At 62.3% G+C, this 57,671-nt stretch carries 41 protein-coding genes and 1 riboswitch (1 of these 42 cut by a window edge); of the genes, 19 read left to right on the top strand and 22 right to left on the bottom strand.

What is annotated here, in order from left to right:
* The first annotated feature begins 419 nt into the window (after positions 1-419).
* Positions 420-1,250: a cyanophycinase gene (locus HER32_RS02925; protein ID WP_168680399.1), complete on the top strand. Its 831-nt coding sequence runs from the start codon at positions 420-422 to the stop codon at positions 1,248-1,250.
* A 131-nt stretch (positions 1,251-1,381) separates the two neighbouring features.
* Here the strand turns inward: HER32_RS02925 and HER32_RS02930 are convergent, their stop codons facing one another.
* On the bottom strand, positions 1,382-2,482 hold the full coding sequence (locus HER32_RS02930; RefSeq protein WP_168680401.1) for a glycosyltransferase: 1,101 nt from the start codon (positions 2,480-2,482) through the stop codon (positions 1,382-1,384).
* A 415-nt stretch (positions 2,483-2,897) separates the two neighbouring features.
* On the opposite strand from HER32_RS02930, the gene purU reads away from it, so the two are divergent.
* The gene (purU, locus tag HER32_RS02935) at positions 2,898-3,749 is read left to right on the top strand and encodes a formyltetrahydrofolate deformylase (RefSeq protein ID WP_168680403.1); all 852 of its coding nucleotides are present in this window, start codon (positions 2,898-2,900) and stop codon (positions 3,747-3,749) included.
* Between the two features lie 20 nt (positions 3,750-3,769).
* Here purU and HER32_RS02940 read toward each other — a convergent pair whose 3' ends face one another.
* The 3 genes from HER32_RS02940 to HER32_RS02950 form a co-directional block, all read right to left on the bottom strand.
* The gene (locus tag HER32_RS02940) at positions 3,770-4,681 is read right to left on the bottom strand and encodes a bestrophin family protein (protein WP_168680405.1); all 912 of its coding nucleotides are present in this window, start codon (positions 4,679-4,681) and stop codon (positions 3,770-3,772) included.
* A gap of 81 nt (positions 4,682-4,762) precedes the next feature.
* Positions 4,763-5,938, bottom strand: a complete 1,176-nt coding sequence (locus HER32_RS02945) for a carbonic anhydrase (RefSeq protein WP_168680406.1) — start codon at positions 5,936-5,938, stop codon at positions 4,763-4,765.
* Positions 5,939-6,260: 322 nt separating this feature from the next.
* On the bottom strand, positions 6,261-6,854 hold the full coding sequence (locus HER32_RS02950; protein ID WP_168680407.1) for a class I SAM-dependent methyltransferase: 594 nt from the start codon (positions 6,852-6,854) through the stop codon (positions 6,261-6,263).
* A 179-nt stretch (positions 6,855-7,033) separates the two neighbouring features.
* On the opposite strand from HER32_RS02950, the gene HER32_RS02955 reads away from it, so the two are divergent.
* Positions 7,034-8,176: an FAD-dependent oxidoreductase gene (locus HER32_RS02955; RefSeq protein WP_168680408.1), complete on the top strand. Its 1,143-nt coding sequence runs from the start codon at positions 7,034-7,036 to the stop codon at positions 8,174-8,176.
* On the opposite strand, the gene HER32_RS02960 is transcribed toward HER32_RS02955, so the two are convergent.
* Positions 8,173-8,991 (bottom strand): alpha/beta fold hydrolase, encoded by an 819-nt coding sequence (locus HER32_RS02960; protein WP_168680409.1) that lies wholly within the window; start codon positions 8,989-8,991, stop codon positions 8,173-8,175. The two genes, HER32_RS02955 and HER32_RS02960, sit on opposite strands and share 4 nt — an antisense overlap.
* Positions 8,984-10,411 (bottom strand): phytoene desaturase family protein, encoded by a 1,428-nt coding sequence (locus HER32_RS02965; protein ID WP_168680410.1) that lies wholly within the window; start codon positions 10,409-10,411, stop codon positions 8,984-8,986. The genes HER32_RS02960 and HER32_RS02965 overlap by 8 nt, the downstream gene beginning before the upstream one ends.
* Before the next feature lie 290 nt (positions 10,412-10,701).
* Here HER32_RS02965 and HER32_RS02970 point away from each other — a divergent pair, with 290 nt between their 5' ends.
* On the top strand, positions 10,702-11,376 hold the full coding sequence (locus HER32_RS02970) for a class I SAM-dependent methyltransferase (RefSeq protein WP_168680411.1): 675 nt from the start codon (positions 10,702-10,704) through the stop codon (positions 11,374-11,376).
* Positions 11,377-11,500: 124 nt separating this feature from the next.
* Here HER32_RS02970 and uvrA read toward each other — a convergent pair whose 3' ends face one another.
* Together uvrA and HER32_RS20295 are read right to left on the bottom strand one after the other, a co-directional pair.
* Positions 11,501-14,032 carry an excinuclease ABC subunit UvrA gene (gene uvrA, locus HER32_RS02975; RefSeq protein WP_168680412.1) on the bottom strand — a complete coding sequence of 844 codons (2,532 nt, stop codon included), beginning with the start codon at positions 14,030-14,032 and terminating at the stop codon, positions 11,501-11,503.
* Positions 14,033-14,150: 118 nt separating this feature from the next.
* Positions 14,151-14,276 carry a hypothetical protein gene (locus tag HER32_RS20295; protein ID WP_262383875.1) on the bottom strand — a complete coding sequence of 42 codons (126 nt, stop codon included), beginning with the start codon at positions 14,274-14,276 and terminating at the stop codon, positions 14,151-14,153.
* A 204-nt stretch (positions 14,277-14,480) separates the two neighbouring features.
* Here HER32_RS20295 and HER32_RS02980 point away from each other — a divergent pair, with 204 nt between their 5' ends.
* Positions 14,481-14,873, top strand: a complete 393-nt coding sequence (locus HER32_RS02980; protein ID WP_168680414.1) for a hypothetical protein — start codon at positions 14,481-14,483, stop codon at positions 14,871-14,873.
* A gap of 7 nt (positions 14,874-14,880) precedes the next feature.
* Here HER32_RS02980 and HER32_RS02985 read toward each other — a convergent pair whose 3' ends face one another.
* A complete protein-coding gene (locus HER32_RS02985) occupies positions 14,881-16,197 on the bottom strand; it encodes a leucine-rich repeat-containing protein kinase family protein (protein WP_168680416.1) in 1,317 nt (438 codons plus the stop codon).
* 135 nt (positions 16,198-16,332) lie between these two features.
* A riboswitch (SAM riboswitch) is annotated at positions 16,333-16,447 on the top strand.
* A 140-nt stretch (positions 16,448-16,587) separates the two neighbouring features.
* Between HER32_RS02985 and HER32_RS02990 the strand changes: the two genes are divergently transcribed.
* Both HER32_RS02990 and HER32_RS02995 read left to right on the top strand, forming a co-directional pair.
* Positions 16,588-17,790, top strand: coding sequence for a trans-sulfuration enzyme family protein (locus HER32_RS02990; protein ID WP_168680418.1), 1,203 nt, complete (start codon positions 16,588-16,590; stop codon positions 17,788-17,790).
* 157 nt (positions 17,791-17,947) lie between these two features.
* Entirely contained in the window at positions 17,948-19,231 is a 1,284-nt protein-coding gene (locus HER32_RS02995; protein ID WP_168680420.1) for a homoserine dehydrogenase, read from the top strand.
* A gap of 94 nt (positions 19,232-19,325) precedes the next feature.
* Here the strand turns inward: HER32_RS02995 and HER32_RS03000 are convergent, their stop codons facing one another.
* From HER32_RS03000 to HER32_RS03030, 7 genes are all read right to left on the bottom strand, one after another.
* A complete protein-coding gene (locus HER32_RS03000; RefSeq protein WP_149069153.1) occupies positions 19,326-20,834 on the bottom strand; it encodes an NCS1 family nucleobase:cation symporter-1 in 1,509 nt (502 codons plus the stop codon).
* Between the two features lie 162 nt (positions 20,835-20,996).
* Positions 20,997-22,604 carry a protein adenylyltransferase SelO gene (locus HER32_RS03005; protein ID WP_168680422.1) on the bottom strand — a complete coding sequence of 536 codons (1,608 nt, stop codon included), beginning with the start codon at positions 22,602-22,604 and terminating at the stop codon, positions 20,997-20,999.
* 216 nt (positions 22,605-22,820) lie between these two features.
* Complete coding sequence (locus HER32_RS03010) at positions 22,821-24,551, bottom strand: T9SS type A sorting domain-containing protein (protein ID WP_168680425.1); 1,731 nt, start codon at positions 24,549-24,551, stop codon at positions 22,821-22,823.
* 229 nt (positions 24,552-24,780) lie between these two features.
* Complete coding sequence (locus HER32_RS03015) at positions 24,781-25,317, bottom strand: YfiT family bacillithiol transferase (RefSeq protein ID WP_168680427.1); 537 nt, start codon at positions 25,315-25,317, stop codon at positions 24,781-24,783.
* A gap of 193 nt (positions 25,318-25,510) precedes the next feature.
* On the bottom strand, positions 25,511-25,786 hold the full coding sequence (locus HER32_RS03020; protein ID WP_149069149.1) for a hypothetical protein: 276 nt from the start codon (positions 25,784-25,786) through the stop codon (positions 25,511-25,513).
* A 29-nt stretch (positions 25,787-25,815) separates the two neighbouring features.
* Positions 25,816-26,157, bottom strand: a complete 342-nt coding sequence (locus HER32_RS03025) for a hypothetical protein (protein WP_168680429.1) — start codon at positions 26,155-26,157, stop codon at positions 25,816-25,818.
* A gap of 17 nt (positions 26,158-26,174) precedes the next feature.
* A complete protein-coding gene (locus tag HER32_RS03030; protein ID WP_149069147.1) occupies positions 26,175-26,444 on the bottom strand; it encodes a hypothetical protein in 270 nt (89 codons plus the stop codon).
* Positions 26,445-26,795: 351 nt separating this feature from the next.
* Between HER32_RS03030 and HER32_RS03035 the strand changes: the two genes are divergently transcribed.
* Both HER32_RS03035 and HER32_RS03040 read left to right on the top strand, forming a co-directional pair.
* The gene (locus HER32_RS03035) at positions 26,796-27,707 is read left to right on the top strand and encodes an alpha/beta hydrolase (protein ID WP_168680431.1); all 912 of its coding nucleotides are present in this window, start codon (positions 26,796-26,798) and stop codon (positions 27,705-27,707) included.
* Between the two features lie 152 nt (positions 27,708-27,859).
* A complete protein-coding gene (locus HER32_RS03040) occupies positions 27,860-28,273 on the top strand; it encodes a hypothetical protein (protein ID WP_149069145.1) in 414 nt (137 codons plus the stop codon).
* A gap of 24 nt (positions 28,274-28,297) precedes the next feature.
* Here HER32_RS03040 and HER32_RS03045 read toward each other — a convergent pair whose 3' ends face one another.
* A complete protein-coding gene (locus HER32_RS03045) occupies positions 28,298-29,119 on the bottom strand; it encodes a GNAT family N-acetyltransferase (protein ID WP_168680433.1) in 822 nt (273 codons plus the stop codon).
* A 132-nt stretch (positions 29,120-29,251) separates the two neighbouring features.
* On the opposite strand from HER32_RS03045, the gene HER32_RS03050 reads away from it, so the two are divergent.
* The 4 genes from HER32_RS03050 to HER32_RS03065 all read left to right on the top strand — a co-directional run bounded on the left by HER32_RS03050 (position 29,252) and on the right by HER32_RS03065 (position 37,323).
* Positions 29,252-29,767: a GreA/GreB family elongation factor gene (locus tag HER32_RS03050; RefSeq protein WP_149069143.1), complete on the top strand. Its 516-nt coding sequence runs from the start codon at positions 29,252-29,254 to the stop codon at positions 29,765-29,767.
* Positions 29,768-29,921: 154 nt separating this feature from the next.
* A complete protein-coding gene (locus HER32_RS03055) occupies positions 29,922-31,214 on the top strand; it encodes a flavin monoamine oxidase family protein (protein ID WP_168680435.1) in 1,293 nt (430 codons plus the stop codon).
* 690 nt (positions 31,215-31,904) lie between these two features.
* Positions 31,905-36,140, top strand: a complete 4,236-nt coding sequence (locus tag HER32_RS03060) for a T9SS type A sorting domain-containing protein (protein ID WP_168680437.1) — start codon at positions 31,905-31,907, stop codon at positions 36,138-36,140.
* Between the two features lie 166 nt (positions 36,141-36,306).
* Positions 36,307-37,323, top strand: a complete 1,017-nt coding sequence (locus HER32_RS03065; RefSeq protein WP_168680439.1) for a zinc dependent phospholipase C family protein — start codon at positions 36,307-36,309, stop codon at positions 37,321-37,323.
* Between the two features lie 68 nt (positions 37,324-37,391).
* Here the strand turns inward: HER32_RS03065 and HER32_RS03070 are convergent, their stop codons facing one another.
* Positions 37,392-38,141: a PD-(D/E)XK nuclease-like domain-containing protein gene (locus HER32_RS03070; protein ID WP_168680441.1), complete on the bottom strand. Its 750-nt coding sequence runs from the start codon at positions 38,139-38,141 to the stop codon at positions 37,392-37,394.
* A gap of 238 nt (positions 38,142-38,379) precedes the next feature.
* Here HER32_RS03070 and HER32_RS03075 point away from each other — a divergent pair, with 238 nt between their 5' ends.
* A complete protein-coding gene (locus tag HER32_RS03075; protein WP_168680443.1) occupies positions 38,380-38,796 on the top strand; it encodes an STAS/SEC14 domain-containing protein in 417 nt (138 codons plus the stop codon).
* A gap of 77 nt (positions 38,797-38,873) precedes the next feature.
* Here HER32_RS03075 and HER32_RS03080 read toward each other — a convergent pair whose 3' ends face one another.
* The 3 genes from HER32_RS03080 to HER32_RS03090 form a co-directional block, all read right to left on the bottom strand.
* Positions 38,874-40,769 carry a glycosyl hydrolase family 18 protein gene (locus HER32_RS03080; protein ID WP_168680446.1) on the bottom strand — a complete coding sequence of 632 codons (1,896 nt, stop codon included), beginning with the start codon at positions 40,767-40,769 and terminating at the stop codon, positions 38,874-38,876.
* A 164-nt stretch (positions 40,770-40,933) separates the two neighbouring features.
* On the bottom strand, positions 40,934-43,792 hold the full coding sequence (locus tag HER32_RS03085) for an RICIN domain-containing protein (protein ID WP_168680448.1): 2,859 nt from the start codon (positions 43,790-43,792) through the stop codon (positions 40,934-40,936).
* Positions 43,793-43,985: 193 nt separating this feature from the next.
* Positions 43,986-46,205: a beta-1,3-glucanase family protein gene (locus HER32_RS03090; protein ID WP_168680450.1), complete on the bottom strand. Its 2,220-nt coding sequence runs from the start codon at positions 46,203-46,205 to the stop codon at positions 43,986-43,988.
* Positions 46,206-46,836: 631 nt separating this feature from the next.
* On the opposite strand from HER32_RS03090, the gene HER32_RS03095 reads away from it, so the two are divergent.
* The 3 genes from HER32_RS03095 (at position 46,837) to HER32_RS03105 (ending at position 52,644) form a co-directional block, all read left to right on the top strand.
* Positions 46,837-48,204 (top strand): TolC family protein, encoded by a 1,368-nt coding sequence (locus tag HER32_RS03095; protein WP_168680452.1) that lies wholly within the window; start codon positions 46,837-46,839, stop codon positions 48,202-48,204.
* 14 nt (positions 48,205-48,218) lie between these two features.
* Complete coding sequence (locus HER32_RS03100) at positions 48,219-49,361, top strand: efflux RND transporter periplasmic adaptor subunit (protein ID WP_168680454.1); 1,143 nt, start codon at positions 48,219-48,221, stop codon at positions 49,359-49,361.
* A 61-nt stretch (positions 49,362-49,422) separates the two neighbouring features.
* Positions 49,423-52,644: an efflux RND transporter permease subunit gene (locus tag HER32_RS03105; protein WP_168680456.1), complete on the top strand. Its 3,222-nt coding sequence runs from the start codon at positions 49,423-49,425 to the stop codon at positions 52,642-52,644.
* A 115-nt stretch (positions 52,645-52,759) separates the two neighbouring features.
* Here the strand turns inward: HER32_RS03105 and HER32_RS03110 are convergent, their stop codons facing one another.
* A complete protein-coding gene (locus tag HER32_RS03110) occupies positions 52,760-55,258 on the bottom strand; it encodes a tail fiber domain-containing protein (RefSeq protein WP_168680458.1) in 2,499 nt (832 codons plus the stop codon).
* A gap of 224 nt (positions 55,259-55,482) precedes the next feature.
* Here HER32_RS03110 and HER32_RS03115 point away from each other — a divergent pair, with 224 nt between their 5' ends.
* Together HER32_RS03115 and HER32_RS03120 are read left to right on the top strand one after the other, a co-directional pair.
* Complete coding sequence (locus HER32_RS03115; protein WP_168680460.1) at positions 55,483-57,345, top strand: sensor histidine kinase; 1,863 nt, start codon at positions 55,483-55,485, stop codon at positions 57,343-57,345.
* Positions 57,346-57,434: 89 nt separating this feature from the next.
* Positions 57,435-57,671 carry the start of a LytR/AlgR family response regulator transcription factor gene (locus tag HER32_RS03120; RefSeq protein ID WP_168680462.1) on the top strand. Its footprint extends 516 nt past the window's final position, so the window shows 237 of its 753 coding nt (coding positions 1-237); it begins with the start codon at positions 57,435-57,437; the stop codon falls past the right edge of the window.

Raw genomic sequence — 57,671 nt, forward strand, 5'->3', positions numbered from 1 at the left:
TAAAATAAGGGTTTTCTCGACCATCTACTGCCCCTTGCGGCCGTTTAACTACACAGCAGCCTCCAGCCCGGAGCCGCTAGTATGCTTTGAGCTATTGCATTGCCTGCACCTCCCTGTTTGTGTCTTTTTCTGTTAACTGCCCTGGCCTGGTATTCCGCAAGTGAGAAGCCTCACCTGCAGGTGACTAGGCGCTAACCGCTTCTTTTTTCACCGCTGACTGCTGCAAGCCAGCAACCAAGCTGACCCTGGGTTCCGCAACTAAGAACCAGTACGGGCCTGCTGCGTCAGGATGAGCTGAGCTCTTTTTGCCCAACTCTGCGAGCATACCCGGCTAGCAGCCTTCCTGCTGGCAGGCCCCCAGGCTGACACTTGCCGGCTGCAGCCTGCCAACGTACTATTTGCTTACTGTTTCTCTTTTCATGCCAACCCATTCTTCCCAACCCAAGGGCCGCCTGCTCGCTATTGGCGGCCACGAACAACGCCAGGCGCCCGATCAGCAACCCAACGACGATGCCTCGGCCGAATTTATTCTGCAACGCTTTGTCGATGAGTTGCCGGCCAAGCGCACGGTTGTCGTTATACCCACTGCCTCGGAGGAGCCGGAAAAAGCTGCGGAGGCCTACGTTCAGGTATTTTCCTCCCTCGGAGTAGAGCACGTGGAAGTGCTCAACATCCAAAGCCGGGAACAAGCCAACGGAGCGGAGGCCCTCGACATCATCAACCGGGCCGACGGGGTGATGCTAACGGGTGGCGACCAGCTGCGTCTAACGGCCCTGCTGGGCGGCACCCAGCTCCTGACCCGCCTGACGGAACGCTACCAGCAGGAGCCCATCGTCATTGCCGGCACCAGCGCCGGAGCCGCCGCCATGAGCACGCCCATGATTTACCAGGGCCGCAACGACGCCGGCTTCCTCAAGGATGAAATTCATATCACGACCGGGCTCCAACTGTTGCGCGACGTAGCCATCGACACCCATTTTATTGCCCGCGGCCGCATCATCCGCATGGCCCAGATTATTGCCACCAACCCTGGCTGCCTTGGCCTGGGCCTGGAAGAAGACACGGCGGTGCTGGTCACGAAAGGCAACGAGCTGGAAGTCATTGGCAACGGCATCGTGGTGCTCCTGGACGGACATGCGTGTACCGGAAACACCATTTATGAGATTAAGCCCGGGGAAGTATTTTCTATACGTGACCTGCAGCTGCACTTGCTGGCGAAAGGCCAGTGCTATACGCTGCCGGGTTTCTAAGCCGCCCATGACTCTTCTTCTGTAGCCTACCGGAGCCCCGGCACAAACCGAATTTTTCGGTTTGTGCCGGGGCTCCGGTAGGTTAATATTTCGAGCAGTCAGCCCTTCCCGCGGCCGGTGGTGGCCCCGTTCTAGCTTTCGGCCCAGGTATACCGCCGCTCTTTCCAGACGATGGGCCGGGGCAGCACCGTATAGGCCAGCACCGCCACCGACATGGCCAGCAGGTAGAACTCGTAGAGCAGCAGCACTGGCAACGACTCCTGGCGCCCCGCCTGCCGGAGCGTGATGTGCAGAAAAATGGTTTGGAACAGCATCTTGGCCGCGTACAGGGCCGCTACCGTAGCACCCGGCAGGAGGCCCGGCCAGCCCAGCACCGTGTAAAAGACCCCATAAGAGCTGAATAGTACCCCCAGCTGCCAGGGCAACCGGCCGGCACCGCGCATCCACCGCTTGCGCTGGCGTAGCAATTGCCGCACCGTAGGCTGGGGAGCAGAGACGCCTAGCACGCCGGGCTCTATCAGGTTGCGGAACTGCCAGCCCTGGGCTACTACTCGCTCAAATAGCTGCACGTCTTCGGTAATGCTGAACGCCAGCGTTTCGTAGCCGCCAATGGACTCGTAGGCGGCCCGGCGCACCAGCATGTTGTTGCCCACGGCCGCTACGGGCAGCCCCCGGTCGGAAAGCAGCCGAATCAGGTTGAGGCCGAAAAGCCAGTCGAGGCCCTGCAGGCGGCCAAACAGGGAGCCATCGGCCGTGGTGATGCCCGTTACAATGCCCACTTCGGGGGTAGCGGCGGCCAGCATAGTCTGCACCCAGCGGGGCGACAGGGCCATGTCGGCGTCGGTGATAAAGAAATAGTCGGTGGTGGCAGCGCGGCTGAGTTGGGCCAGCACATTGCTTTTACCCCGCGCCGTGCCCAACTGCCCCCCAATGGGCACCAGACGAAATTGGGGTTTGCCGTGAATAAAGCGGCGTACCAGCGCCACGGTGTCATCGGTGGAGGCATCATCCCCGATCAGAATTTCCAATTGTTCGGCCGGGTAGTCCAGGGCCGCCAACGCCCCCAGGCACCGCTCGATATTCGCGGCTTCGTTGCGGGCGGCCAGCAGGATGCTCACCCGGGGCCCGGCAGCCAGAGCGGGAAGTTCTACCAGTCGGCGCCTGGCTACCAGGAGCAGCACGAAGCCATACAATCCAAAGAAGACACTAAAGAAAACGGCTGGGAAGAGCATAACGAAGCGGCGTAGAACGGCCCCAAGCTCCTGCACCCCTGGCATAGTAGGTTGGCTCTGATGCCGGCTGGTAGCATGGCAGGCAGGGCTGGGGAGGCAGCTTAGGGCTGAACAGAAAGCAGAAACGCTGGCCCCGCGAGAACCCCTAAAGTGGCCAGCTACTGGCTATACGCACCCATTTGGCCGAAACGACAGGCGAAAAACCCTTACTTTGCCGGGGAGAAACCAGTATTTCTCACTGCGTAATTATGCCTAGTGCTTTGTTGCCCGGCGTAGGCCAAGCGGCTCAGTTGTTCCCCGGCTGGCCCTGCTTCTACCCTATAAGGCAACAGGGAGAGGCTCCTCTAAAAATAACCGGCTGACTTAAAGGCAGCACAGTACCTTTACCGCCTTCCTGGTCTTTAGCTTGTTGCCTGTGTCTGCTGCCGCTGCCTCGTCGCACTTCCTGCTGATCCGCTGCCCCGATGAGGCCGGACTGATTTACAAGATTACCGGCGTGCTGTACGCCTACGGCCTCAATATTATCCGCAACGACGAGTTTGTGGAGCGCCAGGACACCTACTTTTTCATGCGCACGGAGGTAGCCGGCACCTTCGAGCCCGCCGACCTTACCGAGGCGCTACGCCAGGTACTGCCGGCCGCGGCCGAAATCCGGCTTTCCGACAACCGCCCCAAGCGCATTGTGCTGCTGGCCACCAAGGAGCACCACTGCCTGAGCGAGTTGCTCGTACGCCACGCCTTTCAGGAGCTGAATGCCCACGTGCTGGCCGTTATCAGCAACTACGAGGTGCTGGCCGATCTTACCCAGCGCTTTGGGGTGCCGTTTCACTACATCAGCCACGAGGGCCTGAGCCGCCCCGACCACGAAGCCGTCGTGCTGCAGGTGCTGGCCCAGTACCAGCCCGAGTTTGTGGTGCTGGCCAAGTACATGCGCATCCTGTCGCCGGAGTTTGTGGCCCACTACGCCAACCGCCTCATCAACATCCACCACTCTTTCCTGCCGGCGTTTGTGGGGGCCAGTCCCTACGCCCAGGCCTACGAGCGGGGCGTAAAAATCATTGGGGCCACGGCGCACTTCGTCAACGAGCAGCTCGACCAGGGCCCCATTATTGCCCAGAGCGTCATTCCCGTCGACCATACGCACAGCGCCCGCGAAATGGCCCAGGCGGGCCGCGACGTGGAGAAAATTGTGCTGGCCCGCTCGCTGAAGCTGATTTTCAACGAGCAGGTATTTGTGCACCGCAACAAAAGCATCATTTTCGATTAGTTGCCCGGCGCGCAGGTCGGCTACATCAGGTAGTACTCCCCGGCCCGGGCCGGGGCTGGCACATCGGCTTCCTGCAGCAGCTGCTTGAGGTTGATTTCGATGGTGCGCGCTATGGCTGTCACGGGGGTGTCGGTGGGCTTGTTGGTGAAGGGGTCCTGCAGGTAGCGGGCGGTGCGCTCCAGCAGAAAAAACGTGGAGGCCGTGACCAGCAGCACCGGCACTTCCCAGAGGCCAATGGTTTCAACCAGGCCCAGGGAAAGCGTCATCAGAAACAGGTAGATAAAGAAGTGCACCAGCAGCCGATAGCTCACGGGAAACACCGTGCTGTTGATGCGCTCAGCCTTGCCCATGGAGTCGCAGAGGCGCACGAGGGTGCTGTCCAGCTGCACCTGTTGGTAGGTGTTGATGGTCTGCTCCTGGTAAAGCTGTTTGATGTGCCGGGTGTGCAGGGAAAGCAACGCCAGGGGCTTGTTGGCGTGGCCCTGCGTGTATTTCACTTCCGCTTTGGGCAGGTACTTCACCAACGTAGCCGTCATATCCAGGCCGCGCAGGGCCTGGCCCAGGCTATAGCACCAAGCTATCTGCCGGTAGGCTATGCGCCGGAGCGGCGACTCCGCGTTGCCGGCCCCCAGCACGTCGTCGGGCACAAAGCCCATGATTTGCAGCACCAGACTGCGGGAGTCGTTTACGATGGCGCCCCACACTTTGCGGGCCTCCCACCACCGGTCGTAAGATTGATTGAGGGTGAAAGCCAGCAGCAGGGAAATGCAGCTACCGAGGATGGTGGGCAGTTGCAGGGGCACCCGGGGCAGGTAAGCAAAAAAGAAAAGCTTGAGGAGCTGGAATACCCCGGAAATCAGCAGCACGCGAATGATATCGGGCTTGATGCGCGTGAATATGTAGGAAATGGGAAGCTTGGTGTCGAGTAGCATACTTCAAGAAAACAGGTAACACCTCCCGGAGCAGGTAAACCCCGGCAGGAAGAATAGAGAAGAAGGAATAGCGGGCGGCGCCTACGGCACCCCCAAAGGCCCAGAGCTTACCAGCGGGGGCACCGCTAGCACCGTTCCGGCAGGGTGTGCGGCCTGCACGGCGTACAGAAAGGGCGTCAGCTGCAGGTCGCCCGGCAGCTGGCGGAGGCCGCCGGCGGCTACCTCGTACCGAAACTGAGTGTCGTACTCGGCAAAATCGCGGCGCACATCTACGGCCAGGTCGTGCAGCATGCCTTGAGCCTCATCGTACACCCAGCCGTGCACGGCCACCGGGGGCTGGCCCGCCGGCGTGACCAAGGCAGCCTGCAACTGATATACCTGTTCGATAATTCTGAGGGAAACCAGCCGGCGGCTGCGCTCCGGCTCCGCTTCCGGCTCCGTGACGTCGGCCAGCACCGGGGCCAGGGGCTCGGGGGTAGTGGCCTGGCCACGCTTACCGGTGGGTTTGCCGCGGGTGGCGCCCGGGGGCTCGGGACTGCGGCCGCAGTGCCCACACAGCACCAGGTGGTCTACGTGCAGGGTGTGCACGGCGTAGCGCAGTACGGCGTCCAGGCCCAGGGGCGTGCTTACCACCTGCATAGTGGTTGGGCTGGAGGCAAATACGTGCTCGGGCCCCGTAAGCCCGCTGGCAACCGGCTCCGGCAAGGCCTCGGAGTAGCCCACAAACAGAAACCGGGGCGAAGCCCCGGGGCTGGCAGCGCCATTGCGTAGCTTGGCTGCTACCCAGTGATAGGGACTGACAAACAACGAGTAGTAAGCCGCAAAGACTGCCACCCGGGGGTCAGCACTGGTTGTTTCGGTCAGGGAGCGGGCGTAGTCGTCGCCCTGGCGCAGCAGCAGCACCTGAATATGGTGCGGCCGGGCCCGTTCGCGAAACAACTCAATTACGCCTAGAATATCGGGGTCAATAAAAACGGAGTGGGTGCCATCCAGCACCAAGATGGTATGGGGGGCAACGCGGCTGAGCCGGGCCAAGAGGCTGGCCTTCTGCAAAAAAGACACGTTGCGCCCTAGGCGAATAACCTGGCGGCGTGGTCCTGCGGCCCCGGGGGCTCCCACTGCCGCCGGCTCCCGCAGCCCTCCGGTCCAGCCCTGCCGCAGCTTCAGCAGCAGCCGATTCAGAAGGTACCGCAGCCCTGGCCCGGCGGCACCGGCGGCGAGTAGTTTGTGGTTTGGCTCATCGGCGGCGGTATACATAGGCGAAGCAAAAGGCATGAGCGTGCCGGCGCTGTTTAGCGGCAGCGAAGAGGAAAGCTGAATGACCGGGGAGGCCGGGCCAGGGGCCCGAAGTAGAGGGACGAGGACGTCAGCTGGAAAGCGCAAGGAGTGTCCCTGCCAACAGGCCGCTGGACCTGCCGAAGCAGTGGGTGTCACCGTCACAAAGGTAAAGCTCAACCAAAAGCCGGGAATTAATATTGCATTATAACCGTCTTATATTTTCATTAAAATAAGAATAAAACGCTTTAATCTCGGCTGTGGCCGGGGGCGTTTTGCACAGCTGATCCACCCGCCCAACGCATCATGCTTCCAGCCGGAGCCGGGCCCGGGGCGCGGGGGCAGCCCTAAGCGGCTGGTACCGCAAAACGTAGGCGGGCGGCAGGTTCAGCAGCACGTGCTCCTGCCCTATCGGCTGAAAGAACCGCTCAAATAAGCGGGTGTTGCGCAAAGAATACTGAAAGAGAATGAGCTGGCCGGCCGGCAGCAGCAGCTCCCGGGTGTGTTCCAGAATGCGCCAGCCCAGGCGACGCGGCAGCGAGCTAAAAGGTAAACCACAGACGACGTAGTCGGGCTTGGGAAGTCCTAGTTTGCGCAGGTAGTCGCCGGTTTTATCGGCCGAGCCGTGGAGAATGTACACGTTGGCGTGGTCGGCGTAGCGCGCCTGCAGCAGCTGGCAGAAGCGGCGGCTTACTTCTACCAGTACCAGCACCGTTTCGGGCCGGCGCCGGGCCATCAGGATGTCGGTAAACACGCCCGTGCCCGGCCCATACTCCACAATGCAGCTGGCCGAGGAAAAGTCGATGGGCGCCGTGACGTTATCAGTCAGCTCCCGGGAGCTGGGCACCAGGGAGCCTACAGTAGCCGGGTTGCGGAGGAATTCTTCGAGAAAGGCCATGGTCAGAAAATCAGGACGGAATAAACCCTGGGGTAATTTGCCTCTGTACGGCTACAGGCCAGATTTGGGTGGCGTAGCGCCTGCCCTGGTAGCTCGTGCGGCTATTCCCCGATTGTACCGTATGTTTAACCCTGGCGCCCGAAGGTTACCCGGTGCTTTCTTCTTGGCTTTATCTTTCTATGCAGCTTCCCGGACTTATTATTGGCGGCGGTATTGCGGGCCTGACGACGGCCCTGGCCCTGCAGCGCCGGGGGCTGCCGGTCACAGTGTGCGAGTCGGCGCCCGAAATCAAGCCGCTGGGCGCCGGTATCTGGATGGCTCCCAACGCCATGCAGGTATTTCACCGCTTAGGCATTACCGATAAAATTAACGCCGCCGGGGTGCCACTGCGCAACATACAGGTGGTGGATGCCCGCATGCAGCCCATCATGCGCACCGACCAGGAGAAAATTCGGCGCCGCTTTGGCTACACCACCACCGCCATCCGCCGGGCCCGTCTGCAGGAAATCTTGCTAGCTGAGCTGGCTCCCGGCACCGTACAGCTGGCCAAAACAGTGGCGCACTTCACGCAGTCCAAAACGGGGGTTACGGTGGCCTTTACCGATGGGACTACCCTGCAGGCGGGCTACCTGATCGGGGCCGACGGCATCCACTCGGTAGTGCGGGGGCAGCTGTTTCCCGGGGCGCGGTTTGGCCGCACCGGCCACGTCGTCTGGCGGGGTATTTCACCGGTAGAACTGCTGCCCGAGTTTAAGCAGGCTATTATGGAAGTGTGGGCCAACGGGGTGCGCTTCGGCTTCTCCGAAATTGCCGACGGCCTCGTCGATTGGTTTGTGGGTGAGTATGCGCCCAACCCGGTAGCGTACCCCGAAGGGCTGAAGACCCATTTGCTCCGTTTGTTCGAAGGTTTTGCGTACCCCGTCGGGGCTATTCTGGCCGCCGCCGATGAGCCCCGTATTATCCGCAACGATATCACGGACTTCGACCCCATTCCCAGCTGGAGCCAGGGCTTGGTATGCCTGATTGGCGACGCGGCCCATGCCTCCACACCTTACATGGGCCAGGGCGGCTGCCAGGCCGTAGAAGACGCCTATGCTCTGGCCCAATGCCTGGAACAGGAGGCTACCGCCGAGCAGGCTTTTGCCGCCATGCAGCGCCTGCGCCGCGCCAAGGCCCAGTACATTGTGCGCACTTCCCGAATCATGGGGAAAGTAGGCTACTGGCAACATGCTTCGGCGGCTGTGCGCAACTTCGTCATCCGGGCCACGCCTCAGCTTATCATTGACGAGCAGTTTAGGCGGGTGTATTCCCTGAACTTCTAAAGCTCCTGGTAGAAGCGCCGGAGGTGGTCGGCTACCTCGGCGGCTCGGGTAAGTACCATCCAGTGTCCGGCCCCGGGCACCACCTGCACCCGGGCCTGAGGAATAAACGCCCGTAACGACTCCGCCTGCAACACGGGAAAGTGCTTGTCGTGCTCGGCCCACAACAGCAGTACGGGGCATTGCACCTGGCCGTACCACTCAGGCAGGCGCTTGAGCTGCCCCTCGTAGCCAGCACACATGCGCACAATGAAGTCGCGCACGGCTGGCCGGCGGAAAGCCCCCCACAAATCCTGACGCAGGGCCGGGCTGAGGCGGGTACCCCCTGGCGTAAATGTGCGCATGGCCCGCCCAAACACCAGCCAGGGCAAATGGCGCAGCAGGAGCTTGTTTATCCCAAAGCGCCGCAGCCATCTGATTTCCCAGGAGGTGGCAGCTGCCCCGTTCACCAGGGAGTTCATCACCACCACGCTACGCACCCGCTCGGGGTAGATGGCCGCAAATACCAAGGCCGGCTGCCCGCCCATGTCTTGCCCCACGAGGTGGACTTTGTCGAGCTCCCAGCTGTCGAGCAGCTCGCGGAGGCGCTTGGCCATAAGCAAGGGCGTTGCCCCACCGGGCCACTCGTCGCTGCAGCCCATACCAGGCCAGTCGAAGGCAATAACCTGCTTATACTGGGCCAGCTCGGGGGCCAGGGCACTAAACACCTGCAGGTTGTCGGGGTAGCCATGCAGCAGTACTACGGCCTGGCCCTGGCCCAGCCGGGCTACGCGCAGGCATTTGCCGGGCCGGGGCTGTTCAGTGGTGGTACTAAGCACGGCGCGGAAAGTCTTCGGCCAGACAATTTGCCGCCAACACGCCGGAAATGGCACAGAAGCTGACCCACTGCCCGGGGTGCGTGGCGCTGCCGGCCAGATATAGGCCCCGTATTGATGAGCTGCGGTGGGCTATACGGCCCTGGCGCATAAACTTAGCCGTCATCACCGGGTTCATGCTGTCGTGGTAGAGGTTGAATTCCTGCCCCCATTCGAAGGTAGTACGCTGGTGCAGCACCCGGTACTCCGCAATGTTTTCCTGCCACCAGGGCTCGGCCAGCAGCTCATCCATCAGCTGGTGCTGCCCTTCCGGCCCCAGGCTGGCGGCCGTGGCATGATCGAGGGGCGCAATGAGGCGGGCCGGATACCAACCATCCTGCGCTAGCTCGGGGGCCAGCAAACCCGGTTGTACAAAGGCCGTGCAGCCATTACCACGCAGCTTAAAGCGGATGTAGTACGGCGGATTCAGGCCCCGCACGGCCAGGTACACGCACACGCCCGGCGACTGTAGCGGCAGGGCTTCGAGCTTCTGCTTGTCGGTGGGCTTTAGCTCCTGCACCAGTTCCGTGTAGGTGCCGATGCCGGCTGAGTTGGAAATCACCGCCTCGGCGGCAATAAACTCTCCCATCGTGGTTTCCACACCAGTGACGGCACCGTGGCGGGTGCAAATGCGGGAAATTTTCGTGTTGTAGGAAATTTGCACACCCGCTGCCCGGGCCGTGGCTTCCAGCAGCTCCGGAATGGCCCGCATCCCGCCACTAGGGTAAAAGGAGCCCACTTCGTGGAAAAGGCCCGGGACAAAGGCCATGGGACTGGGCGCTTCCGACACGGGTTGCCCGGCAATGTGCGTCCAGATGCTGATGCCTTTGCGCACGGACAGAGGCAGCCCGGCCTGCTCCAGCACCGTACCCAGGGAGCTCAGCAGAAAGGGTACATGGCGCCACCCCCCGGCCCGCAGCACCTTCAGCGGCGTGGGGTGGTTCGTGAAGGTCAGCGGCTTCATGAGCTGGTGAATCCTGAACGTGCGTCGCACAAAGGCTGCATAGCGCGCCCCACTACCGGGCTCCTGAGCTTCGAAGCGGGCCGCCGTCGTAGTCAGGCTGCGGTCGAAGGCTGTGACGGAGCCATCTTCCTGCAACACATGGTACACAGCGTCGATGGGGCGTAGCGGCAGCGCTTCGTTTGGTACCTGGAGCTGCCGGAAAGCCCAGGCCAGCCCTGGCTGATCAAGCAGAATATAAGGGCCGGAATCAAATGAAAACCCCGCCAAGGTAAAGCCCGAGGCCAGTCCGCCGGCCTGTTGGCGGGCCTCCAGCAGCCGTACGGCATAGCCCAGCCGTGCCAGACGAATGGCGGCGCTCAGGCCACCAATGCCAGCCCCAATAACCAGCACTGGATTCGGCGAGGAAACATGTTCAGGCATGGGTGAAGGGGCTTCAGCTTGGGCGGAGAAAGATACGACCAAGCGGTACAATAAGACCGGGGCATGACTACCGAAAATTTCTGTTCCATTACGTATCCGATTAAGCCTCTTTACTTCCAGCTTTTTCGGAGATTAGCGCATCGCGTAAGCATCGGTTGCGGGCCTTCTCCGTTGGATGGCCCCCCTGGGCTTGGCTGTAGCAGCCAAGCCCAGGGGGGTGCTTAGACTGCTCTGCCAAAGCCAACGCCGGCCAGAAACAAATTTCCAGCGGTTCTCTTGGTTGTCGTGTTATGCCAGTTCCACCACCCGGTTCTTCTCCCGCCCACTTCAGCAACCTGCCTCCCCCCACGAATGCCACGCCGGCCCAGCTGCGCGAGTATGAGCGGGGCCGCTGGAACCACTTCCTGGTAGATGAAGCCTGGCGACGTACGCGCTTCAATGCCCAGCCCAATGCCTTATTAACCGAAACAATAGTGGGACTCACACCCGGCCAGGCACTGGATGTGAACATGGGCGAAGGCCGCAACGCCCTGTACCTGGCCCAGCAAGGCTGGCAGGTGACGGGCGTAGACTTTGCCGACCAAGCCTTGCTGTATGCCCAGCAGCGGGCCCGGGAGTTGGGCGTTTTGCTGCGTACCCATGCCCAGGAGCTGGCCGCCTTCGACTGGGGTACGAATGCCTGGGACCTGGTGGTGCTCTGCTACGCCGACGACGAAGCCCACGTAGCGGAAGTGCACGCAGCGCTAAAACCGGGGGGCTTGCTCGTGTTCGAAAACTTCCATGCCGAGGTAAATGCGGCCTGGAATACTTCGCCAACCAAGCAAATAGGCTTTGACACTAATTACCTTCCCCAGCAGTACGCGGCCAAAGGATTCCGCATTGTGCGCTACGAAGAGCCCGTCGGTCCTGCTGACTTCACCAGGGAAACGCGGCGCCTGGTAAAGCTTGTTGCCCAGAAGTGCTAAAACACCTACGCTACTGCTGCTGAGCTCTACCAATTGGTTGGCGGTGCCGTAGATCAGCAAAGGCGCGTGAGTGCGCGACACCCCGCACCGCTGTGCACACTGGGGGCTCTTGCCTCTGCTGGAATTACTGCCGCAGAAAGCGTTGCAAGTAGGGAGCGGTGCGGCTTTCTTTGACTTTGGCAACCGCGGCGGGGGTTCCGGCAGCCACCACTTGTCCCCCTTCCTCGCCGGCACCGGGTCCAATGTCCAGTACCCAATCGGAGCCGGCCACGACGCGCATATCGTGCTCCACCACAATGACAGTGTTACCCGCTTCTACCAGGCCATCGAGCTGGGTGAGGAGCTTTTCAACGTCCGAAGGGTGCAGGCCGGTGGTAGGCTCATCCAGAATGTAGAGGGAGTTGCCGCGCTGGGCCCGCTGCAGCTCCGTAGCCAGCTTGATGCGCTGGGCTTCGCCCCCGCTCAGCTCGGTAGCGGGCTGCCCCAGGCGCAGATACCCCAGGCCCACCTCGCGCAGCACCGTGAGGGCCCGATGCACGGCAGGCTCATCAGCAAAAAAGGCCCAGGCATCATCCACGGTCAAACCCAGCACCTCGGCAATGTTCTTGTCGCGGTAGGTTATTTCTAGGGTTTTGGCGTTGTAGCGGGCTCCGTGGCAGACCGGGCAGGGGGCGTATACACTGGGCAAAAACAGCAGCTCGACCATTACAAACCCTTCGCCCTGGCAGTTTTCGCAGCGGCCTTTGGCTACGTTAAAGGAAAACCGGCCGGCATCGTAGCGGCGCTTTTTGGCCGCGGGCGTGGCCGCGAACAGCTTGCGCACGTGGTCAAACAGCCCGGTGTACGTGGCCATGTTGGAGCGGGGCGTGCGGCCGATGGGTTTCTGATCCACGCGCACGAGGCGCTTGATCTGCTCTATCCCAGCCACGATTCTTCCGCCGGTTTGCACCGGCGCGGCTTGCTCCAGCGGGTCGGCTTCTTCTTCCTCCGCCTCCACTGTTTGGCCCAGGCTTTCCGCTACCAGCTCTACCAGCACCTGGCTTACCAGGCTCGACTTGCCTGAACCCGACACGCCCGTAACGGTCGTAAACACGCCCAGCGGAAACTCCACCGCAAGGTTACTGAGGTTGTTGCGCGTTACCCCCTGCAGCCTAAGCCAGCCGCTGGCCTGACGCGGGGTGCGCGTTGCGGCGGGGTCTTCCTTGAACAAGTAGCGGCGGGTCTGGGAGCTTTCCACGTCGGCTAAGCCAGCCGGCACACCACTGTACAACACTTCTCCCCCCTGCTCTCCGGCGGCCGGCCCCACATCCACGAGCCAATCGGCCTGGCGTACCACGTCCAGATTGTGCTCCACCACAAACAGCGAATTACCGGCTTTTTTCAGCGTGTGCAGGGCGCTGAGCAGGGCTTCCGTGTCGGAAGGGTGCAGGCCCGCCGAGGGCTCATCGAGTACATAGACCACCCCAAACAAGTTGGAATACAGCTGGGTGGCCAGGCGCAGGCGCTGCAACTCGCCCGGCGACAACGTAGGCGTGCTGCGCTCCAAAGCCAGGTAGCCCAGGCCCAGATCCAGTAACACCGACAGGCGGGCGCACAAATCTTCGGCTATGCGCTGGGCTACGATGATTTGCTCGGGGTGAGCTGCGTCGTGCTTTTTGCGCCCCGCGGCGGTACCGTCGGCGTAGGGCTTAAGTAGCGCAGCCACCCGCTTGAGCGGCAGGCGGGCCATGTCGGCAATGTCGAGGCCAGCAAACTTTACGGCCAGGGACTCGGGGCGCAGGCGCTTGCCCTGGCAGGTGGGGCACTCGGTGCTAAGCATGTACTGCAGGGCCCGCTTTTTCATCAGCGGGCTTTGCGTAGTGGCGAAGGTGTGCAGCACGTGGCGCTTCACGCCCGTGAAGGTGCCCATGTAGTTTGGCGGCTCCCGGCGCTTAAGGGCCCGCTGCGTTTCCTCGGGCGAATAGCCAGGATATACGGGCACCACGGGCTGCTCCTCAGTGAACAGAATCCAGTCCCGGTCTTTCTGGGGCAGGTCTTTCCAGGGCGTGTCCACATCGTAGCCCAGCGTGACGAGGATGTCGCGCTGGTTTTGCCCGCCCCAGGCCTGGGGCCAGGCCGCAATGGCCCGCTCCCGGATGGTGAGCGTGGGGTCGGGCACCATGGTTTGCTCCGTCACTTCGTAGATGCGGCCCAGGCCGTGGCACTGCGGGCAGGCCCCCTCAGGCGTGTTGGGCGAAAATCCCTCGGCGTACACGATGCTTTGGCCCACGGGGTAGTCGCCGGCCCGGGAATAGAGCATGCGCAGCAAGTTAGACAAGGTTGTAACCGAGCCCACCGACGAGCGGGTAGTGGGTGTACCGCGCTGCTGCTGCAGGGCTACGGCCGGGGGCAGCCCGTCAATGCTATCCACCTCGGGCACGGCCATCTGGTGAAACAGCCGCCGCGCGTACGGCGACACCGACTCCAGGTAGCGGCGCTGGGCTTCGGCGTAGAGCGTACCAAACGCCAGGGAGGATTTGCCCGAGCCTGACACGCCGGTAAACACGACCAAGGCGTCGCGGGGAATGTCTACGTCTACGTTTTTGAGGTTGTGTTCCCGGGCCCCGCGCACGCGCACAAAGCCATCAAGGTTAGAAGAAGCAGAGGAAGGCGTCATGGGCCAAAATACGGCAGTAAACCGATTGTGGCTGGTTTTCCCTACGCTACACTATACACCACTGCCAGCGTCCAGGCCCCACTGATGCTGCCTTTCGCTTAACCAGGGGTTCGTATAATTACTTGAAAAACAAGCCATACAGCAGCCAGGCCACGGCAATCAATGCCATAACGTACCAGCCCCACTTCGTGTAGCGGTCATCAAAATCAGGGCGCGGGGCGCGGTTCATTCCGGGCATTTTCATGGTCATGCAGAAATTAGAGGGCCTGAAGACAAAGAGAGTAGCTATCCAGCCGGGAGTTACGTAAAAGCAGGCGGAAAACGTTTCTACCCGGTGGTTAGCCAGCAACGTAGAATAGAGGCGCTCTATATAGCGCAAATACCCGTCGCAACCCGTATCTTCCTAGCCAGCCAAGCTCCTCCGTACAGCTGCCCTGCTCCCCGACCAATGCACACCTTCTACGATACGCCGTCGTTGTCCATTGCTTTCGATGAGGAAAACCAATGGCTGTACGTGGAGTGGAAAGGCCAGCACGACGCCGTATCGGCTAAAAAAGGGGGCGAGCTGGTGCTGCACTACCTGCAAAGCTGCTCCTGCTACAAGATGCTCAACGACAACAGCCAGGTAACCAGCGAGTGGGAAAAGGGCGCCCGCTGGGTAGGCGGGCACTACTACACGACCCTGGCGGAAAAGGGCATCCGGTTTGTTGCCTGGATTTGCCCTCCGCACTGGCCGGCGCGCAAGTCCATGGAAACCGCCATGCTGTTCGTGACCCAGCCCATGGTCGTCTTGTTTGACGACGTTGCTTCCGGCTATTCCTGGCTCCTCAGGCAGGCCTAAGACGGCTTTATATCTTCTGCAGCAGCCGGGCTATTTCCGCAAAAGACGGCCGCTCGGCTACTACAGGCCGGGCACATTGCTGCTGCAGCGCCCATAGGGTCGTTAGGCGTTCATCTTTCTGGCTCGCCGGGCAATGCGTCAGCAGTTCCTCCAACAGGCAGCCAAAGGCCCGCACCTCCAGTTGCTGTAGGGCTTCGGCCTGCGCAGCGTCCTGGCCCCTGGTAAAACTGGCCGCCCCAAAGTCCGTCAGCAAGGCTTCGCCCGTAGTCGTCATCAGGATATTGTGGGCGTACAGGTCACCATGCAGGATACCGCGGGCATGGAGCTGGGCGGCCACCGAAGCTACCCGCTCCCCTATCCGCACTGCCGTTTCCAGGCTCCAGGCAGCGGAGGCTGGGTATACGTCACGGGTGCAGGTCGTAAAGCTGGGCGGCCCGGCCAGAATGGAAAATTCGGGCGCTATCAGCTCCAATACCAGGCCCTCGGCTTGCTGCGGTTGGCCAGCTACCTGCCCCAGCACGGGTATCAACCCCGCGTGCGGGCCGGCGCTGATGCAAGCCACCATTTCGCTGTGCGGCAATCCGTCACTGGTTACGGCGCCCTTGAACAGTTTTACGGCTACCGCCTTACGGTCCGTAGGCTTCTGCCACTCCGCCCGGTAAATCACCCCAGACGCGCCCTCGCCCAACTGCTGTTGCACCGCCATTTCTTCCCAACGGATTTCCGGAATAGGCTGCTGCGCCAGCGCCGTGGCTTCGGCTTGTTCACTGAGCGGGTTACCCGCGTAGGCCAGCCAGCTCAGGCGGGGCAGGGTGAGCAGCCAGGTTGGCAGCTCCACTAGGCGGTTGGCTGAAATGCGCAGCAGCTCCAGGGCCGTGCAGGCCGCCATTTCGGTTGGCAGCGCGGTGAGGTGGTTACCGGCGAGCATGAGCTTTTGCAGCTGCCCGCACCGGCCAATTTCGGGCGGTAGCGCCGTGAGTTGGTTGTCAGTCAGAATCAGCCAGCGCAGCTTGGGCGGCAGCGCGGCGGCGGGCAGCGTCCGGATCTGGTTGGCCTTGAAGCCCACCATTTCCAATTCCGGGCATTGCCCCAGCACCTCGGGCACCTCGGTAAACTGGTTATCGGAGCAGAAAAGGATGCGCAGCTTGCGCAGGCGGCCCAGGTCGGGGGGCAGGCTGCGGAGGGCGTTGCCGGAAAGGTTGAGGATTTCCAGCGAGTCGGCCAGGTCAAGGATTTCGCGCGGGAACTCCGTGAGGCCTTCTGCCAGATCGAGGCGGGTAGTGCCGGCCAGGTCGCCGCGGCGCAGTTGCTCCAGGGTGTGCATGCGGGCAAAGGTCGGGGTTTGCGCTGGCTGCGTTTGGCCGGGCAGGCTATTTTTCTGCCCTCTTCAAAAATTTTCAAAAAAATTTGCGCGAAAAAAATCCGGTTGTACATTTGCCCTGCGCTCCATGCCACGGAGCACTTATCAAGAAAGGCGGAGGGACAGGCCCTGTGATGCCTTAGCAACCAGTAGAAATACCAGGTGCTAAATCCTGTTCTGAGTCGGCTTCGGTCGGCGCGGAAGAAGATAAGTTAAAAGATGCCTACCGTCTGCAGCGGTCTTGCTCTTCTGACTTGTCGGGAGGGCTTTTTTTATGCTCTTTCGGTAAGAAATCTTGCATAAGTGTCTGGGCAACAAGGTGCGTTTTCGTCTAACCACAAAACGGCCAACCCCATGCAATCTGCCACTCGCCTCCTCCAGTCCATTCCCGTTGATGAGCTCACCGGCGCCATCTCCGTGCCGATTTATCAGACCTCGACCTTCGTGCAGGAGGCCCCTGGGGTAAACAAGGGCTACGACTACGCCCGCACCGGCAACCCCACGCGCCGCGCCCTCGAAAATATCCTGGCCACCCTTGAGTATGGCCACTCCGGCTACGCTTTCGCCTCAGGCCTGGCCGCCATTGATGCAGTGGTGAAGCTGCTCTCGGCCGGCGACCAGATCGTAGCCATCGACGACCTGTACGGTGGGGCCTTCCGCCTGTTCGAGCACGTGTACCGCCGCTTCGGCATCGACATCGTGTACTGCGACACCACCGACCCCGCGCAGGTAGCCGCCGCCCTCACCGAAAAAACCAAGCTGGTGTGGCTGGAGTCGCCCTCCAACCCTACCCTGAAAGTATCGGACATTGCCGCTATTGCCGACATTGCCCACGCCCACGGCGCCTGGCTGTGCGTAGACAACACCTTTGCCTCGCCCGTGCTGCAGCAGCCCATCAAGCTGGGAGCTGATATTGTGGTCCACAGCGCTACCAAGTACCTGGGCGGCCACTCTGACCTGATTGCCGGCGTTGTAGTAGCAGCCACCGAGGAAATCGGCCTGCAGCTGAAATTCATCCAGAACGCTTCGGGTGGTATCCTGGGGCCGTTTGACTCCTTCCTCGTGATTCGGGGGCTGGAAACGCTGCCGCTGCGCATTGAGCGTCACTGTAGCACGGCCCTGAAAGTGGCCCAGTTCCTCCAGACGCGCCCCGAAGTGCGGGCCGTATATTACCCCGGCCTGGAAGAGCACCCCAACCACGCGGTAGCCAAAAAGCAGCAGCCCAACGGTTTCGGCGGCATCATTGCCCTTGTGCTCGAAGACGACACCCAGGAAGCCGCTACCCAGGTGGTAACGGGCACCAAGTATTTCCACCTGGCCGAAAGCCTGGGCGGTGCCAAGAGCCTGCTTTGCCACCCAGCTACCATGACGCATAAGTCCACGCCCGTGGCCCAGCGCCGCGCCGCCGGTGTTGCCGACAGCCTGATTCGCTTGAGCGTGGGCTTGGAAGATGCCGAAGACCTAATTGCCGACCTGGCCCAAGCCCTGGACCGCCTGAGCGAAGCCAAGGAAAGCCTAAAGGAGGCCGTGCGCGAAGCCGAAGCCCAGCTGGCGTAGGGCTATAAAGACTTTACATAGTCATGCTGAGGGGAGCCGAAGCATCTTCACCGCTTCGTCTGAATTCCACTGCAACGAAGCGGTGAAGATGCTTCGACTTCCCTCAGCCTGACGGGCAACAGCAGAGTGACGCCTTTTTTGCATTTGCACAAGCATTATGAATCGTAACGACATCCGCATCGGGCTGTTTGGTTTTGGGGTGGTAGGCCAAGGCTTGCACACGGTACTGGAACGCACTCCCGGTTTGCGGGCCCGCATTGGCCGCATTGGGGTGAAGGACCGCACCAAATCCCGCAACCTGCCCGCCGAGCTGTTCACCTTTGACCGCGACGAAGTCTTGGACGACCCCACGCTCAACGTCATTGTGGAGCTGATTGACGACGCCGACGAGGCCTACCGCATTGTGACCGGGGCCCTGCGCCGGGGCAAAGCCGTGGTGACGGCCAACAAGAAAATGCTGGCCGAGCACCTGCAGGAGCTCATTGAGCTGCAGCGCGAAACCAACATGCCCCTGCTGTACGAAGCCGCCGCCTGCGCCTCCCTGCCCGTTATCCGCAACCTGGAGGAGTACTACGATACCGACCTGCTGGAAGCGGTGGAAGGCATTATCAACGGCTCCACCAACTACATTCTCACGGCCATGCACCGCGATGCGCTGACCTTCGCGGCGGCCCTGCGCAAGGCTCAGGAGCTGGGCTTCGCCGAGAGCAACCCTGCCCTCGATGTGGAAGGCCTCGACGCCCGTAATAAGCTGGTGCTGCTGCTGGCCCACGCCTTTGGGCTGGTGGCCCGGCCCGAGGACATTCTGGCCGTGGGCATCACGGGCATCAGTGACCTAGCCAGCAGCTACGCCCGCGAAAAAGGCCTGGTGCTGAAGCTGGTGGCCGAAGCCCGCCGCCTGCCCAACGGGGGCGTGGCCGCGGCCGTGCTGCCTACCCTGGTGCGCCCCGAGCACGAGCTGGCCCGCGTGCAGGACGAGTACAACGGCCTCATCACCCAAAGCAACTTCGCCGACCGGCAGTTTTTTCTGGGCAAAGGCGCCGGTGCTGTACCGACCGCCTCGGCAGTCCTCAGCGACCTATCGGCCCTGACCTACGGCTACCGTTATGAGTATAAGAAGCTCCACCAAGAAAGCACCCTGGCCCTCACGCCGACGGATGCCGAAGCTGATGTGCTGGTGACCTTCGGCGCCGAACACGCCCCCGACCGCGCCGATTTCAGCGCCATTCACGAATATTTCCATTCCCAGGAGTTGGGATACTACCTCACGGGCACCATTGGGCTGGATCAACTGGCGCAGGCCGCGTGGCTGCGGCTGCCGGGCATCAGCATCGTGCGGCTGCCAACGCCGTTGCGGGCCGTGACAACAGCACCTGCGTCGGAAACCGGTCCCGTCGTGCGGGCCGCATGGGCAACCGATGAAGCGGTGAGTCCGCTGTAGTCTCCAATTTTCCTGTTCAACCAGAACGCCCTGCCAGGTAGTACCTGGCAGGGCGTTCTGGTTTGAGGAGGCTACTACTAAACCCCTTTCAGTTTTAGGCCACCTCCGGAGAAACCAGCGGAGGCACTACAGCCATGCGGGTTTGGGGGCGCATGAGCAGCACGTAGAGGCCACCGGCCAGCAAGAACCCCACAAACCAGGCGTAGTTGTACACGGCCGCCAGCCAAGGCCACACGGTACCCGCCGGCAAAGCCCCCACTGCCTGCAGAAAGCCCGGGATGTTGGGCAGAATACCAATGCCTAAGGCCAGCATGGCGGCGTAGTTGATACCATTTTGGTAAGTGTAGCGGCCCTGGTACTGGTAGAGGTCGGGCACGTGGAGCTGCTGGTGGCGCAGCAGGTAGTAATCGGCAATCATGATGCCGCCGATGGGCCCCAGCAGCGCGGAGTAGCCTACTAGCCAGGTAAAAATGTAGCCGGAGGGGTCGGCAATAAGCTTCCAGGGAAAGATGAGCAGGCCGATGACGCCGGTGATGTAGCCGCCCGTGGTGAAGGATATTTTCTCGGGGGCGAAGTTGGCGAAGTCGTTGGCGGGGCTGACGATGTTGGCGGCAATGTTGGTAGCCAGCGTCGATAACGCCACGGCCAGCATGGCTACGCTCACCAGCACTTTACTATCGAACTTACCAGCCAGCACCACCGGGTCCCAGATGGTTTGCCCGTAAATGACGAACGTGGCCGACGTGACAACCACGCCCACAAAGGAAAATAGCGTCATCGACGAAGGCAACCCCAGGGCCTGACCCAGCACCTGGGCCCGCTGGCTGATGGCGTAGCGGGTGAAATCAGGAATGTTGAGGGAAAGCGTGGCCCAGAAACCCACCATGCCCGTGAGCGAGGGAAAGAAGAACGCCCAAAACTCGGCCGACGTGGCAAATTTGGCCGGCTGCGCGAGAATCGGCCCCAGGCCTTTCCCGGCTGAAATGGCCCACCACAGCAGCGCCGCTGCCGCTACCGGCAGGAAAAATGCCTTGAACACCAGCAGCTTCTTGATGCTGTCGACGCCCAGGTACACCACGTACATGTTCAGCAGCCAAAACAAAAAAAAGGTAATGGCCGGCCCCGTGGCCAGCCCCCAGGAATCAGGAAACACGGCGGGCAGCGTGGCCAGCCCCGGCACCCATAGTACGGCCATCTGATACAGGGCGTAGCCCCCAATCCAGGTCTGAATACCAAACCAGCCGCAGGCAATAATGGCGCGCAACAGCGCCGGCACGTTGGCGCCACGCACCCCAAACGACGCCCGCGCAAAAACCGGGAACGGAATACCATACTTCGCCCCGGCGTGCCCGTTGAGCAGCATGGGCACCAGCACCACCGTGTTGCCCAGGAAAATGGTGAGCAGGGCCTGCCACCAGTTCATGCCGCCCTCAATAAGGGAGCTAGCCAGCATGTAGGTCGGAATGCACAAGCTCATGCTGATCCAGAGGGCAGCGTAGTTGGCGCTGGTCCAGGTGCGGGCGGCGGCGGGCACGGGGGCCAGGTCGGAGCTGGTGAGGCCGGCGCTGGGCTGGTCGTTTACGGAGGTAGCTAGTACTTGCATAGAGCAGCGCCTTGACAGGTTTACTCCGTAAGTAAAGCAGAGAAAGCACGTTACGCAAGTAGCAGGCGCTAAGGCCGGTGGGGTATCGACCAAAACATGCTACTGCTCGTGGATAGGTGTAAGCGCGGGGCAACTCCCGCGCGTCACGGACCTCGCCCCGCCTCAGGAGCTGCAGGAGAGCGTGGCGCTGCCGGGCTTTTCGCGGGCCCATTCCGGGCGCTTGGCGGCCAGCTCCTCGTGCTCAGGCTGCTCATCAAAGGGCGTTTTGAGCACGTGCAGCAAGCGGTGTACTCCCGACAGGTCGCCGGCCTCGGCGGCCTCAATGGCCTGCTGGGCCAGGTAGTTGCGCAGTACGTACTTAGGATTGGCCGCCAGCATTCCGTTCCGAATGGTTTCGGCGTCAGCTGTTTCCTGGCGCACGCGCTGCCCATACTGCTCCAGCCACTGCCGCAGCTGGTCCAGGCCCGCCGCGGGCGACTCGGGGTAGGCGGCGGTAGCGAGTAACGCGGTCCACGTAGCACCTTCCTCGGCTTGCTGCGCCAACAGACCATAGGTGCTGTGCGAAAGGTGCCGGAAAAAAATCGTCATATCGACTTGCGCCGCGGCCAGGGCTTCCAGTAGCGCATCGAGCAGTGGGGTATCGTCGGAAGCGGCAGCAGCGGTAAGGCCCAGCTTGCGGCGCAGCATCTCCTGGCGCTTGGCGGTGAACGTGGCCACATACTCGTCCAGGTGTGGGCGCAACGCCAAAGGGTCGGGTACCAGGGGCGTGAGGGCCTGGGCCAGGGCCATCAGGTTCCAGAGGCCAATGCGCGGCTGTTGCCCGAAGGCGTAGCGGTGGGTGGCGAAGTCGGTGGTGTTGGGCGTCCAGCCAGGTTCGTAGGGTTCCAGCCAGCCGTAGGGTCCGTAGTCAATGGTCAAGCCCAGAATGGACATGTTGTCGGTGTTCATCACCCCGTGCACAAACCCCACCGACATCCAGTGCGCCATAAGCACGGCCGTACGCTGGCACACCTCCGCAAACCAGCGCTCATACACCTCAGGGCTAGGCTCGCCCAGGGCCGGGAAATACCGCCGGATAACGTAGTCGGCCAGGCGGCGCAGGTTGTCGATTTCGCCCGTGGCGGCCAGCAGCTGGAAATTGCCGAAGCGCACGAAGGTGGGCGCTACCCTGGCCACAATGGCCCCCGGCTCGGGGCGGGCATTGCCGTTGTAAAACATGTCACGCACCACCAGGTCGCCGGTGGCTACCAGGCTCAGGGCCCGGGTGGTAGGCACGCCCAGGTGGTGCATAGCTTCGCTGCACAGAAACTCCCGAATGGAGGAGCGCAGCACGGCGCGGCCATCGGCGCGGCGCGAGTACGGGGTAGGTCCTGCGCCTTTAAGTTGGATTTCCCAGCTACGCGCGTCCGGGGCCTGCACCTCACCCAGGGAAATAGCGCGCCCGTCGCCGAGCTGTCCGGCCCAGCTGCCAAACTGGTGCCCCCCGTAGCGCGCCGCAAAGGGCTTCATCGATTCCAGCACGCGGTTGCCCGCCAGTACCTCCACGGCCGCTCCCTGCTCGGGCGGGCGGCGCAGCCCCAGCTCGGCAGCCAGCTCCTCCGACCAAGCCAGCAGGCGCGGGTCGGCTACGGGGGTGGGCACCACGCGGGAGTAGTGGTAGCCGGGCACCTGGCGGGGGGTGTTATCGAAAGTGGTGTCGCCGTTCATTTCCTCCACGAAGGAGTTCTGAAAGGTGGCATGCTCCAGGGACTGAGGGGCTGATGTTGTCATATACGAGAGTAGCTGGAAAACCCGAAAACCAAATTTACGGCGGGGCACCCGGCGGATGGGGCTAACGGAGGCTGCTGCTACCTACGTGTCTTGCCGCCAACAATGTTCCTACAGCCGGGTTGCGGCGTATTGGCACAAGGCGCTTAAGCAGCAGGTTTCAAGCGTACCCCCAGACTATAATCGTTTCAAGCAGGCAGTTACTGATTTTCACAGCGACTAGTTTTTCAGCCAGCGCACGGTGTATGGCTGCCCCGCTATCGTGGCGTGCACAATGTAGGTGCCGGCCGGCAGCTCCGGCGCCCACAGCACCCACGACGTGGCGGTGGCACTCAACGTTTCCTGCTTCACCGTGCGCCCCACCGCGTCTACTACCCGAATTACAACGGGCTGCCGCCCCGCCTGCGGCCAGTGCAGCGCGGGCGCGGCGGCCGGGTTCGGAAACAGTTCCAGCCGGCCCCGTGCAGCCAGCGCAGTGGCGGCCGTAACTGTATTGCCCAGGGTGCCGTCGGCCAGAATGTTCTGGGCATAGACGCCCATTCCCTGCCGATAATCTTCCCAGACCATAGCCAGCGACTCATCGGCCAGCAGCGTGGTTACGGCAGAGGACTTAATGGTGGCAGCCGTCGTAAGCAGGCGGGGGCTATCGGCCCAGCGTGCTTGGCCTTCGTACGTCAGGCGCAGGGCAGCCATAGCCCCTGCTTCCCCTACGAAGCGCTGCATGTGCAAGGCCAGTACCAAGTCATGGCCCGTGTCGTTGAAGCCGAGCAGGTTGGGTTTTACCGTTTGCTGGGGTATCAGGGTGAAACCAGCTTCGCCGAGCAGGCGGGTACCGTCGGCGGCTTGCAGCTTCTGCAGGGCCAGCGCTTGAGAAGGAGCATAGGGGTCGAATACCTCATAGGCTACCCACACGGCCTGCTGAGTGGCGTTGTACTGGATTTTGGCAAATTGGGTCTGCAGGGTGCTGGCCACTCCAGGTGCTGCGGCCACGCCCGTAGTATTCCACTGCGCCCCGGTTTTGGTTACGTGCTGCACATATACGCCTAGTCGCAGCTTATCGGGTCCGCCGGCGGCCTGCACGGCCACAAAGGCCCCACCGTCGCCGTCGCTCACAGCTAGGGGCCGACCGCCCAGGATACCATCCCCAGCAGTTGTTATCTGCGTGGGCGCTGCCCATTCCAGCGCCCCATTGGCCGCTATCCGCTGCATGTAAATCAGGTAGCTATTAGGGCCTTTTACAAAGCGCCGGTACGTGATGAGCACTCCTTCATCGGGGCCGGCGGCCAGCAGGTGGCTGGGTAACAGGTTGCCCAGGCTGGGGGCCTTAAGACGCGTCGGCTCCGCCCACTGGGGCTTACCATCAGTGGAGAGCTTTTGCAGGCAGATATACGAGCCGGTAGGGTCGGCGGTGGGTACGTAGGTCATCCAAGCCACTACTACCTCCTGAGCGGGCGTGATGGCCAAGTGCGGATTGGTGCCCCCGGTGGCCGGCGCGGTATCAAACAGGGAAGCGCCGGCCGGGCCCCACAGCAGGTCGCCGGCCGGGTTGATTTTCTGCACCAGCAGGTGCGAAGTACTGGTATGCACGGCCGCCGCCGGATACACGAGCAGGGCGTTGCCCGCAGCATCCGTCTGCAGATCATAGTTAGTGGTAAAATTTCCGGCCGGAGCAGGACTGATGGTCACGCCTTCCTTGCCCCACTGCGGCCGTCCCTGGGCGTTGAGGCGCTGCAGGTGCAGCCAGAACTTCCGGTTGGCATCGGCCTCCCACCACGCTATGTAGGTACCACCGGCCGCTATGGCTGCCACCCGCGGGTTGGCCTCAGTCCGGTCAATCACGTCCCGCACCAGCATGTTCTGGTCAATATCAGCAGACCACTGGCCAAAAACCGGCGTGGCCAGCAGGGCCCAACAGCAAGCCAGTGCGGCCGTGAGACGAGGATAATTCATGCGGTAGAGCACAATACTATAGGTGAATAGGTGGACCGAAGTAAGCCGGGCCAAAAACAAGAAAATATGTCTTTTCCCGCTTGCGCAGCATGAGCACAGATCCACAAATATACATCCTGGCTCCTACTCAAAGGCGCTGTATGGCCCGATTTGCTTGTAGAGCCGGGAAAATTCACTTGCTGGTTTTGCGACTGGTACCTAGCTACCCTTCGCCCGGCTGAGCAGCCCCCTATTCTACCGGGCGAAGCAGGTGCAGGTGAGCCAAGTGGTGCTGGCCATGCCAGGCATACTGCACTAGGGCCTGGTCGAGGGTATAGGTTTGCTGGTACAAGGGGTGAAAGAACGTGCGCCGCCACTGCTCGGCCGTGAGGTGCCAGAGCAGGGTAACCCAGCGCGAATGCAGAGCTTCCAACAGGGCCAGGGAAACCGTTATGGGCGTGGCGTCATTGTCGGGCAAAGCGGCCCAGGCATTCATGTCGAAGGGGCGAATGGTGGGGTGCTCTTCCGTGAGGGCCAGCCGAAAGCGAAGGTAGAAATTCAGGTGTACATCGGCTACGTGGTGCACTACCTGACGGCCCGTCCAGCCGCCCGGGCGGTACGGGTTTTCCAGCCGCACGCCCCCGGCGGCCCGGGCGGCCGCCGTTAGGGCCGCGGGCAGCGCCGCCAGCTGGTTGATGTAGCCGGCCCGCTGCGCAGCGGTGAGCGGGCCCTCCGGCAGCACGGGCCGGCCAATAGGATACTGTAGGTCGATAAGGTTGCTTTCCATAGGCCCAAACATAAACTGCGAACTGTGCCGGCGGCCCATGTCAGCCCAAAAATTAACGTGAAGACAAACCTGTTTTTTTTCCATTTCCCGAAGGTGCATTGCCCCAGCGCAACGGGCTAAAAACAAACAGGGCCCCGACAACTGCCGGAGCCCTGAAAAGCTTCAAGTAGAAAGGTCTTGCCCGCCAATACGGCTAAGACGACCTGGTGGAGTAATGCTCATCAATGGCCTGTTCCATCGTTTCGCGCAACACCATAATGAGCTTGGTTCGCTCGGTTTCGGGCATGCTCTGCATGGCCCGCTCGATGGTGAGGCGGTACACATGGGCCATGAAGTTGGCCCCGTAGGTGGTGAAGAACCCATCGTGGACTTTGCCAAACGCCTCTTTTTCGGCCGAGGAAATTGATAAGGAAAGGGCCAGCCATTCTTTGGCATTGTTGGCCAGGCTGAGTTGCAGGTCTTGATCCATGAGTTGGGGCAGAAGGTAAAACGAGGCGCCTACTGGGCGCGACGGTAGGGCCGGAACAGGTGGGGCACAAACACCGGCGCCAGCGGGCCAATGCCCCCGTGGGCGGCGTAAAAATGTTGGATGGCTCCTTCCAGCCCAGCCCGGTCGGTTAGCGCCAGCGTGGTAAGCACGTCCTGCTGGTCGAGCGGGGCAATGAGCGTGCTCAGGCGGCAGCTGTCGATGCCGTAAGGATGCTCGATATACAAGGCAGTACCATCCTGCGCCAGGTGCTGCTGCTGGTAGCGCCAGGCAGCGGCGAAGGGTAGTTGGCTGGACGTACGCTCGGGTTCAGTTGAGACAAAGCCAAGGCTTCGCAGGTAAGAATCGGTCATGAAAAACAGAAAAGGAATTAGGACGTGGTAATAACCTCCGCCGGCCAGTTTACTTGCCGCAGCAGCACCCGGAATTCGGCTTCGGAGGCCAGGCGCCCCTGAAAGCTGTACAGCAGCTGCCCGTTTACAGCCTCCAGCAGGGTGATTTCTAAATCTTCGTACAGCACAATGGTTTCCTGACCACAGTCGCTGGGGCGGCTATACCGCGCCTGACCGGGCGGAGCCGTGAATTGTTTGAAGCCAAAGGCCCGCAGCAGCTCGGCCGATGGCTGGTAGTAGGAAGACATAAGGGAAGCCCGTAGGAGGGCGCACCGCCGACAGGCAGGGCGGAAAAGAGGGCGGCGGAGAAAACGCCGGTAGCACTGGCAGGCCAGCACCATCAACAAGCAGTACGGCGGCCGTTAAGTTCAGTTCGACTTCTCACCGATTACGCCAGCCGAGGCGTCACAAGCCCATGCAAATAGCTGTTTTTCAAGCCCCTTTCCTAGTGCGTCCGGCCAGATTCCCCCCGGCAGTGCCTTTGCTGCCTCTGGGGGCAGTATTCCGCCCGAAGTATTTTTGGCAGGGGCGGGAGGCAAACCAGAAAGCCCGGCGGCGGCGTATAGAAGTCGCCCGCTTTGGGGTTGTTTTTTCCTGTTATGAAGTTTTCTCCCTGGCTTTGCGGCGCCGTGCTGCTGCTCACCCCCGTGCTGCTTTTGGCAGCCCACGAATACGCCACGGCGCGCGCCAGCCTCCGCACCGCCGACTTGCCCTATGTGGCCGCGGCCGCCCCCGACTTCGACGCGGAGCGCCACCGCCTGGATGTGTATAGCCCGCGCAAGGGCACGGCGCCCCGGCCGGTAGTGATCTTTATTCATGGTGGCAGCTGGAACAGCGGCAGCAAGGATTTTTACGCCTTCATCGGGCGGCGGCTGGCCCGGCAGGGCCTGGTAGCCGTGGTTGTCAACTACCGCCTTTCCCCGCAGGTGCAGGTGCCGGCCATGGCCTTCGACTGCGCCCGGGCGGTGCGCTGGACCGAGCAGCACATCCGGGAATATGGCGGCGACCCGGCCCGCATTTTCCTGCTGGGTCACTCGGCGGGCGGGGGCCTGGCGGCCCTGCTAGCCACCGACAACGCGCTGTTTGCCCGCCTGGGCCAGCCGCACAACCCTGTTCGGGGCGTGGTGCTTGATGATGCGGCCGGGCTGAACATGTATACTTACCTGCAAAAGCAACAATACCCCGGCGACGCCGCTTACCTGGTGCCCTTCGGCCCCGATGCCCGCGTGTGGCAGCAGGTGTCGCCGTACTATCATCTCACCCGCCAGAGCCCGCCCTTCCTGGTATTTGTGGGCGGCAAGACCTATCCTTCCATCCGCAGCAGCAGCGAGGAGTTCTGCCAGCGGCTGCGGGACCTGGGGCAGGCACCGCGCTTTACCGTGCTGCCCGGCAAAAAGCACGCGGCCATGGTACTGCAGCTATACTGGCCGCGCAACATTATCTACCAGCAGCTCAAGGAGTTTGTGGGCCTTCCGCCTACGTCAGCCGCGCCGGCCGGGGCAGGCCACTAGCCGCCCTACCCTGCCCTTGCCCCCGACTGCATATTTTTAGGCCCTCCCTGGCAACTCCGCTCTTTCACTTGTTGTTGCAGTCTTGCTCGTCGCCCGCCTGCTTTGCACGGCAAGCGGCGGCCTTAAACTGTTTCTTCCCCACCCCCGATCCTATGCTTCTGCCTGCCATGCGGCTGTATTTTGAAAACCCTGTGGGCCGTGTCTTGGAGCACCCCGACGGGTATGCCTACATCCAGTACCACCCCGGCCCCCGCAAGCTCCACCATTTACAAGCTTTTCTCACGCACACCAGCCAGCTGCTACGCCTGCGCAACTGGAACAAGCTCCTCGGCGACCAGCGCCAGATGGCTCCCTTCACCCCCGAGGAAAGTGAGTGGATTGTGGATTACTGGCTTTCGGCGAAAAACCAGGGTAGTAGCGTGTACGGGGCCGTGCTGTTGCCTGAAGACGTGTTTGCGCGGCTTTCCGTGAACAACATGCTGCAGGAAGCCAAAGCCGCCGCCCTCACCTACCGTATGTTCAGCAGCGAAGCCGACGCCATTGTTTGGCTGCGGCAGCAGGGTTAGCGCGCTGGGTATTTTTCTTGAAAATCAACTTCTTACCAACTGCCACTTTGTGCGGGTGTAGGCAATCCGAAACCCGTGCTTTTCGGCATTGCGCTGCGACTGGCTGCCGGGCAAGGCTCCCATCATAGCTAGTGTGCAGCCCTGGTTGGCGGCGTAGTGCAGGCGGGCCGCCAGCAAGGCCTGCTGCCCGCCCTGCCGTCGGCCCGCCGGGATGGTGCTGGCTCCGGCCAGTAGGGCCGCATCATCCTGTACGAAAAGTGCCCCCGTCGCAATGGGCTGGCCCGCCAGCTCTGCCAGGAAGGGCCGCGCCCCAATGCTTTGGGCACTGATCAGCCCAAACTCCTGCATGAATACGTCCAGGCCCTGCATTTCGCTGGCCCAACCCGCCGCCGATACGCTGGCCCAAAGGGGCGCTTCGTCGGCCGAAAGCAGCCGGGTATGCAGTTGGGGATGGTGCTCACCCAAGACTGCTGCAGGGGCCAGCGGCAGCGGCAGATACAATACGCTGGTGTATTCGATGGGCTGGTAGCCCCGCTGGTTAAGCAAGGCCAGCAGCGAGGCATCAGCCAAAGGACTGATTTCGTGGAATACCGGTGCGCCCCTTTCCAGGAAGAACTCCTCCAGCTCGGCCAGATGCTCGGCTTCTGCTTCTGCAAATAAGCCGAGCCCAAAGGTTTGCGTAAGTGGGGAGTCGGGCCCGTCGAACATAGCGTAGGCACCGCCTACCTCGCGCCACTGCGCTCCGCTGTCTGGCTGCAGCCGGGCCCGGGCCTCTACGAAAGCGGCATTGCTTGCCCCTTCGGTGCGCTCGAGTCGTTGGGCCAGGGTTCGGTCAGAGTAAAGCATAAGCCGGAAAAGAATAAGGCAGCACTGCCACGGGCAAGCGGCCGCAAAAGGATGGCGCCAAGGTAATAGTCCCGGCCGATTCGGCCTAAGCCAACGGGTAACCTCCCCTGGCTCCCAGCGTTAAGGACAGGTATGAGCAGAGCATTTGCCAAAGAGGAAGATTCACTGGAGGCGCCCATTATTCCGCCGCGGGCTGCCTTGCCGCCGGGCACGCCCAACTACGTGACGCCCCGGGGCCTGGAGCTCCTGCGCCAAGAGCTGCAGGCCCTGGAAGCCGAACGCACCCAGGCCGAAGCCAACCGCGAAAACGAAGCCGACCGCACCCGGCAACTCACCGTGCTGAATGGTCGGCTAAGTGCCCTGAGTGCCCGGCTGGCTACGGCCAAGGTGGTCGACCCCCGTACGCAGCCCCCGCAGGAAGTGCGCTTCGGTGCCACGGTTACGCTGCGCACCGTGCAGGGTGCAAAACCAGGCTTGGTGCGCTCCTTCACCCTGGTGGGCGTCGACGAGGCATCGGTGGCCGAGGGGCGTGTCGCGTTTATTTCTCCCATTGCCCGGGCCATTCAGGGGGCGCGGCTGGGGCAACAGGTGCGCGTGCCCCCAGCCGAAACGGTGGAAATAACGGCCATTTGCTACCCCGCTGACTAGTGCCCGGCAGGGCTGACTTTACCGACAGCGCAAGCCCTGCTGCCAAGCCGAGGGGCGGCCCCGCCGACGTATCGCACGCCAGGCATTCCGGCCGCAAAAATGTTTCTTTGTCCTTATTTCAGCCCGTTCCAGCTGCTTGCGCTTTTTTGCCCCTATGCCTGAAGATGTTGTTGATTTATTGATTATCGGGGCGGGCGCGGCGGGCTTGCTGGCCGCGCGCGAAGTAAGCCGGGCGGGGCGCACAGTGGCCCTGCTGGAGGCCCGCAACCGGGTGGGCGGCCGCATCTATACGTTTCAGAAGGGCGGCTTTACGGCGCCCGTTGAAGGCGGAGCGGAGTTTATTCACGGAGATGCTCCCCTGACCAAGGCTTTGCTGCGCGAGGCTCAGGTACCGTGGTTGAGCACCGCCGGCCGCAACTACGAGGTGCAGGCGGGCCAGGTGCAGGAGTCCACCGATTTTTTGCCCGACATGCCGGCTTTGCTGGATAAGCTTCAGGCCCTACCCCAGGACATGTCCCTGGCTGATTTCCTGCACACGCACTTTCCTGGCCCCGAGCACCAGCAGCTGCGGGAGCGGGTTACGCAGTTTGCGGAGGGCTACAACGCCGCCGATGCCCGCTTGGCCAGCGCGTTTGCCTTGCGCGATGAGTGGGCCGGTGGCGGGGCCGAAGACTCCCCGAGGCCAGTAGGCGGGTATGGTCAGCTGATGGATTTTCTGCAGCGGCAGGCGCAGGAAGCGGGGGCGGCGCTGCACCTCGCCACGGCCATCCGGCAGCTTAGCTGGCAGCCGGGCCAGGTGGTGGCCGAAGATCAGTTGGGCCACACCCTGCAAGCCCGGCAGGCCCTGATTACCGTGCCTACGGGGGTGCTGCGCGCCCATCCAACGCAGCCGGGCCACCTGGCCTTCAGCCCGGAGTTGCCCGCACACCGCCAGGCCGCCGCGCACCTGGGCTTTGGCGACGTTATTAAGGTGCTGCTGGAATTTGAGGAACCCTTCTGGCCGGGGGTGTCCGCTGTGCCCGACCTGGGCTTTATCTTTTCTGACGCCCCTATTCCTACCTGGTGGTCGCAACGGCCTGTACCCCGTCCCTTGCTGACGGGTTGGCTGGGTGGGCCAGCCGCTACCCGGCACCGGCACACCCCCGATGCTGAACTGCTGGAGCTGGCCCTCAACTCATTGGCCGCAACCCTTACTGTGCCGGTACAGCAGCTCCAACAGCAGGTGGTGGCCCACCGCGTGCTCAACTGGGGCGCCGACCCGTGGGCCCAGGGGGCTTACTCCTACGTGTCGGTAGAGGCAGCGGCAGCCCGGCAAATGCTTAGCACTCCCGTTGAAGACACGCTCTTTTTTGCCGGGGAAGGCCTCTACGAGGGCCCCTACACCGGAACGGTAGAAGCTGCCCTGGTTAGCGGCCGAAACGCGGCCTGGCAAATTCTGCAAGCCTAGCCGCCGCTGACCAGCAACGGTAGCCGGGGAACGTTAATCAGGGTTACTGGCCCAGCTTGGCTGGCAGCGTGGCCTTTAGCGGTTCGGGCAATCTTCTTGGGCCTTTCCCTGGCTTCTAACCTGGCGCATCGCAGATGCGCATCATTTTCAGCTTGGGAGTTGCATCTGGCTGCGTCTGTTAGCGGGGCTCTGCGGCTACTCATTTTTTGGAAAATATCAAGCACACCAACCCAGGTATAATTCTATTATTTTCTATTAATCTATTTCAATACGCTGGAGTAAAAACCGCCGCTCACAGGTGTTTGGATGCCGTGTGACCAAGGCTTTCCGGACTAGCCTTGCCGCCGTTATTCCGTGTATGGCTCTTAACCGGCTCCCCGCGAACAGACCACTGATCAAAAGCCGTATACTATTGATTTATAGCGCTTATTGTTGAGCTTACAAAGCTAAAAATACCCGGATGTGGGTATTGCAGCTGCCTGATTGCGCCTCTATCTTGGCCCGCAGCCGCCTTGGTTTGCCCGCTACTATCCGCCCTACCCAATATTGCCCCGGCCCTGCTTCCCTTGGCAGCCTCAGGCCTTTATAAGTCCTCTTCCGACTTTCCTTTTATCCTGCTTACGGCCGGTTTACCCTGGCCGGAGCAGCTATTGTGCTTTCCTCATTCTTCACCCTCTAACTCCTCTATGCATGGATGACGTCTTCTCTTATTCTGGCTGTGCTACCGGCAATGCCTCCAGGCACTACCGGCCGCACCGGCTACCCGCAGCGAAGCGGGCCTTTGCGGGCCCGGTGGCCTGGCTGCTGCTCGTGTTGCTGGCCACCGCGGTGCTCCGCAGTACGCCGGCCCAGGCCCAATGGACGGAGCGCAACCTGAACAGCCCTTATCTGCAGAAAGGGGTTATCGATTTCGACATGCCCAGCGCCAACGTAGTGTGGGGCATGCAATACGACGCCAGTGGTGCGAACGGGCCGCGGAACACGTTGTTTCTGTCGACGGACGCGGGCGCAACTTGGGTAAACCGCCTGGTTTCCAGCCCTAACTACTTTAGCTTTTCCAGCTTATCGGCCCTTAGCGCCACTACGGCCTTCATTGGAGGTTTCCGCCAGGGCGGTTTTGGGGGCGTGCTGCTTAAAACCACCGATGGGGGCGCCAGCTTCACGGAGCTGCCCATACCGGCCCTTTCCTTTCTCAACGTCGCCCACTTTTTCAACGCCAGCGTGGGCGTCATTCTCAGCGACGCCACCAACGGGGAGTATGAGATATTCCGCACCACGGATGGCGGCCAGACCTGGATTCAGGTGCCCGACGACAACATTCCGAACGTTACTCCCGGCGACGCCGGGCTCACCAACCTATACACCACCTACGGCGACCATATCTGGTTTGGCACCTTCCTGGGGCATATTTACCATTCTTCCGACCGGGGCGTTACCTGGTCAGAAAGCAACACGGGTATTGGCAATGAAGGCACGTCATCTTCTCTGCGGGACTTTGAGTTCACGGATGCGCTCCACGGCTTGGCCATTGGCCGCAATGGTAAAATTGCCCGCACCCAGGATGGCGGCGCTACCTGGGAGCTAATCACGCCGTGCGGGGATTTTTATGGCACCGTAGTTACGGCGGTACCGGGCTTGCCCAACACCCTGGTAGGCATTGATGGCCGCGCTTCCAACCGGGGCTCCTCCGTTTCCTACGACGGAGGCCAGAGCTGGACCCGGCTGGATGCCGGCACTCAGTACAATGAAGTAATATTCTTCAATGCCACTACCGGCTGGGCCGGCGGCGTTACCCGCAATGGTGGCCAGGGCGGCGTATTCCAGTACACGGGTCCTACGCTTACTATTCCGGTGGTCACCACCACCTCGGCTAGTCGCTGCGGCCCAGGTGCCGTCACGCTCCAGGCGCAGGGTACCCAACTCAATGGCGCCTACCGCTGGTACACCACGGCTACGGGCGGTACCCCCATCAGTGGAGTTACTTCCGACACTTACTCGCCGGTGCTGACTGCCACCACCACGTACTACGTGAGTGCTACGGCCCCCTGCGGCGACTTTGAAACCGCCCGCGTGGCCGTAACGGGGACCATCAACCCAGTGCCCGGCGCTCCTTCTACAACTTCCAATGAGCGTTGCGGCCCGGGTACAGTAACGCTCGCAGCAGCTGGTACGCCGGCGGGCGGTTCCCACCGCTGGTACACTACGGCCACCGGCGGCACCCCCATTGGTGGAGCCACCACCGCTACCTACACTACACCCAGCCTGACCGGCACCACCACGTATTATGTGAGCACGGTGAGCAGCGCTGGCTGTGAAAGTGCTACGCGGCGAGCCGTGGTAGCCACTATCAACCCTATTCCCGCTGCACCTACCACCACCTCCAATGAGCGGTGCGGCCCAGGCACTATATCCCTACAGGCGGCCGGCGCGCCCACCGGCGGCACTTACCGCTGGTACACCGCCGCCACGGGGGGCACCGCCATCAGCGGGGCCACGGCGGCCACGTATTCGCCTGCGCTTAGCGCCACTACAACCTTCTACGTGAGCACGCTGAGCAGTGCTGGTTGCGAAAGCACCTCCCGCACCGCGGTAACGGCCACCATTAACGCCCTGCCAACGGCGCCCACTACCACGGCAGATGAGCGCTGTGGGGCGGGCAGCGTAACCCTGCAAGCACAGGGCGCTCCAACTGGAGGCTCGTACCGCTGGTACACCACGGCCACAACGGGAGCCGCCATTGGCGGAGCTACGCTGGGCACCTACACCACGCCTAGTCTGAGCACGACAACGACTTATTACGTGAGCATTGTCAACGCTCTGGGCTGCGAAAGCGCCACGCGCACGGCGGTGGTAGCGACCATCAACCCACTGCCCACGGCCCCCACCACTACTGCGGCTAACCGTTGCGGCCCCGGCGAGTTGACGCTCGGTGCGGCCGGCACTCCCGCCGGGGGATCCTACCGTTGGTATACCTCCACTTCGGGCGGCACCCCCATCAGTGGGGCTACCAGCGCTACGTACACTACGCCCAGCCTAACGGCAACGACCACCTACTACGTGAGTACTGTAAGCAGCCTGGGTTGCGAAAGTGCCACCCGCACGGCAGTAGTAGCAACCGTGAATGCCATTCCTGCGGCTCCTACGACAACTTCCAATGAGCGGTGTGGTACCGGCGCTGTTACGTTGACTGCCCAAGGGGCTCCTGCGGGCGGTTCGTATCGGTGGTACGCGGCAGCCACGGGTGGCACTGCTATCAGCGGAGCTACGGCCACCACGTATTCGCCGAATGTCAACGCTACGACTACGTATTATGTGAGCACCGTGAGCAGTGCCGGCTGCGAAAGCGCTACGCGCACGGCCGTTACGGCCACCGTCAATGCCCTACCGACGGCCCCCACCACTATGGCTAATAGCCGCTGCGGCACGGGAGCGGTTAGCCTGGAAGCTTCCGGAGCTCCTGCCGGCGGTGCATACCGCTGGTACACTACCGCAACGGGCGGCGCTGCCATCAATGGCGCTACCGGCGCTACGTACACCACGCCTAGCCTGGCAGCTACGACCACGTATTACGTAAGCACCGTGAACAGCCTGGGCTGCGAAAGTGCTGCCCGCACGGCAGTAGTAGCGACCATCAATGCCCTCCCGACGGCCCCCACGGTTACGGCTGCCCAACGCTGCGGCGCGGGTGAGCTGACGCTCGGTGCGGCTGGTGCCTCCGCCGGGGGCTCCTACCGTTGGTATACTTCAGCCACGGGTAGCACGGCTATCAATGGAGCAACCACCAATGCATACACCACGCCCAGCCTCAGTGCCAGCACTACCTACTATGTGAGCATCGTGAATGAGGCAGGGTGCGAGAGTGCCACGCGCGCAGCCGTAGCGGCCACCATCAACGCCCTGCCCGTGGCTCCTACCGTAACGGCCCCGGCAACGGTACTGCTGGGACAGGCCGCTACGCTCAGCATCAGCGGCCCAGCCACTGGGGTAACCTATACCTGGACGGGCCCCGGCCTGAGCGCCACGTCGGGCAGCAGCGTGCAGGCCACGCCTACCGCCACGGGTACGGCTACTTACACCGTAACGGCCACTACCACGGCCGGCTGCACCAGCTCCGCGCAGGTGAGCGTTACGGTGATGATTCCAACCGTGAGCAGCCTGCTACCGGCGGAAGGACCCATTGGCAGCAACATTACCCTCACGGGCACTGGTTTCTCCATGGTAAGCAAAGTACTGATCGGCAATATGGAAGTGGCTCCTACCAGCAAGACCGACACGGAGCTGGTGCTGGTGATGCCCGACGTAACGGGCAGCCTGACGGGCCCTCAGTACGCAGTGCAGCTTACCTACGGCACTACCGGCGTGGTGTCGGCCGGCACCTTCACCGTGACCTCGCCCTACATTACCAGCTTGTCGGCTACCCAGGGTGCGGCCGGCACGGTTATTCAGGTTATGGGCCAGAACTTCCGGCGCGGTGGCCAGGCCCAGGTGACGGGCATTCAGTTCAATGGCCTGGCGGGCACCGACTTCAGCGTAATCAGTGATACGGAAGCCCAGGTCACGGTGCCTGCCGGCGCCACTACCGGCAAGGTTACGCTTGAATCTACGCTCAACTCCGGCCAGGGCCTGCTCTTCACCGTGACCACAGCCACGCCCAACAAAACCCAGGCGCTGGCCACGCAGGTACAGCTCTACCCCAACCCGGCGCAACAGCGGGTGCAGCTGCAGCTACCGACGCTGGCAGCCGGCACGCGGGTGCACGTGAGCTTCTACAACAGCGTAGGCCAGCAGGTGAAGCAGCAGCCCGTAACGCTGACTTCCCCGGGCAAAGCCACGACCGTGGAGCTGGCGGGTTTACCAAATGGCCTGTACCTAGTGCGGATTCAGCTGGGCGACCAGCTCGTGACCAAGTCGCTGATCGTGGAATAAAGGCGGCCGCCAACCGGCGGGTTTATTGCTAGTAAAAAGCCGCTACCCAGCTGGGTGGCGGCTTTTTTATTGATGGCCGGCGCCCAAAGTCGGAAAAGGTCCGGGGTGCTTGGCCGGCCGCCCAAAACCCCGGACCTTTGTCTTTTACCTACCTGCCTCCGCCCCCATGTTGCTTTCGTTTTTCCGTCTTCCCCGCGTGGTGCTGCTCGTGTGCGGCTTGTTTCTGGCTCCCTCTGCCTTGCTGGCCTGGGGCAACTGGGGGCACCAGCGCATCAATCGGGCGGCAGTGCTGGCCCTGCCCGCGCCCCTGCGTACCTTCTTCTACAACCACGTCGACTTCGTGGTGACGGAAGCCGTTATTCCCGATTCGCGCAAGTACGTCATCAACGACCGGGCGGAGTTTCCGCGTCACTTCATTGACTTAGAGGACTACGGCACCCAGCCCATCAGCGAGCTGCCTCAAACCTCGGCCGAAGCCTATAAGAAATACGATGCCGCCATGCTCGATAAGAGCGGCCGCCTGCCCTGGTACATTCAGGACGTGCTGGCGAAGCTCACCCAATCGATGAAAAACGGGCGCAAGGATGAAATCCTGTTTCTGGCTGCCGACCTGGGCCACTACCTCGGCGACGCCACCCAGCCCCTGCACACCTCCTCCAACCACGACGGGCAGCTGACCGGGCAGAAAGGCATTCACGCCTTCTTCGAGTCGCAGCTGCCCGAGCAGTTCGGCAAGGACTACAACTTCAAGCTCGCCGAGCCCCGCCTGCTACAGGACCCCGCGGCCGAAGCCTGGCGCATCATTGCCCAAAGCCACGCCGCCGCCGATACGTTGCTGGCCCTGGAGAAAAAGCTGGCCGCCGAAACGCCGCCCGCCAACATCTACGCGCTGAATACCGATGGGCAGATCAAGAAGAACGTGTTCAACAACCCGGTTCATACCACGGCGTACTCGGCGGCCTACCACCAGGTCCTCAACCGCATGGTGGAGCGGCAGTTGCGCGCAGCTGCCCAGGCCACGGCTAACTTCTGGTACACGGCCTGGGTAAATGCCGGCAAGCCCGACCTTACCGTCCTCGACTCCAACTACACCACCCAGGCCAGCGCCAAACAGCTGAAGAAAGAGCTAAAGGAAATTCAGAAGGGCAAGCTGATTGATTTTCGCTCGTTTCAGGAGTTTTGATTGAACTCCCTAAACAGCGCCGCCTCCAGAATCTTCTAGGGGCGGCGCTGCTGGTTTAAAGTAGTTTGTTAGCTGTCAAAATTTGGTGCCTCAGGCTGGGCGCTACTGGGCTCCTGGGGCGGGGTGTGGCCCAGCTCCCGGATCATGTCGCGGGCAGCTGAGCTGAGATAGGTAGGCTGGCGGTGCGGGTCGAGGAAGCTGAGTAGGCGCTGGTACTTGGCCCTGCCTTCTTCCAGCATGTGCGGGGGCACTTCGTAGACGTAAATGTGAAAGGGCTCAATCTTTTGCACACCCACCAGCAGAAACCGCTCGGCCTGCAGGGCATCGGAGTAGAAAGCCGCTTGGCGGTCGTAGTCGTAGCCCGAGCACTGGGCCGCAAAGTGATGATAGTCGCGGGCCAGGGTGGTTTTGAAGTCAATGATAGTGTAGGGCTGGCCGGGCTGATCAACCACCAAGTCGGCGCGGAGCTTGCACAAGGTACCGGTGAGGGGCTCAGTGAATAGGCAGCTGGGCTCAGCTATGCCGTGCTCGAGCAGCTCGCGCAGGTCTTCGCGCAGCCTTACTCCTTCTACCAGCCACCAAATGAGCGTATCGTTTACGAGAGGGTAGCTGGGCACGTATTGCTCCGGTTCCAGCAGGGCCGTGTGAAACGCCGTACCAAAGCTCAGGGCCGGGGCATTGCCGCCGCCTTCGCGCCGGGGCTTGCCACTAAGCGCGTCGCGCAGTCGGGAAAGGTCAGAGTTGGCAATGGCCGGCAAGGCGCGGTAGTCGTCGTAGGATAAGCGCAGTAAATCGGGGCGGCGGGTGGAGTCGGGCATAGGGTAGCAAGCGGCCGTTGTTCAGGGGGCCGCTTAGAGAGTATACCGGCAGGAAAAAAATGGGTTCAGCCCTCCTGTCTTGAGGCCCGAACCCACTGCCAATAGCCTGAAAGATAAGCCCCGCTCCACAGACAACCAAAGCCAGGGCCAAATGCAGCTTGTTTTTGACGGTTAGTGGCCCGGCATCTTTCTCCAGGAGCTACTATTTGTAGGCTACGGGCAGTAGGTTTGCGGCATCATGGAAACTTCCCCGCTGATTTATTTTGCCAACCCCGTAGGCCGCGTTATAGATGACCCGCAGGGCTTTGGCCGGCTGATTTATCAGCCGGGACCACGCCAAACTGAGGACTTCCGGGGGTTTCTTAGCCACGTGATTCGCCTATTGGCGAGCCGACGTGGTGGACGGCTACTCATCGATCAGAGCCAAATGCAGCCCTTCACTACCGAAGAACAAGCATATATGGTAGAAGAATGGCTGCCGCACATGGTAGCGGATGGCGGCTACCGTTACGGCTCCGTGCTCGTAGCCGACAACGTGTTTGCCCGCCTGGCTACGGCTACAGTCATTACGGCGGCACGTGGCTTGCACCTCACCTATCAGTATTTCGAGCGGGAAGGCGACGCCGTGGCTTGGCTGCTTCAACAACCCACGTAACATCTTTCCTTAAAACTATAGAAGGCGGCTCCTCAGGAAGCCGCCTTCTTTTGCCTTACGCGAGTATTACCCTTAGCCTATTGCCGGCTAAAGCGGCGGGTGATGAGCTGCCCATCTTTGGCCGTGACGACCAAGGTGTAGAGCCCGGCCTTGAGCGCGCGCACACTCAGCGTGCCCTGGTCCAAGGTGCCGCTGGCCACGCGCCGCCCCTGCATGTCCAGCACCGTGTAGGCGCTGCCGGCCAGGTTCAGCTTGGAGACCACGTGCAGGCGCTCCGCCACCGGATTCGGATACAGCTGCGTGGCCCGCGCCTCCGTCGACTCCTGGCTGGCCAGGGCCGTGCCCCGCCCCGCCGCTTTGCTGATGCGCACCCAGTTCAGGTTCCAGCCCCCGGTCTGGGCGTAGATGCCGAAGTTGTAGGTGCCCGCGTTGATGGTCACCGTCTTGGAGACCGTCGTCCAGTTCTGCCAGCCCCCCGTGCCGGGAATCGTGGTGTTGCCCAGCTGGATGCTGCCCGCGTTCAGGTCCGCGGAGATGGTGCCCCCGGCCCCGCCGCTGGCCACGCGGTACTCAATCAGGTACGAGCCCGTGGTGGGGAAGCTGATGGTGTTCCAGACCAGGTAGTCGCCGGCATCCACCCAGCCCATGTTCTGCCCGCCGCCCGTGTCGGTGGTCGTCTCGGCCGTCATGCCATTGTTGACGTTTGCCGCTTCCGCCTGCAGCGTCACGCTGAAGCCCGTGCTGGTGGTGGCGCGCACCCGCAGCGAGGTGGCCTTGTCATTCCAGTTGCCCGTGCCCAAGGCATTGCCCACCAGGCAGCCGTTGCCGGCGCTGCCCACCGTCAGCGAGGCGCCGGTGAAGTTGTCACTTTCATAAAGCACCACCTCGTAGCCGGCGTTTACTTTGAGCGAGGAAATATCATCGTTAAGAATACCGCGGCTCTGCAAAGCGGCCAGGTTATAGTTGCCCGCTGGCAGGCCTACGGCTGTGCCCGTGTAGTTGCAGTCCTTGTACATGGTGGCTACGCCGCTGGGAGGAGGAGGCGTCGTGCCGTTACGCTGCACCACTACTTGGTTGATGGCCGTCAACAGCGAATAAGTACCCGTAGCGTCGCCGCCCAGTTGCCAGATCATGATGCCGCCCCCTTGGTCGAAGGCTAAGTTGGTTTTGCTTTTGATGGTAGGAATGCCGTTGTAGCCAATGTTCTGGAACAAGTCGGCGTTAGGGTCGGCACCACGTGACAGTAGCGAGGCATACGTTTCGCCGCCGGCTTGGCCGTAGAACGGCACGCCCAGCACTGTTTTGTTAGCCGCCAGCCCGCGCCCGCGCCAGTAGCTAATGGACTGCGACGCCAGCGCGTAAGTAGAGTGAGCCGGGGCCGCATCATCATAGGCCATGATGTTGAGAAAATCCACGTTGTTGAGCACGCTGTTGAGGATGTACGGCCCGGCCCAGGTGCCCCCGGCTACGGCCGTCGTCAGCAGCTTGCCCCGGCTGTGGAGCTGGGTAGCCAGGTCCTGCATCACGGCTGCGTAGCCATTGGCCGAAGCCGATGTAGGGTGCTCCCAGTCGATGTCGATGCCATCCAGGCCATACTGGTTGGCAAAGTTGATGAGGTTGGTAGTGAAGTTGCGGGTGTAAGTGGCGTTGTTGCCGATAGACACAAACTCCGTGGGGTTGCCGTCGTTCATCCAGCCCCCCACCGAAATCAGCACCTTTACCCCACGGGCATGGGCCGTGGCTACCAGGCTCTGGAGCTTGCTGGGGTTTTCGATGGGTCGCAGACTGCCATCAGCATTGGGCAGCAGAAAGGCGTAGTTGATGTGCGTGAGCTTGTCGTACTGCACGGTGTTCACGTCGCCCGTCCACGAAGGCAGGTAGCCGATAACCTTGAATTGGGCGAGGGCGGGCCCGGCCGCCAGGAGCCATACCAGCAGAGCCAAAGCCCTTGTCAGAAGTGTAGTTGTTTTCATTCGGTGGTGGTTGGTTGTGGAAAAGAGGTAATCAGACTGTGTAGAAGCGTTGATAAAGGCGGCGCTTGGTGAAAGGATTTGCCGCTGGTAGCGCGAGGGTCAGCTTCAAGCCCATCATGCGTGGAAAATCCGCGCATGATGGGCTTTGCGGCTAACTCCACCGCTTACTGCTTGCTGAAGCGGGTAGTCAGCTGCTGACGGTCCAGGGTCTGCACGACGAGAGTGTAGAGCCCAGGCTTCAGGGCCGATACGTCGACGGATTTGCCATCGTAGGTACCCCGCCATACCTCGCGGCCGTCCAGGCCCACGATGCGCAGCTGCTCACCTGTTTGCAGCTTGGCAGAGGCCAGCGTGAGGCGGTCAGCTACCGGGTTGGGATAAAGCTCCAGGCCGGCTTTGGTGGCGGGTGCGCCCTTCAGGGCTATAGCGGCCCCGCCCACCCGGCTAATGCGCACCCAATTCAGGTTCCAGCCCGCGCTCTGGGCGTAGACACCGAAGTTATAGGTCCCGGCATTAATGCTCACCGTCTTCGACACGGTCGTCCAATTCTGCCAGCCCCCCGTGCCGGGAATTGTGGTGTTGCCCAGCTGGATGCTGCCGGCGTTCAGGTCGGCGGAGATGGTGCCCCCGGCTACGGCGCTGGCCACGCGGTACTCAATGGTGTATTGGCCCGTCGTGGGGAAGTTGATGCCGTTCCAGACCAGGTAGTCTCCTGGGTCCACCGTGCCCATATCCTGGCCGCCTTCCGAGCAGGTTTCCACCACCATGCCGTTGTTCACGTTGGCAGCTTCGGCCTGCAAGGTGGTAGTAAAGGCCGAGGCCACCGGCGTCAGGCGCCACTGCTGGCCGGGCGTGCCGTTGTCGGGCCACTGCTGCACGGCAGCGCTGCCGGCGGTAGAGCCGCCGGCTACTTCCACCAGTTTGCCGCTGTGCTTGGCAATCAGCTTGAAGTACCCGTCGCCGGTGCTTTGGGCAATGAACTGCTGGTTAGCGCCGCCCACGTAGCTCCACTGGTTCAGGCGGGCACCATCGGCGGTGCTAACGCCCGCCACATCAAGGGCTTTGCCGCTATGCACGGCCGTAATCTGATACACGCCCCCGCCCAAGTGGGTGAAGTTGAACTGCTGGCAGGTGCAGCCGTTGTTGGTCCACTGAATCAGCAGGGCTCCATCGGCAGTGTTGGCGCCGTCCACGTCCAGGTTCAGGCCGCTGTTGCGGTTTTGCAGGGTATACGTGCCGCTCAAGTTGGTAACACCAGCCGTGCGCACCCGCAGGGAGGAGGCGCGGTCGTTCCAGGTGTTGCCTACCAGACAGCTGTTGCTGGCATTCACCACTATCGAAGCCCCGGCGAAGTTGTCGTTTTCGTAGAGCACCACTTCGTAGCCGGTATTCACCTTCACCGAAGAAATGTCGTCGTTGAGGATACCGCGGCTCTGCAGGGCGGCCAGGGTGTAGTCGCCGGCATCGAGGCCCACCGCCGTGCCGGTATAGTTGCAGTCCTTGTACATCATGGCTACGCCGCTGGTGCTGGTGCCCACCGGCGCGGTGCCGGAAATGGTAAACGTGCCCAGGGAGCCGTAGTCGGAGTACCCGTCGGTGGTGGGGTTGCCGGAGCTGGTGCCGTCCACCTGCAGGTAATAGGTACCCGCGCCCAGGTTAGCACTGACGGTGGCATTCAGGGCTCCGCCGGTATCGAAGGTGCCGATCAGGGTGCCGCCGCTGTTGAAGAGGCGCGCCACAATGTCCAGGTCGCCGTGGCGGCCTACGGTGTTCACGTTCAGGTTGACGGCGCCGCCGCTGGTGGTGAAGGAGAAGTAGTCTTGGTCAGAAGTCCGTTCGATGATGCCCCGGCCCGAAAGGCCAGTGCCGTTGCGGGTCAGGCCGGTAGCCCCGCTGATGCTGTTGCTGTGGTCGTCGTTGCGGTAGCCCACGTTGTAGGGCGCCCCCGACATAATAGCCAGGTCATCCTGGGTCTGGCTGGCTGAGGCATACTCGCCGCGGCTCCAGTGCGTAACGGGCTTGTAGTAGCCTGCGCCCATGATGGGCGCCCAACGCGTGGAGCTTTTGCCGTCGTAGTACTCTTCCTGGGGGTTCAGGCGGCCGTCGTGGCTCAGACCCAGGGTGTGGCCCACCTCGTGCGAAGAGGCTTCCCCTCCAGCTTTGGGGTCCGACATAAACACCCAGCACGGAGTATCGTCGTTCCAGTTGAAGGACTGCAGGTACGCCACCCCGCCAGCGCCCGGGGCAGCCGTGTTGGTAGGCGTCACGATGCAGCGCATGCGCATGTTCTTGGGGTAGGAGTTGAACACAGCCTCATCGGTCGTCACGTTCAGGTTGAACGGCCGGAAATCCTCGCTCACCAACTCCCAAAACTCCTGAATCTGGGCGTCGTTGATGCCCGCGGGTGCCGCGTTGATGGGGTTGCCGTTGTTCCAGGGCGTGCCGGACACGTACTGCCCATCGAAGTCGAGCATGATACAGCCCCGGGCGCCGGGGTAGCTCTGCAAGGATATCACTGCTGCCGCCGAGGCCTGATTGCCGGACCGACGCAGCTGGTTCTGGTTCATGCCCGTGGGCTTGTCGTAGTCGATGCAGATGACTTTGTTAATGTCTACTTCCTGCACGAAAGCGTTGCCCTGCTCATCGGCGGAGTAGCGGTAGGCGCGCTTGGTGCCGCGCAGGATGATATTGCCTTCTACTTTCCGGCCTTCGATGCGCACCAGAAAGGAGGAGCCTTCCACGCCCTGCACCTCTCCTACCAGGTACTCGCCCGTAGCGGAAAGGTCCTGCCGGTAGTTGATTTTGCCGGTGAGGGTTTGGGAGGCCGACACGCGCAACGTGACCGTGGGGCTGGTTTGGCGGCGCGCCGTGCCGGCTGCTACCTGGGTTTCCAGCTGCTGCACGAGCGTTTGCGCGGTGCCGAGGCGGAACTTGGGCCCGTCGGGTCGGTTCTGCTGCGCCGAGGCAGTGAAGCTACCCAGCAGCAGCGCCGCGCTCAGCCCGTAGGAATAAACTTTTTTCATGGAGAGAAGAAAGAAGTGAGATGAGGTGGTGAGAAAAAACCCGGCGGGCATAGCGCCGCCAGCAGCCCGGCCAACGGCCCGGCTTACAAGCGCAAAAGGTCAGGTGAGAGGTAGAATGGGACTAAGAGCCGATCAGACTAGGTGCAATGCAAAGGGGAAGCTGGCTAGGCCGGCTTCCCCTGCATTCACTTATCTACTGGCGGCTGAAGCGACGGGTGATTAGTTGACCGTCTTTGGCCGTGACGACCAAGGTGTAGAGCCCGGCCTTGAGCGCGCGCACACTCAGCGTGCCCTGGTCCAAGGTGCCGCTGGCCACGCGCCGCCCCTGCATGTCCAGCACCGTATAGCCACTGCCGGCCAGGTTCAGCGGCGAGACCACCTGCAGCCGGTCCGCCACCGGGTTCGGATACAGCTGCGTGGCCTGCGCCTCGGCTGACTCCTGGGCCGAGAGGGCCGTGCCCCGCCCCGCCGCTTTGCTGATGCGCACCCAGTTCAGGTTCCAGCCCCCGGTCTGGGCGTAGACACCAAAGTTGTAGGTGCCCGCATTAATGGTCACCGTCTTCGAAACCGTCGTCCAGTTCTGCCAGCCCCCCGTGCCGGGAATCGTGGTGTTGCCCAGCTGAATGCTGCCCGCGTTCAGGTCCGAGGAAATCGTGCCGCCGGCCCCGCCGCTGGCCACGCGGTACTCAATCAGGTACTGACCCGTGGTGGGGAAGCTGATGGTGTTCCAGACCAGGTAGTCGCCGGCATCCACCCAGCCCATGTTCTGCCCGCCCCCCGTGTCGGTGGTTGTCTCCGCCGTCATGCCATTGTTGACGTTGGCTGCTTCCGCCTGCAGCGTCACGCTGAAGCCCGTGCTGGTGGTGGCGCGCACCCGCAGCGAGGTGGCCTTGTCGTTCCAGTTGCCCGTGCCCAGGGCGTTGCCCACCAGGCAGCTGTTGCCGGCGCTGCCCACCGTCAAGGCCCCGCCCGTGAAGTTGTCGTTCTCGTAGAGCACCACTTCGTAGCCGGCGTTGACCTTGAGCGAGGAAATATCATCGTTGAGGATGCCCCGGCTCTGCAGCGCGGCCAGGCTGTAGTCGCCCGCGCCCAGGCCCACGGCCGTACCCGTGTAGTTGCAGTCCTTGTACATCACGGCCACGCCCGTTACCGGGGGGGTAGTTCCGGCGAAGCCCCCAAACGTAGCTACCACCTTAGTGGGCTGGGCCGCGTGCAGGCTGGAGGACTGGTCATTTACATCATCATAAGCGAAGCCGTAGTTCAGGTTGTCGACGCTGATGCCACCCTGGTGCCAGAACTTGGCGTAGTAGTTGGCCGGGGCCGTAAGGTAGTACTGGCTGGCGTTGTACCAGTTCTGCTGGCCGGGGTTGGCAGTGGTGGTGTTCACCACGTGGCGGTTGATGGCCGCGCACAGCTGCGACTGAATTACCAGGTCCAGGTCGCCGTCGCCCACGCGCTGGTCGAGCACCCCCTTGCCTTCCAGTACTTCCTGGGTAGTAGGCTTGCGCGACACGATGCCCGTGCGGCCCGCAAAGCCTCCCGACTGGCCTACCACTGTAAGGCGGCCGTTGCTGATGCGGCCTTTGAACACGCCCGCGTCGCCGGCGTAGAAAATCAGGTCTTCGTTGACGTACTTGTTCCAGATGGCGTCGATGTAAGAGCCGAAGTAATTAGCGTAGGCTCCACCCGTCTGGAACGGGGCCGACTTGCCGGGGCAGGTAATCGTGCCAGCCGCAGCATTGCGCAGACCCTGGAACTCGGCGGGCGCGAAGCTCTGGTAGGCGGCCAGGATGTCGGCGTGGCTTTTCAGCTCGCCGGCGCGCTTGTAGTAGCCATTACCCCATAGCTCCAGGCCCATGGGGTAGTTGTAGGAGTCTACGCGGGTGTGGTTGCCAAAGAACCCGTACTGGTTGTTGGTCAGCTCAATGAACTCGTAACGAATGCCCTTGTTCGGATCGTTGGGGTTCTGAAAGTCCGGGGCCGCGTAGCCTGAAGGCGCCCCCGAAGGCCCAAAGAAATACAGGTACAGCTGCTGGCCTTGGGAGATGAATACCCGGCAGCCGGCTATGTAGGGCAGCGTGAAAGTTTTGTTGGGAATGTTGCTCAGCCGGGTGAAACAGGCCGCATACTTGGAGTTCTGCCCTGGCCCGGTGTTGCCGTTATAAGTTGGACCCGTCACCGTATTGTAGGAAGAAGACATGGGCAATACCTGCCCGTTGGCGGCATTGATCCAGACATGGTTGCCGGCACCATCGATGCCCACAATAGCCACGTAGAGGTCGGTATCGGGGAAAGGCGAGTTGTTGGCGATGGTGAACGGAATGCTGCCCTGGGCGCGGCTGGACGCGGGTAGCAGCAAAAGCCAAAGCAGGGCGGCAACGCCCAGCAGCGAAGTGCGGAAAGATTTGAGCATGGTTGTGGGAGTTTGGTGAGAAGAGGCAATACCAGTTCAGCCTCACCTGGGGCGTGAGGACAGCAACTTCAGGGCGGAGGGTTCTGCAGCCGGCACTAAGAAAGACTTCGGCCCCGGAGGGACGCCACCAGGCAGCAGAGGATACAATAGGAAGCGTGGCTGCCGAAAGCAGGCAGTGTGGGGAAGCGGCGCGTTTGAAAGATAGTTGGCTTTTTAGAAGAAATAAAAGCCGTAATCCAAGCCAAACAAGCGGAAAAGTCTCTGCTATTGCGCTTAGAACGCACGCGGGTCGGCCCAGGCCCGCATCCAGCAGCTAACATGCGCCCACTGTTGCAAACCTGGCAGCTGAACCGTTTTTCGCTTAAAAAACAATCAAAATAATTCCGTTAACGCGCAAGTTTATTGCAACATCGGCAGCGGCAGCTACTATTCTCGGGGGTTTGCAACCTAAACTGCGGAGCTACGGTACTACCCAACCAGTTGCGCCGGGTCCGCACCGGTCGTCAACAAAAAGTTGACTGCTTCCTGCAACCCTGTAGGTACATTCATTGCCCCTTGCGGGGGCGGCGGCCTTGCCGCAGCCACGTGCAACGTCCATAACTTTTCAGGTAGCTACCCGGTTTTCATGGCTATGTGCCTTTTTCAATCATGTGCGCGCACGGTGGGCGGGGTTCTGCTCGGCCTGCTGGGCGTACTGCACCCTCAGGCCGGAAAAGCCCAGACGGCCGCCCCGGCCGGGCCGCCCACCGGGCCTCTCTCCCTCGCGCAGTGCCTGCAAGTCGCCCTCGTCAACCAGCCCGACGTACGCCAGGCCCGCCTCAACGAAGAAACGGCTGAGGCCGACATCCGCATTGCCCGGGCTGCCTGGCTGCCGCAGGTGGGTCTCACGGCTTCGGCCCAGCACTATTTCGGGCTGCCTTTCACCGTCATTCCCATTGATGGCGTGAATACCCCGCGCCAGATTGGACTGCGCAACACGTCTACCATTGGGCTGAGTGGCACGCAGGTTATCTACAACAACGACGTGAACCTGGCCGCCCGCGGGGCCCGCTTCACCCGCCAGGGTGCCCGCCAAAATACCACCAACACCCGCATTGGGGTGGTAGCGGCCGTGAGCAAGGCGTTTTACGACATCCTGCTCTCGCAGCGACAGGTAGCCGTTTTTCAGGAAGACGTGACCCGCCTGCAGCGCAACCTGCGCGATGCCCGGGCCCGCTATGAAGTGGGCCTGGTGGATAAGACCGACTTTCTGCAGGCGGAAATTTCCCTGAACAACTCCCTCGCCGGCCAGAAGCAGGCCCAGGAAAGCATCAAAGCCAAAACCGCTTACCTCAAGGAGTTGATGGGGCTGCCGCTCGCTCAGCCCGTGGCCCTGCAGTACGACACCCTGCGCCTGGAGCAGGAGGCCGCCCTCGACACCACAGCGGGCCTGAATCCGAACAACCGCATCGAGATTCAGCAACTGCAGACTCAGAAGTCTTTGCAGGGCGTTACGGTTGACTACTACCGCCTGGGCTTTTTGCCGTCGTTTTCGGCGTTTGGCAACTACAACTCGGTGTACCAGAACAACAACCTCAGCGACTTGTACGGCCGGCGCTTTCCCAACTCTTTTGCCGGGCTGCAAGCCACGCTGCCCATCTTCACGGGCTTTCGGCGCACCCAGAATTTGCGCCGGGCCCGTCTCCAGGACCAGCGCCTCGACGAGGAAATCAGCAGCACCCGCAACCAGATCAGCACGGAATACGCCCGGGCCCTGGCTTCTTACAACAGCTACTACAACGATTACCTCCTGGGCAAGCGCAACCTTGAGCTGTCGAAGCAGGTGTACACGGTAGTAGAGCTTCAGTACAAGGAAGGCATCAAAACCTACCTCGACCTGCTGGTGGCGCAAACCACCCTGCGCACTTCCCAGCTTAACTACTACAGCGCCCTGTTTCAGGTGCTGGCCAGCAAAGTAGATGTGCAGCGCGCCCAGGGCGTGCTCCCCACCGACTATTAATTCTTGATTTAGCAATGCATACGAACTACCGAATCTGGGGGGCAGCGTTGGGCCTGCTTAGCCTAAGCGCGTGCGGCAACAAAGAAGCCGAACAGCAAAAAAATGCCGCCCCACCACCTACCCCCGTTACGCTGGTGACGGCCCGCACCACCGACGCCGTGTACTACGACGACTACCCGGCCACCGTCGTAGCCATCAACAACGTGGAGCTGCGCAGCCAGATTACGGGCTTCGTCACGGCTATTTCCTTTAAGGAAGGCGAAATAGTGCCCAAGGGCAAGACGCTCTACGAAATAGACCGCCGCAAATACGAAGCCGCCTACCAGCAGGCCTTGGCGGGCCTGCGCACAGCCCGCGCCCTGGCCCAGAATGCCAAAGTGAACCTGGACCGCTACCAGCGCCTGCTGCAGCAGGATGCCATTGCCCGCCAGATCGTGGATAACGCCGCCACCTCCTACGCCACGGCCCAGGCTCAGATTGCCGAGGCCCAGGCCGGGGTGAACTCGGCCCGCACCGACCTCGACTTTGCTTCTATCAAAGCCCCCTTCACCGGGCGCATTGGCATCTCACAGGTGCGCCTAGGCTCCCAGGTTAGTGCGGGCAGCACCCTGCTCAATACCGTCAGCGCCGAAAACCCGATGGGCGTGGACTTCGTGGTGACGGAGGCGGATCTGGCCCGGTTCGTGGCCTTGCAAAACCAGCGCGGCACCGCTTCCGACTCTACCTTCCGCCTCGATTTGCCCGATGGTACCACCTACAACCAACCGGGCAAGATTTTGGCCATCGACCGGGGCGTGAACCAGCAGACGGGTACTGTGCAGGTGCGGGTGCAGTTCCCGAACCCCGAGCGCAAACTCAAGGATGGACTCAGTGCCGTACTACGCGTGCTCAACCGCCAGTCGGGCCGCCGCATTGTAGTGCCCTTTAAGGCCGTGGTGGAGCAGATGGGCGAGAACTTCGTGTTTGTGGCTGGCGACTCCAGCAAGGCCCGCCAGCACAAGGTGCAGTTGGGTCCCCGCCTGCGCGACCAGATTGTCATCATGTCCGGCATCAACGAAGGCGACCAAGTAGTAACGGAGGGCCTGAACCGCCTGCGCGACGGGGGCCAGATTCAGACGGGTCCCACTCCTGCCCCAACGCCCGCGGCTACCAAATAATTGACCGTCATGACGGTCTGGAGAAGTTGGCCGCCTTGGCCTCAAGTATAATTACCGACTCATGATTGCAGAAACCTTTATCCGGCGTCCCGTCACGGCCATTGTCATCTCCCTGGTGATAGTGCTGGTGGGGGTGCTGGCCATCCTGAATCTGCCCGTGGGGCAGTACCCGGAAATCACCCCGCCCACGGTATCGGTGAGCGGTACCTATACCGGGGCCGATGCCCAGACGGTGGAGCAGACGGTGGCTACGCCCGTGGAGGTGCAGGTAAACGGCACGCCCGGCATGACCTACCTGCAAAGCAACAGCACCAGCAACGGGCAGATGAGCATGACGGTGAACTTCGAGGTAGGCACCGACATCAACATTGCCGCCCTCGACGTGCAGAACCGCGTGGGAATTGCCCAGCCTACCCTGCCTCAAGAAGTGCAGCGCCTGGGCCTCATTGTACGCAAGCGCAACCCCAGCATTCTGATGCTGGTGGCCATGTACTCGCCCAAAGGCACCCACAGCACCACCTTCCTCGACAACTACGCCAACGTCTTCATCAAAGACGCCCTGCTGCGCACCAAAGGCGTGGGCGACATCGTGAGCCGGGCCGACGACTTCTCCATGCGCGTGTGGCTGAACCCGGATAAGCTCAGCCAGCTTGGCGTAACAGCCCAGGAAGTGACGGCCGCCATTCAGGAGCAGAACGCCCAGATTGCGGCTGGCTCCATTGGCGCGCCTCCCGCCCAAACCGGGCAGACCTTTGAGTACATCGTGTTCGTGAAAGGCCGCCTGACCAACACCGAGGAGTTCGGCAATGTCATCGTGAAAACCCGGCCCGAGGATGGCTCGGTAGTCTACCTCAAGGATGTGGCGCGGCTGGAGCTGGGCAAGTTCAACTACGCCAACAATTCCTTTGTGGACGGCAAGCGCGCCGCCTACCTGCTCGTGTATCAGGCGCCCGGGGCTAACGCCCTGGAAACCTTCGACAACGTGAACAAGACGATGGAGCAGCTTAAAAAGCAGTTCCCCGCCGACCTGGCGTACGTGGTGCCGTTTGAGTCGGCCACGGTGGTGAAGGTGTCCATCAACGAGGTACTGCACACGCTGGTGGAAGCCCTGGTGCTGGTTATCATTGTGGTGTTTCTGTTTCTGCAGAGCTGGCGCTCCACGCTTATTCCGGTGCTGGCTATTCCGGTGTCCATCATCGGCACGTTTATCTTCTTTCTGCCGCTGGGCTTCACCATCAACACGCTCACCATGTTCGGCTTTGTGCTGGCCATCGGCATTGTGGTGGACGACGCCATTGTGGTGGTGGAGGCCGTGGAGCACAACATGAACGAGCGGGGCCTGAGCCCCTTGGACGCCACGCTGGCGGCCATGCGCGAAATTTCGGCTCCCGTTATTGCCATTGCCCTGATTCTGGCGGCGGTGTTCGTGCCAGTCGGCTTTATTCCCGGCATCACCGGGCGCCTTTACCAGCAGTTCGCCATTACCATTGCCATATCGGTAGTCATTTCGGCTTTCGTGGCCTTGTCGCTCACGCCCGCCTTGTGCGTGCTGCTGCTCAAGCCCCACAAGCGCGACGAGAATTCGAAAGGCCTGGATAAGTTCTTCTACAAGTTCAACACCTGGTTTGACCGCGTGACCGGTAAGTACGGCAACGGGGTGCAGCGCGGCATTAAGCATTCCCGCCTGGTGGTCGTGCTGCTGGTGTGTATTATTGCGGGCACGGGTTTGCTGTTTAAGAGCAAGCCTTCCGGCTTTATCCCAACCGAGGATGAGGGCCGCTTGTTCGTGACGTTCACCCTGCCCGAGGCCTCCTCAACGGAGCGTACGGTAAGCACCCTGAAGGAGGTCATGAAGGAACTCAGCCAGATTAAAGGCATCAAGCACTACGCCGGTTTGGGGGGGCTGAACGTGGTAAACTTCTCATCCAAGTCGAACAGCGGCACCGTGTTCTGCCAGCTGGAGCCCTGGGAAGACCGCAAAGACAAAGAGCTACAGCTCCAGGGCCTGATTGCCACCGTGCAGCAGCGCCTGAGCCGCTTGCGCGAAGCCAACATCGTGGTGATTTCGCCCCCGGCCATTCCCGGCCTGGGCAACAGCGGGGGCTTCTCTTTCATCTTGCAGGAGCGTGAGGCCGGCGGCGACGTTAAAAAGTTTGATGCTACCCTGCAGGCTTTCGTCGGCAAGTTGCGCAAGCGGCCGGAAATCGTAAATCCTTTCTCGTTCTTCACGGCAAATACCCCTGGCTACCAGCTCACCATCGACCGGGAGAAAGCCAAGAAGCTAGGCGTAAGCATTGCCGACATCGGCACGGCATTGCGCACCTACCTGGGCTCGGCCTACGTGAACGACTTTACGGTGTATGGCCGCAACTTCCGCGTAGTCACGCAAGCTGACAGCATGTACCGCGGCGACATCAGCAACCTGGGGCAGTACTACGTGCGCAACAGCCAGGGCGGCATGGTGCCGTTGAGCACGCTCACCACCTACAAGCGCACGGAGTCGGCTCCGCTCATCTCCCACTACAACCTGTTCCGCTCGGCCGAAATCAACGGGGCGGCCGCGCCCGGCTACTCCTCCGGCGACGCCCTGAAGGCCCTGGAGGAAACCGCCGCGCAGAGTTTGCCCGCCGGCTATGGCTACGAGTTTTCGGGCTTGAGCCGGGAAGAGCAGCTGGCCGGCGGTCAAACAGTGTACATCTTCGCCTTGTCCATTGTGTTCGTGTTCCTGTTTCTGGCGGCCCTCTACGAAAGCTGGTCGGTACCTTTCTCGGTGCTGCTGGCCGTGCCGCTGGGCGCCTTTGGAGCCATCCTGGCCTTGTTCTTCCTGCCCAAGCTCACCAACAACGTCTACGCCCAGATCGGCCTGATTACGCTGATTGGTTTGTCGGCCAAAAACGCCATCCTCATTATCGAATTTGCCAAGGAGCGGGTAGATAAGGGGATGCCCCTGGTAGATGCTACCCTGGAAGCCGTGCGCCTGCGCTTACGTCCTATCGTGATGACGTCCCTGGCCTTTATCCTGGGGGTGCTGCCCCTAGTATTTGCCTCCGGGGCCGGGGCCCAGAGCCGGCAGACCATTGGCTGGACGGTACTCGGGGGCATGCTCTCGGCCACGCTGCTGGCCATCTTCATCGTGCCCGTGCTGTATGTGCTGATTACGCGCTTCGCCTACGGCAAGGAGAAGCTGGCAGAGCTGGAAGCCAGCTACCAGCCCGACGAGGAGCACGGCGGCCCCGCTGCCGACGGCAACGCAGGCAACCACCCCGCCCCGCTACCGGCCTAAAGAAAAGAAACACCCTGCCTAACGAAAACGGGGCGCGACCAGAATTGGTCGCGCCCCGTTTTCGTTAGGCAGGCTTGGTGCGCATAGACGCCCACTGTTAGAGCCATTATCTGGGCTAACGTTGTACTTGGGAAGTTGGAGAAAGCAGTTGCTGGAGGCGGGCCACCTGCTCCTGCAGGCTGAGCAGGGAAGCGTGGTCGGCGGCGGCTTGGGCGGCCCCGGCGCGGAGCTCCTCGATCTGCCGTTGCTGCTCACGTAGGGCCTCCAGCAGTACGGGGGTCAGCTGCGCGTAGTTCACCGACTTATACCCTTGAGGATCTGTGCTTACCAGCTCAGGAAAGACTTTTTCCACTTCCTGGGCCAGCAGGCCAATCTGCTCCTTTCCGGCAGTGCCTCCGTGCTGCACCCCCAAGGCATTCCACTGGTAGCGCACCCCACGAAGTTGCAGCACATCGTTGAGCGCGTGGGCAAGTGGGCGCACCTGCTCTTTGAAACGGGCATCGGATGTCAGGCTGACGCCGTTGGCTGTGACCGTGCCGTAGAAGGCGGCCGAGCCGCTGGGATACAGCGTCAGCGCGTCGCGCAGGTTGCCCTGGAAGGTGGTCCGCATGATCAAGGACAGGCTGGTGCTGCTGGTGGGGTTCGGAATGCGGGCCTGCACGTAGGCGGCGGGCGTGCCGCTGTTGTAGGGCGCCAGGAACAGGTGGCCCGGCAGGTACACCGACTGACTTTCGCCCACGTTCGGGTCTTCAATCAGGTACAGGTCGCCGGGGGCGGGCACGTCGAGGGGGCCGCGGGGGGCGGCGGTGCCCACGCCCAGGCGGGCGCCGTTCTGGCTGAGCAGGCTTAGGGCCAGAATGTTGCCGGTACCCGGGGCGCTGCTGCCCGCGGCCGTGCCGGCGGTGTTCAGGTAAAACTCCAGGGCGTTGCTGGTGCTGCCCTGGGCGTGGCGGGCGCGCAGGAAGTGGCGGTAGCCGCCGTTGCGCCAGGCGAAGCTCATCGCCACCGGGTCGTTGCCGCCGTCGGCGTCGGCGCCGCCCTGCACTTCCAGGCGGGCGGCCGGGGCCGCCGAGCCCACGCCCACCCGGTTGCTGGTGCCGGCGTTGAGCAGCAGCGGGCCGGCCGTGTTTTCCAGCACCGTGCTGTTGCCGCCGGCCGTGGCGGGCCGCGCCACGAGGTTGGAGCCGTTGTGCTCTAGCTTCAGCGAGGTGGCGGTGCTGTTGCCGGTCAGGCCCACGTACAGGCCGCCTTCGGCTAGGCTGCCTCCGCCTACCGTGGCCCGGTAGCCCGTAGCCAGCGTGCCCGTGCCCAGGCCCACCCGGCCGTCGTAGAGCAGGCGCAGGCCTTCGCGGTAGTTCTGGCTGGCGGCGCCGTAGGAGCCGGAGTTGCCGATGCCCACCTGCAGGGAGAGACCCAGCTCGGCCCCGCCGGCCCGCATCACGGCCGTAGTGCCATCGTGCCCCCAGTAGAGGTGGTCCCAGGGCGCAGTGGGCGCGCGCAGGCCTATGGAGGAGGAAACCACGTCGAGGGCCAGCTCCGGGGTGCTGGTGCTAATGCCTACCTTACTGGTTAGCTTGGCGGGGTAGAGGTCGTCGTTGTTCTGGGTCCACTGCGGGTCCTGAAAGGTCACGCTGCCATTGGCCTGCTGGGTGAGTACCTGGCCGGCCTGCCCGGCCGTGGGCGGCAGCAAGTAGGCCGCCGCGGGCTGCACGAAGCCCAGCGTGGGGCGCGGCCCGGTCAGGCTGCCCGTGGCCGCGCCGCACTGACTGCCGGTGCCGGCCACCACCAGACGGGCGTTGAGGGCGGGTATGGTGGCCACCGCGTCGTCGGTGCCGATGCTGGCTTTCTGAAAGCAGGTCTGCACCACCAGGCTGCTGGTGCCGTCCCACTCAAACGGGCCGCCGTTGAACACCAGCGTCAGCGGCTGCCCGGGGGCCGGCAGCGTCACCGTGCCGGTGTACACCGTCGTCAGGTTCGTGCTGAACGTGGTGCCCAGGGTGGTGGCCGAGGTCTGGCCCAGCGCCAGGGTAAAGTTGTCGTAGGACTGGATGGCGCTGCGGTTCGTGACCAGGTAGCTTAGCGCGGAAATCAGCCCGGGGCGTAGGCCCCAGCTTTGTAGCACGCTGGCCGGGTAGATGCACTCGGTGCGGGCCGAGTTGGACCCGCCGCGAAACGGGCCGTTGCCGTAGGGCGTCGCGCCGGAAGGAATGGGCACGGTACCGGCCACCTGCACCGGGCCGGGGCCCACCTGCAGGCCCGTGGCCGCGTCATAGCTCACGGTACCCGCGTCGGCCAGGCGCAGCCACTTGGGCGCGCTGCTACTGCCGCTATTGTAGTAGAAGCCCGGCCCGCTGGCCCCGCTGCCGCCGGTCTGGTACACGATGAGGCCGGCGGCGGGCGCGGGCAGGGCCTTCGCGTCGGGCACGCGGGGCAGCAGCAGGCCCTTGTCGGAACTGACGATGTCGAGGGCGGCGGAGGCGTCGGGGGCGGTGGTGCCGATGCCCACGGCCCCGGCGGGCACGGTTTGGGCCAGAGCGGTGGGGGCCAGCGGCAGGGCCGCCAGAGCCAGCAGCAGGACGGCGCGGCGCGGCGCCCGAACGAGGAGAGAAAGCATGGGCAAGCAGGCAGACGAAGAATGGACGAAGGCGGCTATACACCAAAAATACGACCCGGCGCGGCTCCGCCAAATCCTGCCCGCCTGCCCCGAATAGTAGGCAGACAACCGGATTTGGTAGGTGAGGCCGCGTCCTGGGCAGGGCGGGAACCGGGAAACGCCGGAGAATCCGGTATATTTATCCGGTCTTTACTATATATAAAATCCGCCGTTACCACCCCCCAATGCGGCAAACGCTTCTCTTCCTTTGCTTTAGCGGTATCTTTCTCCTGCCTTTGTTCAGGGCCGGCGCCAGTCCACCCGACTCGGCGCGGGTACGGCAGCTGCGCCAACTAGCCCAGGAACAGGCCCATACCAACCCTGACTTATCCCGGGCTACCCTGGCGAAGGCGCTGGCCCGGGCCCGCCAGACCGGTGATGCTGCCGGCGAGCGGGGCGTGCTTAACGATTTGGTAGACCTCAACGGCCGCCTCAACGAGCAGGCCGCCGCACTGCGCTACCTCAACGCCGTACAGCGCCTGGCCACCCGGGCGCAGGATACCCTGGAGCTGGGCCGGGCCTACTTATACACTGCCATGCTGGCCACCGAGGACGTATCCCGCCAGGTACAATTCGCTGAGCTGGCCAGCCAACAGTTTGCGCTGTTGCCCCGGCAGCCGTACTGGCTGCTACGGGCCCAGAGTGAGCTGGCCACTGCCTATCTGGCTCAAAAGCGCCTTGCCGCCGCCAAGCGGGTCTTTCGCCAAGCCCAGCAAATAAGCCAGCAGCTGGGGGAGCCGGGGCCGGAATTTCGCCTGCTCATCAACTGGGCCAAAGATCTGCAGGCCTGGGAGCCTGATTCGGCCCGCCTGCTGCTGGACCGGGCCCGCTACCTGGCCGATGCCCAGCTGCGCACTCCCTATCCCCGCGCCTACGTACGCAACGTACAGGCCGAGCAGGCGCTAAAGGAGCGTCGCTGGCCGGAGCTGGTCAGGCTGAGCGCCGAGGCCGCCCGGCTGGGCCGGGCGGCCAGGCTGCCCGCCGTCGTTGCCCTGGCCCAATCGAACTGGGCGGCGGGCCAGCGCCACCTGGGCCAGGGGGCTGCCGCCTACGATACGCTCCGGAAGTCCTTCGACGCGTATGAGAAGCTCACGGCCGAGGACCAGCGCCAGGAAGTGGCCCGCCTGCAGGTGCGCTTCGACGTAGAGCGGCAGCAGGCCCGCATCAAAGCCCTGGAGCAGCAACGCCGGGTGGCCGGCCTACGAGCCGAGCGCCAGCGCACCCGGCTCTACGGCCTGCTGGGCGGCCTGCTGGCTTTTGGCCTGCTTTCCTTGCTGCTGCTACTCTCGCGGCGGCGTCTGCAGCGCTCCGAAACCCAGTTGCGCGAGGCCAACCAAACCAAAGACCAGCTCATGCGCATCGTCGGGCACGATTTGCGCGGACCAGTGGCCAGCCTGCAGCTCCTCACCCCCCTGCTGTACGAGGTACTGGAACAGCCCGAGCGCCAGTCGGCCCATGCGCTGGTTCGCACCCTCGACGTGGGCGCCCAGCACCTGGGCGGGCTGATCGACAACCTCTTTCAGTGGACCCGGGCCCAGGGGGGGCAGCTGGTAAACCAGCCCGACCGCCTGCGGGTGGCGGATGCCGTTGCCAGCATTGCGGCGCTGTATGCGCCGGCAGCGGAGCTCAAGCATATTCACTTGCATACCACGGCTCCCCCCGACTTGCTGGCCTGGGCCGACATGGGCCTGCTGACGACCGTGCTGCGCAACCTGGTGGGTAATGCCCTAAAGTTCACTCCATCCGGCGGCGAGGTAACCTTGCAGGTGGCCCCGGCCGAAAATGGCCGCGTGGGGTTCAGCGTGTACGATACCGGCCCCGGACTGCCACCCGAGCGGCTCCACAACCTGCTCACTGCCGAGCGGCTGGAGTCAACTCCCGGTACCAACGGGGAGCCTGGCACCGGGCTGGGCTTGCCCCTGAGTGCCCGCTTCGTGGCCCTGATGGGCGGGGAGCTGCACGCGGAGACAGCGGCCGGAGGAGGTGCCCGCCTCTGGTTTAGCGTGCCGGGCCTGCCGCCCGGGCCCATCAACGCCACTAACGTATAGTCCGGAAACCGACGCCGGCATACGCGGGAAAAACGCTGCACTGGCCCCACGCCCCGATCTGTTAACCCTCAATCCTGAACCTACTCTAAATGCCGCACGCCACCATCCGGGTACTCGCCGTTGAAGACGACCCTGTTCAGACTCTGGCCCTGGGCGGCTTGCTGCGGGGCCTGAGCTATGAGCTGGTGGGCGTAGCGGCCACCGCCGAGGAAGCCCTGACCCGCTTTGACCAGGAGCAGCCCGACATTGTCCTGCTCGACGTAAACCTGGCCGGCTCGCGCGATGGAATCCAACTGGCCCACGACCTGATAAGGCAGCGGCCTGTG

This window comes from Hymenobacter sp. BT18 (assembly GCF_012273015.1).
In the GTDB taxonomy this organism is placed as follows: domain Bacteria; phylum Bacteroidota; class Bacteroidia; order Cytophagales; family Hymenobacteraceae; genus Hymenobacter; species Hymenobacter lutimineralis.

What these genes read in the sequence shown, in the direction of transcription:
- HER32_RS03065 (WP_168680439.1), top strand. Translation starts at nt 36,307, where the DNA reads ATGTTGCTTTCGTTTTTCCGTCTTCCCCGCGTGGTGCTGCTCGTGTGC.
- HER32_RS03110 (WP_168680458.1), bottom strand. Translation starts at nt 55,258, where the DNA reads ATGCTTTCTCTCCTCGTTCGGGCGCCGCGCCGCGCCGTCCTGCTGCTG.
- HER32_RS03085 (WP_168680448.1), bottom strand. Translation starts at nt 43,792, where the DNA reads ATGAAAAAAGTTTATTCCTACGGGCTGAGCGCGGCGCTGCTGCTGGGT.
- HER32_RS03045 (WP_168680433.1), bottom strand. Translation starts at nt 29,119, where the DNA reads ATGCTTTACTCTGACCGAACCCTGGCCCAACGACTCGAGCGCACCGAA.
- HER32_RS02930 (WP_168680401.1), bottom strand. Translation starts at nt 2,482, where the DNA reads ATGCTCTTCCCAGCCGTTTTCTTTAGTGTCTTCTTTGGATTGTATGGC.
- HER32_RS02980 (WP_168680414.1), top strand. Translation starts at nt 14,481, where the DNA reads ATGCACACCTTCTACGATACGCCGTCGTTGTCCATTGCTTTCGATGAG.
- HER32_RS03060 (WP_168680437.1), top strand. Translation starts at nt 31,905, where the DNA reads ATGGATGACGTCTTCTCTTATTCTGGCTGTGCTACCGGCAATGCCTCC.
- HER32_RS02995 (WP_168680420.1), top strand. Translation starts at nt 17,948, where the DNA reads ATGAATCGTAACGACATCCGCATCGGGCTGTTTGGTTTTGGGGTGGTA.
- HER32_RS03040 (WP_149069145.1), top strand. Translation starts at nt 27,860, where the DNA reads ATGCTTCTGCCTGCCATGCGGCTGTATTTTGAAAACCCTGTGGGCCGT.
- HER32_RS03030 (WP_149069147.1), bottom strand. Translation starts at nt 26,444, where the DNA reads ATGTCTTCCTACTACCAGCCATCGGCCGAGCTGCTGCGGGCCTTTGGC.
- HER32_RS03095 (WP_168680452.1), top strand. Translation starts at nt 46,837, where the DNA reads ATGTGCCTTTTTCAATCATGTGCGCGCACGGTGGGCGGGGTTCTGCTC.
- HER32_RS02940 (WP_168680405.1), bottom strand. Translation starts at nt 4,681, where the DNA reads ATGCTACTCGACACCAAGCTTCCCATTTCCTACATATTCACGCGCATC.
- HER32_RS03025 (WP_168680429.1), bottom strand. Translation starts at nt 26,157, where the DNA reads ATGACCGATTCTTACCTGCGAAGCCTTGGCTTTGTCTCAACTGAACCC.
- HER32_RS02990 (WP_168680418.1), top strand. Translation starts at nt 16,588, where the DNA reads ATGCAATCTGCCACTCGCCTCCTCCAGTCCATTCCCGTTGATGAGCTC.
- HER32_RS02925 (WP_168680399.1), top strand. Translation starts at nt 420, where the DNA reads ATGCCAACCCATTCTTCCCAACCCAAGGGCCGCCTGCTCGCTATTGGC.
- HER32_RS03055 (WP_168680435.1), top strand. Translation starts at nt 29,922, where the DNA reads ATGCCTGAAGATGTTGTTGATTTATTGATTATCGGGGCGGGCGCGGCG.
- HER32_RS03090 (WP_168680450.1), bottom strand. Translation starts at nt 46,205, where the DNA reads ATGCTCAAATCTTTCCGCACTTCGCTGCTGGGCGTTGCCGCCCTGCTT.
- HER32_RS02950 (WP_168680407.1), bottom strand. Translation starts at nt 6,854, where the DNA reads ATGGCCTTTCTCGAAGAATTCCTCCGCAACCCGGCTACTGTAGGCTCC.
- HER32_RS02945 (WP_168680406.1), bottom strand. Translation starts at nt 5,938, where the DNA reads ATGTATACCGCCGCCGATGAGCCAAACCACAAACTACTCGCCGCCGGT.
- HER32_RS03080 (WP_168680446.1), bottom strand. Translation starts at nt 40,769, where the DNA reads ATGAAAACAACTACACTTCTGACAAGGGCTTTGGCTCTGCTGGTATGG.
- HER32_RS02965 (WP_168680410.1), bottom strand. Translation starts at nt 10,411, where the DNA reads ATGCCTGAACATGTTTCCTCGCCGAATCCAGTGCTGGTTATTGGGGCT.
- HER32_RS03005 (WP_168680422.1), bottom strand. Translation starts at nt 22,604, where the DNA reads ATGACAACATCAGCCCCTCAGTCCCTGGAGCATGCCACCTTTCAGAAC.
- HER32_RS03115 (WP_168680460.1), top strand. Translation starts at nt 55,483, where the DNA reads ATGCGGCAAACGCTTCTCTTCCTTTGCTTTAGCGGTATCTTTCTCCTG.
- HER32_RS03020 (WP_149069149.1), bottom strand. Translation starts at nt 25,786, where the DNA reads ATGGATCAAGACCTGCAACTCAGCCTGGCCAACAATGCCAAAGAATGG.
- HER32_RS02970 (WP_168680411.1), top strand. Translation starts at nt 10,702, where the DNA reads ATGCCAGTTCCACCACCCGGTTCTTCTCCCGCCCACTTCAGCAACCTG.
- HER32_RS03010 (WP_168680425.1), bottom strand. Translation starts at nt 24,551, where the DNA reads ATGAATTATCCTCGTCTCACGGCCGCACTGGCTTGCTGTTGGGCCCTG.
- HER32_RS03050 (WP_149069143.1), top strand. Translation starts at nt 29,252, where the DNA reads ATGAGCAGAGCATTTGCCAAAGAGGAAGATTCACTGGAGGCGCCCATT.
- HER32_RS03100 (WP_168680454.1), top strand. Translation starts at nt 48,219, where the DNA reads ATGCATACGAACTACCGAATCTGGGGGGCAGCGTTGGGCCTGCTTAGC.
- HER32_RS02955 (WP_168680408.1), top strand. Translation starts at nt 7,034, where the DNA reads ATGCAGCTTCCCGGACTTATTATTGGCGGCGGTATTGCGGGCCTGACG.
- HER32_RS03000 (WP_149069153.1), bottom strand. Translation starts at nt 20,834, where the DNA reads ATGCAAGTACTAGCTACCTCCGTAAACGACCAGCCCAGCGCCGGCCTC.
- HER32_RS03075 (WP_168680443.1), top strand. Translation starts at nt 38,380, where the DNA reads ATGGAAACTTCCCCGCTGATTTATTTTGCCAACCCCGTAGGCCGCGTT.
- uvrA (WP_168680412.1), bottom strand. Translation starts at nt 14,032, where the DNA reads ATGACGCCTTCCTCTGCTTCTTCTAACCTTGATGGCTTTGTGCGCGTG.
- HER32_RS03105 (WP_168680456.1), top strand. Translation starts at nt 49,423, where the DNA reads ATGATTGCAGAAACCTTTATCCGGCGTCCCGTCACGGCCATTGTCATC.
- HER32_RS03015 (WP_168680427.1), bottom strand. Translation starts at nt 25,317, where the DNA reads ATGGAAAGCAACCTTATCGACCTACAGTATCCTATTGGCCGGCCCGTG.
- HER32_RS03035 (WP_168680431.1), top strand. Translation starts at nt 26,796, where the DNA reads ATGAAGTTTTCTCCCTGGCTTTGCGGCGCCGTGCTGCTGCTCACCCCC.
- HER32_RS20295 (WP_262383875.1), bottom strand. Translation starts at nt 14,276, where the DNA reads ATGAAAATGCCCGGAATGAACCGCGCCCCGCGCCCTGATTTTGATGAC.
- HER32_RS02985 (WP_168680416.1), bottom strand. Translation starts at nt 16,197, where the DNA reads ATGCACACCCTGGAGCAACTGCGCCGCGGCGACCTGGCCGGCACTACC.
- HER32_RS03070 (WP_168680441.1), bottom strand. Translation starts at nt 38,141, where the DNA reads ATGCCCGACTCCACCCGCCGCCCCGATTTACTGCGCTTATCCTACGAC.